The organism is Shewanella olleyana (assembly GCF_023283825.1).
In the GTDB taxonomy this organism is placed as follows: Bacteria; Pseudomonadota; Gammaproteobacteria; order Enterobacterales; family Shewanellaceae; genus Shewanella; species Shewanella olleyana.
On the sequence record NZ_JAKILD010000023.1, the window covers coordinates 1 to 57671 of the forward strand.

Annotated in this window: 43 protein-coding genes and 4 tRNA genes (1 of these 47 running past the window's edge); 22 read left to right on the top strand and 25 right to left on the bottom strand. The window is 39.6% G+C overall.

Translation table 11 applies throughout. The annotated features are described in order from the left end of the window. Positions 1 to 457: 457 nt before the first annotated feature. From yciH to ruvX, 3 genes are all read left to right on the top strand, one after another. Entirely contained in the window at positions 458 to 787 is a 330-nt protein-coding gene (gene yciH, locus L2735_RS15665; protein ID WP_248985604.1) for a stress response translation initiation inhibitor YciH, read from the top strand. Between the two features lie 99 nt (positions 788 to 886). Continuing rightward, positions 887 to 1447 carry a YqgE/AlgH family protein gene (locus tag L2735_RS15670; protein ID WP_248985605.1) on the top strand — a complete coding sequence of 187 codons (561 nt, stop codon included), beginning with the start codon at positions 887 to 889 and terminating at the stop codon, positions 1445 to 1447. A gap of 94 nt (positions 1448 to 1541) precedes the next feature. Then, positions 1542 to 1967 (top strand): Holliday junction resolvase RuvX, encoded by a 426-nt coding sequence (gene ruvX / locus L2735_RS15675; protein ID WP_248985606.1) that lies wholly within the window; start codon positions 1542 to 1544, stop codon positions 1965 to 1967. Between the two features lie 128 nt (positions 1968 to 2095). On the opposite strand, the gene hemH is transcribed toward ruvX, so the two are convergent. From hemH to L2735_RS15695, 4 genes are all read right to left on the bottom strand, one after another. Continuing rightward, entirely contained in the window at positions 2096 to 3109 is a 1014-nt protein-coding gene (hemH, locus tag L2735_RS15680; RefSeq protein ID WP_248985607.1) for a ferrochelatase, read from the bottom strand. A 176-nt stretch (positions 3110 to 3285) separates the two neighbouring features. Next, complete coding sequence (locus L2735_RS15685) at positions 3286 to 3831, bottom strand: glutathione peroxidase (protein ID WP_248985608.1); 546 nt, start codon at positions 3829 to 3831, stop codon at positions 3286 to 3288. Between the two features lie 524 nt (positions 3832 to 4355). Next, a complete protein-coding gene (locus L2735_RS15690) occupies positions 4356 to 5468 on the bottom strand; it encodes a PilT/PilU family type 4a pilus ATPase (protein WP_248985609.1) in 1113 nt (370 codons plus the stop codon). Positions 5469 to 5478: 10 nt separating this feature from the next. Continuing rightward, complete coding sequence (locus L2735_RS15695; RefSeq protein WP_248985610.1) at positions 5479 to 6516, bottom strand: type IV pilus twitching motility protein PilT; 1038 nt, start codon at positions 6514 to 6516, stop codon at positions 5479 to 5481. Between the two features lie 35 nt (positions 6517 to 6551). On the opposite strand from L2735_RS15695, the gene L2735_RS15700 reads away from it, so the two are divergent. The 8 genes from L2735_RS15700 (at position 6552) to L2735_RS15735 (ending at position 13972) form a co-directional block, all read left to right on the top strand. Then, positions 6552 to 7241: a YggS family pyridoxal phosphate-dependent enzyme gene (locus tag L2735_RS15700; RefSeq protein WP_248985611.1), complete on the top strand. Its 690-nt coding sequence runs from the start codon at positions 6552 to 6554 to the stop codon at positions 7239 to 7241. Between the two features lie 299 nt (positions 7242 to 7540). Continuing rightward, positions 7541 to 8359 (top strand): pyrroline-5-carboxylate reductase, encoded by an 819-nt coding sequence (gene proC / locus L2735_RS15705; RefSeq protein WP_248985612.1) that lies wholly within the window; start codon positions 7541 to 7543, stop codon positions 8357 to 8359. Positions 8360 to 8432: 73 nt separating this feature from the next. Then, positions 8433 to 8981, top strand: coding sequence for a YggT family protein (locus tag L2735_RS15710; protein ID WP_248985613.1), 549 nt, complete (start codon positions 8433 to 8435; stop codon positions 8979 to 8981). A 24-nt stretch (positions 8982 to 9005) separates the two neighbouring features. Next, complete coding sequence (yggU, locus tag L2735_RS15715; protein WP_248985614.1) at positions 9006 to 9293, top strand: DUF167 family protein YggU; 288 nt, start codon at positions 9006 to 9008, stop codon at positions 9291 to 9293. Between the two features lie 168 nt (positions 9294 to 9461). Continuing rightward, a complete protein-coding gene (locus tag L2735_RS15720; RefSeq protein WP_248985615.1) occupies positions 9462 to 9908 on the top strand; it encodes a DUF4426 domain-containing protein in 447 nt (148 codons plus the stop codon). A gap of 169 nt (positions 9909 to 10077) precedes the next feature. Beyond that, entirely contained in the window at positions 10078 to 10674 is a 597-nt protein-coding gene (rdgB, locus tag L2735_RS15725) for an RdgB/HAM1 family non-canonical purine NTP pyrophosphatase (protein ID WP_248985616.1), read from the top strand. A gap of 5 nt (positions 10675 to 10679) precedes the next feature. Further along, complete coding sequence (hemW, locus tag L2735_RS15730; protein ID WP_248985617.1) at positions 10680 to 11819, top strand: radical SAM family heme chaperone HemW; 1140 nt, start codon at positions 10680 to 10682, stop codon at positions 11817 to 11819. 305 nt (positions 11820 to 12124) lie between these two features. After that, positions 12125 to 13972, top strand: a complete 1848-nt coding sequence (locus L2735_RS15735; protein ID WP_248985618.1) for a DUF885 domain-containing protein — start codon at positions 12125 to 12127, stop codon at positions 13970 to 13972. Positions 13973 to 14819: 847 nt separating this feature from the next. Here L2735_RS15735 and L2735_RS15740 read toward each other — a convergent pair. The 5 genes from L2735_RS15740 to trmB all read right to left on the bottom strand — a co-directional run bounded on the left by L2735_RS15740 (position 14820) and on the right by trmB (position 19441). Further along, the gene (locus L2735_RS15740) at positions 14820 to 15761 is read right to left on the bottom strand and encodes a LysR family transcriptional regulator (protein WP_248985619.1); all 942 of its coding nucleotides are present in this window, start codon (positions 15759 to 15761) and stop codon (positions 14820 to 14822) included. 486 nt (positions 15762 to 16247) lie between these two features. After that, positions 16248 to 17075, bottom strand: a complete 828-nt coding sequence (locus tag L2735_RS15745; protein ID WP_248985620.1) for a YggN family protein — start codon at positions 17073 to 17075, stop codon at positions 16248 to 16250. Between the two features lie 343 nt (positions 17076 to 17418). Further along, positions 17419 to 18333 (bottom strand): glutaminase B, encoded by a 915-nt coding sequence (glsB, locus tag L2735_RS15750; protein ID WP_248985621.1) that lies wholly within the window; start codon positions 18331 to 18333, stop codon positions 17419 to 17421. A gap of 8 nt (positions 18334 to 18341) precedes the next feature. Next, positions 18342 to 18668 (bottom strand): 50S ribosome-binding protein YggL, encoded by a 327-nt coding sequence (locus L2735_RS15755; RefSeq protein ID WP_248985622.1) that lies wholly within the window; start codon positions 18666 to 18668, stop codon positions 18342 to 18344. A gap of 56 nt (positions 18669 to 18724) precedes the next feature. After that, positions 18725 to 19441 (bottom strand): tRNA (guanosine(46)-N7)-methyltransferase TrmB, encoded by a 717-nt coding sequence (trmB, locus tag L2735_RS15760; RefSeq protein WP_248985623.1) that lies wholly within the window; start codon positions 19439 to 19441, stop codon positions 18725 to 18727. A 319-nt stretch (positions 19442 to 19760) separates the two neighbouring features. Here trmB and mutY point away from each other — a divergent pair, with 319 nt between their 5' ends. The 6 genes from mutY (at position 19761) to L2735_RS15795 (ending at position 29121) form a co-directional block, all read left to right on the top strand. Continuing rightward, complete coding sequence (gene mutY / locus L2735_RS15765) at positions 19761 to 20873, top strand: A/G-specific adenine glycosylase (RefSeq protein ID WP_248985624.1); 1113 nt, start codon at positions 19761 to 19763, stop codon at positions 20871 to 20873. A 20-nt stretch (positions 20874 to 20893) separates the two neighbouring features. Further along, a complete protein-coding gene (locus tag L2735_RS15770) occupies positions 20894 to 21172 on the top strand; it encodes an oxidative damage protection protein (RefSeq protein ID WP_248985625.1) in 279 nt (92 codons plus the stop codon). Between the two features lie 714 nt (positions 21173 to 21886). Beyond that, entirely contained in the window at positions 21887 to 23689 is a 1803-nt protein-coding gene (locus L2735_RS15780; protein ID WP_248985626.1) for an aryl-sulfate sulfotransferase, read from the top strand. 405 nt (positions 23690 to 24094) lie between these two features. Further along, on the top strand, positions 24095 to 25495 hold the full coding sequence (locus L2735_RS15785; protein WP_248985627.1) for an MFS transporter: 1401 nt from the start codon (positions 24095 to 24097) through the stop codon (positions 25493 to 25495). Between the two features lie 4 nt (positions 25496 to 25499). Continuing rightward, positions 25500 to 27917 carry a GH36-type glycosyl hydrolase domain-containing protein gene (locus tag L2735_RS15790; RefSeq protein WP_248985628.1) on the top strand — a complete coding sequence of 806 codons (2418 nt, stop codon included), beginning with the start codon at positions 25500 to 25502 and terminating at the stop codon, positions 27915 to 27917. Positions 27918 to 28254: 337 nt separating this feature from the next. Continuing rightward, a complete protein-coding gene (locus tag L2735_RS15795) occupies positions 28255 to 29121 on the top strand; it encodes a CBM9 family sugar-binding protein (RefSeq protein WP_248985629.1) in 867 nt (288 codons plus the stop codon). 139 nt (positions 29122 to 29260) lie between these two features. On the opposite strand, the gene L2735_RS15800 is transcribed toward L2735_RS15795, so the two are convergent. Both L2735_RS15800 and L2735_RS15805 read right to left on the bottom strand, forming a co-directional pair. Further along, positions 29261 to 29836 carry a YceI family protein gene (locus tag L2735_RS15800; protein WP_248985630.1) on the bottom strand — a complete coding sequence of 192 codons (576 nt, stop codon included), beginning with the start codon at positions 29834 to 29836 and terminating at the stop codon, positions 29261 to 29263. Positions 29837 to 29968: 132 nt separating this feature from the next. Next, positions 29969 to 30520 (bottom strand): cytochrome b, encoded by a 552-nt coding sequence (locus L2735_RS15805; RefSeq protein ID WP_248985631.1) that lies wholly within the window; start codon positions 30518 to 30520, stop codon positions 29969 to 29971. A gap of 394 nt (positions 30521 to 30914) precedes the next feature. Here L2735_RS15805 and L2735_RS15810 point away from each other — a divergent pair. From L2735_RS15810 to L2735_RS15825, 4 genes are all read left to right on the top strand, one after another. Next, positions 30915 to 30990 (top strand) — tRNA-Phe (locus L2735_RS15810). Between the two features lie 5 nt (positions 30991 to 30995). Continuing rightward, positions 30996 to 31071 (top strand) — tRNA-Thr (locus L2735_RS15815). Between the two features lie 319 nt (positions 31072 to 31390). Continuing rightward, a tRNA-Phe gene (locus L2735_RS15820) sits at positions 31391 to 31466 on the top strand. A 5-nt stretch (positions 31467 to 31471) separates the two neighbouring features. Beyond that, a tRNA-Thr gene (locus tag L2735_RS15825) sits at positions 31472 to 31547 on the top strand. Positions 31548 to 32341: 794 nt separating this feature from the next. Here the strand turns inward: L2735_RS15825 and L2735_RS20210 are convergent. The 13 genes from L2735_RS20210 to L2735_RS15895 form a co-directional block, all read right to left on the bottom strand. Continuing rightward, entirely contained in the window at positions 32342 to 32494 is a 153-nt protein-coding gene (locus tag L2735_RS20210; RefSeq protein ID WP_428848320.1) for a transposase domain-containing protein, read from the bottom strand. 201 nt (positions 32495 to 32695) lie between these two features. Then, positions 32696 to 35302, bottom strand: coding sequence for an endonuclease (locus L2735_RS15835; RefSeq protein ID WP_248985632.1), 2607 nt, complete (start codon positions 35300 to 35302; stop codon positions 32696 to 32698). A gap of 63 nt (positions 35303 to 35365) precedes the next feature. After that, positions 35366 to 38497: an ExeM/NucH family extracellular endonuclease gene (locus L2735_RS15840; RefSeq protein WP_248985633.1), complete on the bottom strand. Its 3132-nt coding sequence runs from the start codon at positions 38495 to 38497 to the stop codon at positions 35366 to 35368. 33 nt (positions 38498 to 38530) lie between these two features. Further along, the gene (locus L2735_RS15845; protein ID WP_248985634.1) at positions 38531 to 39583 is read right to left on the bottom strand and encodes a porin; all 1053 of its coding nucleotides are present in this window, start codon (positions 39581 to 39583) and stop codon (positions 38531 to 38533) included. Positions 39584 to 40730: 1147 nt separating this feature from the next. Then, a complete protein-coding gene (gene nagP, locus L2735_RS15850; protein ID WP_248985635.1) occupies positions 40731 to 42032 on the bottom strand; it encodes an N-acetylglucosamine MFS transporter NagP in 1302 nt (433 codons plus the stop codon). Positions 42033 to 42579: 547 nt separating this feature from the next. After that, positions 42580 to 43770 carry a transmembrane glucosamine N-acetyltransferase NagX gene (gene nagX / locus L2735_RS15860; RefSeq protein WP_428848321.1) on the bottom strand — a complete coding sequence of 397 codons (1191 nt, stop codon included), beginning with the start codon at positions 43768 to 43770 and terminating at the stop codon, positions 42580 to 42582. A 4-nt stretch (positions 43771 to 43774) separates the two neighbouring features. Next, positions 43775 to 44965 (bottom strand): N-acetylglucosamine-6-phosphate deacetylase, encoded by a 1191-nt coding sequence (gene nagA / locus L2735_RS15865; protein ID WP_248985636.1) that lies wholly within the window; start codon positions 44963 to 44965, stop codon positions 43775 to 43777. Between the two features lie 90 nt (positions 44966 to 45055). Further along, positions 45056 to 46054 (bottom strand): glucosamine-6-phosphate deaminase NagB-II, encoded by a 999-nt coding sequence (gene nagB-II, locus L2735_RS15870; protein ID WP_248985637.1) that lies wholly within the window; start codon positions 46052 to 46054, stop codon positions 45056 to 45058. A 172-nt stretch (positions 46055 to 46226) separates the two neighbouring features. Beyond that, positions 46227 to 47132, bottom strand: a complete 906-nt coding sequence (gene nagK, locus L2735_RS15875) for an N-acetylglucosamine kinase (RefSeq protein ID WP_248985638.1) — start codon at positions 47130 to 47132, stop codon at positions 46227 to 46229. Between the two features lie 317 nt (positions 47133 to 47449). Next, positions 47450 to 50137, bottom strand: a complete 2688-nt coding sequence (locus L2735_RS15880; RefSeq protein WP_248985639.1) for a family 20 glycosylhydrolase — start codon at positions 50135 to 50137, stop codon at positions 47450 to 47452. Positions 50138 to 50814: 677 nt separating this feature from the next. Then, positions 50815 to 51519, bottom strand: coding sequence for a SapC family protein (locus tag L2735_RS15885; RefSeq protein WP_248985640.1), 705 nt, complete (start codon positions 51517 to 51519; stop codon positions 50815 to 50817). Positions 51520 to 51767: 248 nt separating this feature from the next. Next, positions 51768 to 53312, bottom strand: a complete 1545-nt coding sequence (locus L2735_RS15890) for a tryptophan halogenase family protein (RefSeq protein ID WP_248985641.1) — start codon at positions 53310 to 53312, stop codon at positions 51768 to 51770. Positions 53313 to 53407: 95 nt separating this feature from the next. Further along, entirely contained in the window at positions 53408 to 56038 is a 2631-nt protein-coding gene (locus L2735_RS15895; RefSeq protein ID WP_248985642.1) for a TonB-dependent receptor, read from the bottom strand. A gap of 445 nt (positions 56039 to 56483) precedes the next feature. Between L2735_RS15895 and L2735_RS15900 the strand changes: the two genes are divergently transcribed. After that, positions 56484 to 57494 carry a LacI family DNA-binding transcriptional regulator gene (locus L2735_RS15900; RefSeq protein WP_248985643.1) on the top strand — a complete coding sequence of 337 codons (1011 nt, stop codon included), beginning with the start codon at positions 56484 to 56486 and terminating at the stop codon, positions 57492 to 57494. An 88-nt stretch (positions 57495 to 57582) separates the two neighbouring features. Here the strand turns inward: L2735_RS15900 and L2735_RS15905 are convergent, their stop codons facing one another. Further along, a protein-coding gene (locus L2735_RS15905; protein WP_144210077.1) for a P-II family nitrogen regulator crosses the window boundary here: on the bottom strand, positions 57583 to 57671 show its 3' end. The gene runs 250 nt beyond the window's last position; the window shows 89 of its 339 coding nt (coding positions 251-339); its start codon lies off the right edge, out of view — the gene reads right to left on this strand; the stop codon is at positions 57583 to 57585.

Sequence of the window (57671 nt, forward strand, 5' to 3'; positions counted from 1 at the left end):
TATGCCGCTTGATAACGATAGAAGGGTAATATTAATCATCTCTAAGGATTGCTAATAAAAAGTAACTGATGACAAACAGGTAAGACCGACATATCGAAAACCTGATAGGGCTGATGAGTTTATAACTCGTGTCAACGATAAGGACGATATGTGCGAAGTTCATCAAGGCTCGAAACCCAAGCGTTTCAATTATGAAGCCGGATATACGAACGTAAACCTATCACTGTCACAACGCTATTTTTTATATTGCAATATTGGAGGAGACCATATACAAGCCCTTGGTAAACATTAATCATCAACTTATAATATAAACAAAATGTGTCGAATGAAGCATAGATTTAGGCTTATGTAAGTTAAAATAATTCTTAATTATCACAACTTATCAATGACTCGCTCTCTTTAGCCGCTTCATTTAGTTTGCTAAACTGTAGTTAACATTCTATGACTGCAGTTTATTATGAGAATTGATCCAAACGTATCTTTAGTTTATAGCACCGATGGCGGTAAGATTGACCAGCCTAAAGCTGAAGCGAGCATCCCTGAAGGTGACGGCATAGTCAGAATACATAAAGACAGTAAAGGCCGTAAAGGAAAAGGCGTCAGTGTCATTAAAGGGTTATGTCTCGCCCCCAAAGAATTAAAAGCACTTGCTCAGAAGTTAAAAAAACAGTGCGGCTGCGGCGGTACTGTAAAAGATTTCGACATCGAAGTTCAAACAGATGACCGTGAAAAAATAAAAACATTATTAGAAAAGCAAAAATATACCGTTAAGCTGGCGGGTGGTTAGTTTCATAATATTAGATATCAAAATTAAACTCAGTCGGAAGATCGAACGTATACCTTGCTTAAACAGCATCCAAGTTACGTATTAGCACAAGGATTTATTATGGATAGCTTACAAGGTCACTTATTAATTGCGATGCCCTCACTCGAAGATACCTTCTTTGAACGTTCTGTTATTTATATCTGTGAACACAATGATAAAGGTGCAATGGGCGTGATGATTAATCGCGCGACCAATATTGTTATCGATGAATTACTCGATCAAATTGGGTTATCTAATGAGTCAGAATTAAGTTTAGATCTTGAAGGCCCTGTTTTACTGGGAGGTCCTGTGGATACTGACAGAGGTTTTGTACTTCATACTCCTCAAGAACAATGGGTGAATAGCGAATCTATCAGTGATTTTTGTATGCTGACCACTTCACGCGATGTCCTCAACTCGCTTGGTACCAAAGAATCCCCTAAGCAATTTGTCGTCGCACTGGGTTATTCAGGTTGGAGTAAAGATCAGCTTGAGCAAGAATTAGCAGACAATACTTGGTTAACCATACCAGCCACATCCGAATTATTGTTTGGACAGGACATCGAACAATTATGGACTGAAGCGACTAAAAAATTAGGTTTTGATATTTGGCAAATTTCATCTCAAGTGGGTCACTCTTAACCTCGCACTGTTCATTAGCTGATTAAAGCTATAATGCCGACTAGGTTGATAATCTATGTTGGCGGCCTATTTTGGTAATCAAAGGTAAAAATTCATGCAATCAAAAACCGTTCTTGGGTTTGATTTTGGAACAAAAAGTATTGGCGTCGCTGTTGGGCAAGAAATCACCGCAAGTGCGACACCTGTAGGTGCAATTAAGGCCAATGATGGTATTCCTAATTGGGATGAAATTGAAGCTGTAATTAAAGAATGGCAACCTGATCTTGTCGTAGTCGGCTTACCACTCAATATGGATGGCACCGAGCAAGAGATGACCCAAAGAGCGAGAAAGTTCGCCAATCGACTTAGTGGTCGATTCGGCGTTAAAGTCGCTACACAGGATGAAAGACTGACCACTACAGATGCAAAAGCCCGTCTGTTTGAGTTAGGCGGCTACAAAAAGCTCACTAAAGGTCAAGTTGATGCAGTATCAGCGGTGTTAATTATCGAAAGCTATTTCGAAAATCAATTTGCTGATTAAATATATTTGTCTAAAAGATTAAAAAACAAAAAAGGAGCCATTTGGGCTCCTTTTTTAGTTTAAGACTAAGACTTGTCACACAATCTTACTCTTAAGATACAAGATCTAAGGTTTTTGTCTTTAAAAGCTTAAAGATACGGCTTAACCAAATTCGCCATCATATTGATGTGTGCATCATTGTCATTTAAACATTCAATATAACGGAATTTTTTACCGCCGGCTTGTTCAAACACTTCTCGGTTCTCACCTTTAATTTCTTCAAGCGTCTCTAAACAATCAGCACTAAACGCTGGGCAAACAACGGCAATATCGTTAATGCCCTCACCTGGCAGAGCTTCCATTGTCGCATCGGTATATGGTTGTAGCCATTTGGCCTTACCAAAACGAGATTGGAACGTCATCACGTATTCTTTTTCATCTAAACCTAATTTCTCAACCACTAATCGAGTGGTTTTAACACAGAAACAGTAATATGGATCGCCTAAGTGAAGGTTACGCTCTGGCATACCGTGGTATGACAGTACTAGTTTCTCTGGTTTTCCATTCGCGTCAAAGTCAGCTTGAATAGATTGGGCTAATGCATCGATGAAAGTAGGATCGTCATGATAGGTATTAATAAAATGAAGTGCTGGGATATAACGCCACTTACAAAGTTCTTTTGCTATCGCATCGAATGCCGATGCTGTGGTCGGTGCTGCATATTGAGGATATAGAGGTAAGACGACAACTCTATCAATACCGTCTTTATGCATAGCTTGAAGCACTGAAGGTGTTGAAGGATTGCCATAACGCATAGCTAAATGAACCGAAGCATCAACATCATTATCAGCAAATAACTTTGCTAGTTTGCTCTTTTGGCGCAAACTAATATCCATCAAAGGCGAACCTTCATCGGTCCACACCTCTTTGTATAACGCGGCAGACTTAGCTGGACGAACTCGTAAGATGATGCCATGTAAAATACACATCCAAACCAGTTTTGGAATTTCGACAACACGTGGATCTGCTAAAAACTCAGCTAAATATCTTCTTACTGCCGATGATGTAGGCTTATCCGGTGTCCCTAAATTCATTAATAGCACGCCAGTTTTACCGCGTGATTTGTGGCCGTATTCTTTACTCAAACCAGAAAATTTATACAAAACTGTCTCCGAAAAAGTTTGATTATCAAGAGAGGAAAACCTCACCTGATGACTAAAGTCTGTCGCATGCTAAAACTGTCTTTAGTTCTATTTTTATTCACAAAAAGCTAGTCACTGACTAAGTTAGTGGCTAAGTGACTAGATTGTAAAAAATTAGTTTTATTAACGATGCAAATTTATAAAACAGACTCTATCGCTTTTTTAAGCTCTTCGCTATCTGGTTTTACTCGAGAGTTGAATTGCTGCACATTTTCGCCATCTGCACTGACTAAGTATTTGTAAAAATTCCATTTAGGTGCTGCTGTTTTGTCACCCAAATAAGCAAAGACAGAATTAACATCACTGCCTCTTACTGCAGATGTTGAAACCATAGTGAAAGTCACGCCATAATTTACAAAACAAACATCTGCAGTTTTAGCTTCATCATCTTCTTCTTGGAAGAAATCATCAGATGGAAATCCAATAACGACTAGGTCATCTTCATATTCCTTATGCAATGCTTCTAAGGCTTCAAATTGGGGTGTAAAGCCACAATTACTGGCAGTATTTACAATCAAAACTGGCTTACCATTAGTGACTTCACATAAGTCTACTACTTCATCTGAATGCAGTTTTCTTGCTTCTACGTTGAGGTAATCTGGGCAGCTATTAGCAGTCGCGGTTGATGGTAATAAAGCACTGCTAAGGGTAAGTATTCCTGTGGTTAGTAAAAGCTTGTTCATATTGATTCCTTTCGATTGATATCATATTAAATGAGCATCGAGTTGTTTTAGTTTTATCAGCTAAATCAAATAATCTCGTATTCAATTTTTCAAACGCTGTATATGTGAATGATTATACGTTGTTCTAATTAAAGCAGATCATCAATTGTGTAAATAACCTGAGCTCGGCTTAACACATGTTTCTCTAGCAGCTATTTTTGCTTACTTCTGCGTTAAATTTACTTGCAATAGACAAGCTATTGACGCGAAATTTGCCTTGAATTAAACAAAACTATCTAGCTAGAGTGATAATAAAACCATTTTTCATTTATATTTCATATTGTTAAATATCTCTTAAACCGAGCTCAGGTTAAATAAACGATTCAGATTTCCAATTAAACATCTCAGTCGCTAAACAAAAAGATATTTAGCACCTTCGCCGCTAAAATTCAGATATAAAAAAACCAAAGCAATCTACTTTGGTTTTTCCTACAAGATTTTAGACTTAAACAAATTGACTAACTTTGTACCAAAGATTTAGCTTGTTAACCTAAATCTAACGTCACCCCATCCATTAAACCTGAGCCACTCGTTTCATTATTCTGCAGTTTAATCATTAAACGTAAATCATTTGGAGAGTCAGCATGGTGCAGTGCATCTGCGTAGCTAATCTCTTTCTCGATATATAAATCTAATAATGCTTGGTCAAAGGTCTGCATGCCTTGTTCGCGAGATTTACTCATAGTTTCTTTAAGTAAATGCAGTTCGTTTTTAGCGATTAAACTGGCCACACGAGGGGTATTAATTAAAACCTCGATAGCGGCACGACGGCCTGAGCCATCTGACTTAGGTACTAATTGCTGAGCCACAATTCCTCGTAGATTTAACGACAAATCGAATAATAACTGATTATGTTTGCTTTCTGGCACTAAATGCATAATCCGGTCTAACGCTTGGTTAGCGTTGTTAGCATGGAGTGTTGCCATACATAAATGACCTGTTTCAGCAAAGGATAATGCAAACTCCATGGTTTCCTGGGTTCGGATTTCACCAATCAAAATAACGTCTGGAGCCTGACGCAACGAGCTTTTAAGTGCTGCGTCAAACGAGTCAGTATCAATACCGACTTCACGCTGAGTAATAATACTCTTACGGTGGTCATGCACAAATTCCACAGGATCTTCAATGGTCAAAATATGACCGCGCGCATGGGCGTTTCGATAACCCACTAAAGATGCCAACGAGGTAGATTTACCGGTACCTGTACCACCGACCATAATGATCAAGCCACGCTTACTCATAACCAAGTCTTTAAGAATTGGCGGCAGTTTTAAATCTTCGACTTCAGGAATTTTGGTTTCAATACGACGCATTACGCAACCAGGCGATTCACGCTGCCAAAAAGCACTGACACGAAAACGACCTAAGTCTTTTGCAGCAAATGCAAAGTTACATTCACGTGTTTCATGGAACTCCTGTTTTTGGATATCCGTCATTAGCGATTCAACAAACTCTAATGACTGTTCAGGATTAAAACTTGTTTCCGAAAGCGGTCTTAGCTCACCATCGATTTTTGCACTTGGCGGAAAGCCTGCAGTGACAAATAAATCCGATGCTTTTCGGTCAACCATGACCTTCAAAAAAGGACGTACATCCATTTATTAACCCTTAAAAGTTAGCTTGTTTATTTGAGCTCTTAGACATTGCATCATCACGGGTAATTAATCCGCGATTCACCAAGTTTTGTAAACATTGCTCAAGTGTTTGCATTCCATGGGCCATACCCGTTTGAATTGCTGAGTACATTTGCGCGACTTTATCTTCACGAATAAGGTTACGAATTGCTGGAGTGCCCATCATGATTTCGTGTGCAGCAACACGACCACCGCCCACTTTTTTAATTAGGGTTTGTGAAATAACGGCCTGTAGTGATTCAGACAACATGGTACGCACCATGTCTTTTTCACCAGCGGGGAATACATCCACAATACGGTCAACGGTTTTTGCCGCTGAGGTTGTATGCAGAGTACCAAATACTAAGTGACCCGTTTCTGCTGCAGTCATTGCTAATCGAATAGTTTCAAGGTCACGCATTTCACCAACAAGAATGACATCGGGATCTTCACGAAGTGCGCTTCGAAGTGCTGCATCAAAACCATGGGTATGTTTATGTACTTCACGCTGGTTCACCAAACATTGTTTGTTTTGATGGACGAATTCTATCGGGTCTTCAATGGTTAGAATATGATCGTGTCGCTCGTTATTAATGTAATCGACCATTGCAGCTAATGTAGTCGACTTACCTGAACCTGTAGGACCAGTAACAAGCACAAGACCACGTGGGAAGCTTGATATTTTCTTAAAGATATCTGGAGCGCCGAGTTGCTCTAATGATAAAATCTCACTAGGAATCGTACGGAAAACCGCACCTGCACCACGAGACTGGTTGAATGCATTCACACGAAAACGAGCAAGATTTGGCACTTCGAACGAGAAATCGATTTCTAAATGTTCTTCGAAGTCTTTACGCTGTTTATCGTTCATGATGTCATACACTAAACCGTGTACGGCCTGATGATCTAATGCTGGTAAATTAATTTTTCTGACTTCACCATCTACACGGATCATTGGCGAAACGCCTGCTGAAAGGTGTAGATCCGAGGCATTGTGCTTTACACTAAAGGCAAGTAACTCAGTTATTTCCATGGTCAATGACATCCATTTAAACAAATAAAAACAATATGACAACAATAGCAGACCGAATATCAATCGCCCAGAGCCAAATTGCTCAAGCGGCGCAAAATTGTTCACGTAACAGTGAAGAAGTCACTTTACTTGCAGTAAGTAAAACTAAACCCATCACCGATATCATCGAAGCCTATCAAGCGGGTCAGCGCTGTTTTGGTGAGAATTATGTGCAAGAAGGGGAAGATAAAGTCATTGCGTTGCGGCAAGACTATCAAGATATTGAGTGGCATTTTATCGGGCCATTACAATCTAACAAATCACGTATTATTGCTGAGCACTTTGATTGGATGCATACCCTTAGCCGTGACAAAATAGCTAAACGCCTTAATGAGCAGCGCCCTAAAGATAAACCCCCTTTACAGGTTTGTATTCAAGTGAACATCAGTAACGAAGCCAGTAAATCAGGCGTAAGCCCTGAAGAAGTTAGTCAACTTGCACAAATAATTGATGATTTACCCCATCTTACCTTGCGCGGCTTAATGGCAATTCCAACCGCAACTGAAGATGTTAGTATTCAAAGACAAGAGTTTGCTCAACTTGAAAACTTATACCTTGTACTAAAACAGCAATACCCTAGTGTAGACACACTCTCGATGGGCATGAGCAGCGATTTAGCTATTGCTATTGAACACGGTTCAACCATGGTAAGAATTGGTACGGGAATTTTTGGTTCAAGAGCTTAGGTTTTAAAGTATCGGTTACTTACGCTTATTCACTTAAGCTAAGTTACATAAGCTAAGGTACATAAACTCAGTTGCTTAAGCTCAACTAATTCAAGCTCAGAGGCAAAGTATCTATGATAAATATCAGCTCTAAAAAGTGAAAACATACTTCATCGAGTGCAGGCTTTGTTTTTAATCAGTTATTCATGCAGGATAATTTATAGATCCGACCTTGAATTCAACCATAAATGCCCCAAATATAGTCTTTAATAAGTATGGCTAAATCTATTCATCGACAAATTAAAAGTGATTTTAACCCTATGACTCAAGCAAAAGTATGTTTTATCGGTGCGGGAAATATGCCGCGAGCAATCATAAGCGGTTTGGTAACTAACGGTTATCCAGCTAAGCGGGTTCACGCAACTAATCCAAGTGTCGGCAAGCTCGATGCACTGAAAGCAGATTTTGGCATTCAAGTTTCTCATGACAATGTTGCAGCAGCAGATGATGCTGATGTGATTGTACTCAGCGTAAAACCACAATTAATGCAAATGGTATGCGAGCAACTAAGCCACTTAGATTTATCTAATAAGTTGTTAATTACTATTGCTGCAGGTATTCCAGCAGCACGTTATCAAGATTTCTTTAAACAGCAAGTTAAGTTAATTCGTGCAATGCCAAACACCCCAACCCAAATAGGTGTTGGTATGACAGGTATTTTTGCTGATGACACTATTTCAGACGAGCAAAAACAAATCTGTGAAACTTTAATGAAAACTGGCGGCGAAGTCGTTTGGGTACAAAAAGAAGACGAATTAAACCAAGTTATCGCTCTAGCAGGAAGCTCTCCTGCTTATTTCTTTTTATTCATAGAATCAATGATCCAGCACGGCATTAAAGCAGGAATGGATGAACAAACAGCTCGGGCTTTAGCACAACAAGCTGCATTAGGTGCTGCACAAATGGTTGTACAAAACCCTGAGTTGTCATTAGAGACATTGCGCACCAATGTTATGTCTAAAGGTGGCACCACTGCACGAGCAGTTGAAACCTTCGAAGAAGGTAATTTACGCGGGTTAGTTGACCAGGCAATGACGAACTGCATAAAACGAGCTGAAGAAATGGCAAAAACATTTTAAAACGATACGGATTCAGCGACACTGTCACAATTAATGACATGTTTTACGTACCAACCTAACAAGGCACTTAAAAATGAATGCAATGCAATTTCTCGTTACCACGGTATTTGAACTGTACCTAATGGTGGTAATTTTACGTTTTTGGCTTCAACTCGCTAGGGCTGATTTTTACAACCCATTTAGTCAATTTGTAGTCAAAGCAACACAACCAATCATTGCGCCTATGCGCCGTGTATTGCCTTCAATAGGTGTGATTGATACAGCATCCATTGTGCTTGCAATCATTGTGGTCATGGTTAAATTTCTGGTATTAGCATTAATCGTAGATTTTAAACTAGATGCGATATCGTTAATAATCTTGTCACTGGTATCAGTACTTAAAGAAGCGGGTGTACTTTTGTTTTGGGTGTTAATCATTCGCGCACTGCTTAGCTGGTTTAACCAAGGACATAACCCTATTGTGATGGTGATGGATCAATTAACCGAGCCATTTTTACGTCCGGTACGTAAAATTTTACCGCCAATGGGTGGCCTAGATTTATCAGTAATGCTGGTATTAATTGCGATGAACTTCATAAATATCTTATTTGCTCAGTACATTCCATTTTGGAATGCGGTTTAACCCTCAGCATTGGGGTTAACCATAATGAGCGCTATCATTCAGCAGCAGACCGATCTGTTGCTGAATTTATATATTCAGCTTAGGGCCAACAGAAATAGCATCGTTGGCTTACATGGTAACGAGTTAAAAATAGCCATTACCGCACCGCCAGTCGATGGTAAAGCTAATAGCCATTTAGTTAAATATTTATCAAAAGCATTTAAAGTACCTAAAGCGGATGTTGTGATTTTAAAAGGCATGCAAGGGCGTCATAAACAAGTCAAAATATCCATGCCTAAACAAATTCCTAGTGAAATATCTCACCTACTGTAAAACGATTACTGCGAACCATTAACTGTAAACGAATAAATTCAAAGTTAACTCATTAAACTTGTTTAGTTTTGTATGAAATTAAGGTGAGTTTGATTAAAATTCTCTATACTTAACTCTACACTCCATTAGTGAATCACCTCTTGCAAGAGTCGATCAAGGATCCTGATTATGTTTCGCACTATCATTTTAAATTTGTTACTTGTTGTAGGACTTTCATTCGGACTAACAAGTACAGCTCAGGCAGAGCAAAAACAGCAAGTGGGCAATTTTGATATCCATTACATGGCATTAAGTAGCACGTTTATTACGCCTAGCATTGCCAAAACCTACGGTATTGAACGAAGCAATTATAATGGCATAGTAAATATTGCAGTATTAGATACAAGTAAAGAAGGTAACCCGCCTGTCGCAATTGAAATCTCAGGGGTGGCAAACAACTTACTTGATGCAAGAATTACCTTAGATTTTAAAGAAATTCGAGAAGGCAAAGCAATTTATTATATTGCACAAGTCCCCTATCGAGATGACCAAGAGATTAACTTTAATATCGCGGTTAAACACGGTAACCAACTCAATACATCTGTTAAATTCAAACAAAAATTCTATGTAGAATAACTAGAAATAACGCACAAGCGAATAATCCGATAAAGCCGATTCTATTTAGTTTTGGCTTTATTTTTATGAGTACTAAAAGTAGCAATTATTGAGGCTATCTATCAGCTAGACGCTTAGGTATCATTAGCCAAATTTTCAAGTACCACTTTTCATCCACTAAGGTATTCCCATGCAGCAAATTGTATTAGCCAGCGGTAACAAAGGTAAGCTTAAAGAGTTCGACCAAATGTTGTCACAATTTAATATTCAAGTATTACCGCAAAACCAATTCAATGTGCCTGAAGTGGCTGAAACGGGTACTACATTTATAGAAAATGCGATTATCAAGGCAAGGCATGCTGCTGAGATTACAGGTAAAGCAGCTATAGCTGATGATTCAGGTTTAGAAGTCGATGCACTTCAAGGCGCTCCAGGCATATACTCTGCCCGTTATGGTGGCGAAAATGCGAGTGAAAAAGACAGATACCTTAAACTGCTTAACTCACTTGAAGGACAAACTAATCGCAGTGCTCGTTTCCAATGCGTATTGGTTTATATGCGTCATGCAAAAGATCCGACTCCTATTGTGTGCCAAGCAGCTTGGGAAGGTAAAATTGGTACAATGCCACAGGGTGAGCAAGGCCACGGTTACGACCCAGTATTCATTCCACAGGGCTTTGATTGCTCAGCAGCAGAACTTAGCAGTGAGCAAAAAAATCAGTTAAGCCATCGTGGTTTAGCGCTTAACTTGTTAGCTGATGCGCTAAAAGCAAAAGGGATTATTTAGTCACTATGTTAACCCTGCCACCACTTAGCCTTTATATTCACATACCTTGGTGTGTTCAAAAATGTCCATATTGTGATTTTAACTCTCATGGTCAGCAAGGCGAGCTGCCTCAAGAGCAATATGTCGAAGCCTTGCTGCAAGATTTACATAATGACTTAGGTTATGTTCAAAATCGCAAGTTACATAGTATTTTCATTGGTGGTGGAACCCCTTCTCTATTTGAAGCCAAACAAATAAAGCGAATACTTGATGGCGCAAGAGATGCGATTGGGTTTGAACAAGATATTGAAATCACCATGGAGGCTAATCCTGGAACGTTAGAGCATGACGATTTTGCCGCATACAAAGCTGCAGGGGTGACTCGTTTATCCATTGGTGTGCAAAGTTTCTCAAAAGATAAACTCAATCTGCTTGGGCGTATCCATGACGAAAATGAAGCTGTTACTGCAGCCAATACCGCTTCAAAGGCAGGTTATAACAGCTTTAATTTAGACCTAATGCATGGGCTACCAAACCAAAGCTTCGATGAAGCTATGGCAGATATTGATACTGCAGCAGCACTCATGCCGCCTCACCTATCTTGGTATCAATTGACTATTGAACCTAATACCTTGTTTCATTCAAAACCACCACAATTGCCAGATGATGAAAACCTATGGCACATCTATGAACAAGGTCAGAAAAAACTTGCAGCTTTAGGTTACGAGCAATATGAAATTTCAGCCTATGCCAAACCAGGGTTCCAATGTCGTCATAACCTTAATTATTGGCAGTTCGGTGATTACTTAGGCATTGGCTGCGGCGCTCACGGAAAAATAACCCAAGCTGAGCAAAATAAAATCACACGCACCGTTAAAATCAAGCATCCAAAAGGTTACTTGAATACTGAAGATTTCACTTTCGAAACCTCTGAGGTATTACCTGAAGATCGTGCGCTTGAATATCTTATGAATCGACTAAGATTAATGACGCCAATTCCGAAAGCAGAGTTTGAGCACCGCACAGGTTTATCTGCTGACTTATTAGCTGAAGGAATGAAAAAATCTATCGCACGAGGTTTATTGACCGAGTCAGAACATCATTGGCAATTAACCTCTAAAGGCCATATGTTCGTTAATGATTTATTATCTCAGTTCATCGAGTAATGATTAACTAATGATCGACTAGGTGCATATTACTGCTTTGCTACCCCTTAAGAGCAGCGCCTCTATTCACAGTTATATTTAAGCCATTACTCAGTCTGAGTCGTGGCTTTTTATTACCTAAAAATCAGCGCATTCCACTACATGCAATCAATTAGCGATGACTGACTAACTTTGGCTTTCCCTTCAGCAACAATTAATACACAATTGCTAACATTTCACTTTACCTTTTTTTATCGCTCTCTATTAGGATATCAATCAATAATTTTAACAAAATTTTTAATTTCAACCTGCAAACGGAATCAAGTATGCGACTAAAAACTAAAACGACATTAATAGCCGTAGCGTTATCAAGCTTATTATCAACTTCTGTTATCGCTCATAGTTCACATGGACAAATGACAGAAACCCCAACTGAAGCAAGCCAAAAAGCCACCACAGAATCAGAAAAAGCCAATGAGTTATTTGAAAACATTTTCATGGAAAATGTTATGGCTAGCCCTATTTCACAAACTTATATGCGTATCAAAAAAGATTACGACAAATGGGGCGATTTTAGTGAAAAAGCTGAAGATGAAGCATTAGCTCGTGCTAAAAAACATTTAAAGCAACTAGAAAGCATTAATGTCAGCAAGTTAGATGTTCAAACTGCATTAAGCTACAAGTTAATGAAGCAAGGTTTAGAGCAGGATATTGAAGACGATAAATGGCGTCATCATACCTATCCAGTCAATCAAATGTACGGTAGCCACACCTTCATAGCCACGTTCTTAATTAATCAACATCAAGTGTCGAGTGTAAGTGATGCTGAAGCTTACATTAGTCGTTTAAATGGCGTTAAGCTTGCCAGCGAGCAACTAGTTGATGGCTTAAAGTTACGTGCCGATAAAGGCATTATCGCTCCTAAATTTGTGTTCCCTTATGTCATTTCTGACAGCCAAAACATCATTACCGGTGCACCTTTTAGTGATACCGAAGAAAAAAGCACCCTTTGGGCTGACATCAATAACAAAGTTAACGCTTTAGATGCACCTCAAGCCAAAAAAGATCAATTACTTGCTGATGCTAAAAAAGCACTTATTGAGAGTGTTCAACCTGCTTATATTGACCTTATTAGCTACCTAAACCAGCTTGAGAAAAAAGCAGACACACGTGACGGTGTTTGGAAACTGCCTGAAGGTGATGATTTCTTCAATATGCGTTTAAGTCGTGTCACTACCACTGATATGAGTTCTGAAACCATTCATAAGCTAGGTCTTTCTGAAGTCGCGCGTATTCATGATGAAATGCGCACCATTATGAAGAAAGTTAAATTTGATGGTAATTTGCAAGAATTCATGGCATTCATGCGTGATGACGACCAATTTTACTACCCAGATACCGCTGAGGGTAAAACCCGTTACATGACAGAAGCGAAAGACTTGATTGATAATATGGAGTCTCGCCTTGATGAAGTATTCAATATTAAGCCAAAAGCTCAATTGATTGTTAAGCAAGTAGAAGCCTTCCGCGAAAAGTCTGCAGGTAAAGCATTTTATGACGCACCTGCACCAGACGGTTCTCGCCCAGGTACATACTACGCTAACCTTTATGACATGAAAGCGATGCCGACTTATCAAATGGAAGCGCTTGCATACCATGAAGGGATCCCTGGCCATCACATGCAAATTGCAATTGCACAAGAGTTAGAAGGTATTCCTAAGTTCAGAAAATACGGTGGCTACACAGCTTATATTGAAGGCTGGGGGTTATACACTGAATACTTCCCTAAAGAGATGGGATTATATGCTGATCCATACTCTGACTTTGGCCGCTTAGCCATGGAATTATGGCGCGCTTGTCGTTTAGTGGTTGATACTGGTATCCATTCTAAAAAATGGACTCGTGAGCAAGGTATTCAATACTATGTAGATAATACCCCTAATGCTGAATCTGACGCCGTGAAAATGGTTGAGCGTCACATTGTGATGCCAGGTCAAGCAACAGCTTACAAAGTCGGCATGATTAAGATTCTAGAGTTACGTGAAAGTGCTAAAAAGCAAATGGGTGATAAGTTTGATATCCGCCAGTTCCATACGCTTATCTTAGAAAATGGTCCACTTCCGCTAGACGTGTTAGAAGACAAAGTGACTGAATGGGCCAACACGGCTAAATAGTTCATAGCCTTATTCATTCATACCCTTGTTATATGAATGAGAAAAGCCACTGGGAACAGTGGCTTTTTTGTATCTACTAAATGGCGATTGCCAATCTTATACCAATCAGCATAAGAATGTGATCATTCTTACTGGTTAAAATCGCTTATAACTTCGTTAGAAATTTTGTAGGTAGAGCAACTAGCTAGCTGCAATTTCTACCTTGTTCTAAGCGATTTTTCCTACGCAATATCTGCTCACTTATTTATCCCGATTGGTATTAATTATCATTATGGTGCAAACAAAACATAAGTAGATGTCTTTTATATCAAACATATATTCAGGGTTAGAAATATAGGGATAAAACTGGATTGGAACTCGTGCTATTGGGCAAAGCCTTCAAGCAGAAATATGAAATCAACAAACAATTAGATACAGCTGGAGTTTATTTCAGATAAAAATAACCCCAGAACATTGTCTGGGGTAAACCAATTTAAACTAGGATGATGGTTTCAAAGCCGGCATTGTTCTAATTTTAAAACCGTTGCCAGCAGTGATTCAAAACTTGCGAAGTTGCTGGTTTGCACATTTTGATGAAAAGGGGTCATTTCTCAACAAGATGCGTGACTCAAACCATTCCGAATCAACTGAAATCTATTGTATTGATTTCAGAACAGAGTTCAAGAAGCATTTATTAAATTGTTCTTAATATAAGACAAATTAGCGTTGAACAATTTTTAAACACAGACAATTAAGTCATTGTTTAAATTAAAAAAATAAAAAAGCCGCACTAATCAGTGCGGCTTTGTTTTTAAATTTGAACAATGTTTCCATATATTCTTACGTAATTAGTTACTTTTTTTGGTAATTATTTACGTAATTTATATAAATGGTCATATTTAGTATCCCAATAAGGGGTGCTTCCAATATGTCCTTTGATAAATTCGATGAATGAACTTACTTTAGGTGCAAGATGCTTACGACGAGGATAGACCGCTTGTAGAGGCAGGTTATTGGTTAACTGCCAATCTGGTAACAAGGGGACTAAGGTACCTTGCTCGATCTCATCTTCCATCAAGTAACTGGCTAAATATGCAATACCTAGCCCGCTAACAGCAGCTGATTTTAATGCTGGTGCATTATCAACGCGGAAGTTGCCTGATACACCGATTTCGCAGTAGTCTTCGCCTTTCTTGAATTGCCACATGCTGTGCTCATGCCACTCACCTTGATACACAAGGCAGTTATGATCCACTAGCTGTTCAGGACGAGAAATCGTTCCGTTTTGAGCAATATATTCTGGCGATGCCACGAGTAAGAACTGACACTTCATCAATGGACGAGCAACCATACCTAAAGGCAACTGCTCCGACATGGTTAATAATAAATCTAAACCTTCACTCACTACATCTACTTTATGATCGAGTAAGCTAACTTGTAACTCAAGTTCAGGGTGTGTCGCCATAAAATCAGGTAATGCAGGAATGATGTGCATGGTACCAAACGATTGGGAAATACCCACCTTCAATACGCCGCGAGTAGCATCATTTAAGTTATGAACACTTGAGACAGCCTGTTCAGCATCGCGAAGCAACTCTTCACCTTGAATATAAAGCAAGTTACCTGCTTCAGTCAGACTCAAACTACGTGTAGTACGTTGAATAAGCTGAACCCCAAGTTTATGTTCAAGATCAGCAACCTGAGTACTTACTTTGGACTTAGATATACTCAATCTTCTGGCTGCGGCGCTAAAGCTTCCGGCGCGGGCAACATGAGTAAAAATAGCAATAGGTTCTAACAGTTCTAACATTGGAGTCGCCTTAAGCTGTTTACGACATTAAAAATAGTTTTTGGAATGCCAATCACTGTAACCTACCCGAAACAATAGCGAACAAGATTCAAGCAATATAACAATGCAAATTTACATGCAATGTTAACCAAAAAAGAAATTAAATAGTGATAGTCCGTTATCTTGTGTAGCCAATCAAAACTAAAACAATAAGTTAATCGAATTAGCTATGCTGTTTTATAATTTATGGAGTATACCAAAAAAATCACAAATGGCTCTATATTTATAATATACAATTTTTTTATCAGAACAAATCATTAGTTGTACAGAAGTGCAGTTGAATGAGGATTTTATGGAGATTTAAAACAAAAAAGCCCCTGCTAATAAAGCAGGGGAAGGTCAGGTGCATTTTGACAATGCTAGAAATTGAACAATCAAGATAATCAAATTAGTCAATTTTCATCTACTAACCGTTTACAATTACCGGTTAATTAATGACGGTTTTACTTATTCAGAACGACTATCAAGTGTGGCTAGTTCATATGAAGCAAGTGCAGGGATTGATTTACGTACCTCTGATTCAAGCGCCATTAGCTCTTCAAAGTCTGCGCAAACTTGTTCAGCTTTAGCTTCAATAGCCTCTGATTGATCTGCTATCTGATACTCAATGTCTTCACCTACTTTTTCCATCTTGGCAGAAAAGGCTGCAATCTTCTCTTCAAAACTACCGCCTTCAGAAGACATCATTTCAGCGCCAATGGCCATCATGAAGCTACCCATAGAGTTCGCAATCATCGCTTCCATTTCTTGTTCAAAATCTTCGTTAAAGGCTTCTTCGATTGAAGACTCAGTAGCCCCTAAGTAAAACATATCGCCTTGCTGATAAGCCGCTTCATCCACACGGGTTTGAATGCCTGCCATTAGCTCATCCAATTTAGCACCTGTAGCATCACCAAAGATTGGAGTTAATGCTAAGCTCACGGCATCAGTTGCCAGTACAACAACTTCATTAACGAGATCGATGATTTCAGGAACTTGTTGAGAAAGCTCTTCAGAATAATCATTTAACAATTTGCTCTGTTTGCTATCTAATTTGACTCTATTGCCTTCAACATAAAGCTCACCCATTTCAACTCGATACATTTCTTCACCCTGCTCGCTGATGAGTAATTTTTTCGGTTCAACAGTGACATCATAATTAAGGGTGACATTACATTGGTCATCATCAATGGTTAGCTTTGCCATAGCAGGCGTCATCGCACCAGCGGTAAAAATAAGCCCTGATAAAGCGATACCTTTGATTAATCCGTTGGTGAAATTAGTTTGAGTTTTCATTAGCTCTTCCTTGCTGTTAATAAATCACAGTCATTAAGTTATAGACTGAATTTTAAATCTGGTTTGTAAATAGTAAATAGTTGTAATTGATAACCTAGATAAAGCACAGCTCGTGCCAACAATTAAAAACCATTTTATTTCAGTAACTAAGCAGGTTTTTGAGAATGTTTTTTGAAAGAGAGAATTAGAAAGTTAACCGAGGATGAGTGAAATTAACAACAAAGTGGTGTATTTCACTCATTGGAAATATTCACTTGTATCGATGTTTAATATCAGCAGATTTAAAAACAAGAGTTAATAACTCACAGCGAGGAAATAAGCTAAAGACATACAGTAAAAAGGATTAAAAAATTGAACGACCCAAAGACTGAGACAAATGCTCAAGCATACGAGTACCCGCTAAAGAGTTGCCATTTTTATCGAGTTCAGGAGACCAAACACAGATAGACATATCACCAGGAATAACCGCAATAATACCGCCACCGACACCGCTTTTACCTGGCATGCCCACGCGATAAGCAAATTCGCCAGCACCATCGTATAAGCCTGATGTAGCAAGTAACGCATTAAGCTGCCTTGTTTGCACAGGGGTAATTAATTGCTCACCTTGTAAGGTTTTACCGCGATTAGCCAAATAGAACATGGCTTTTGATAAATCTGCACAGTTCATTTTCAGTGAACAATAATGAAAGTAGCTTTTTAGCACAGTATCGACATTGCCATCGAAATTACCAAATGACTTCATTAGGTAAGCAATCGAAGCATTTCTTGCACTAAATTTAAACTCTGAATTGGCTACATTTTTGTCAAAACAAATGTGTGAGTTACCACTTAGCTTTCTCACTTCTTCAAGCATGCGGTGCTTAGGTGCACTTTGTCTTGCTTGAATTAAGTCTGCAATCACTAAAGCACCAGCATTGATAAATGGATTTCGAGGAATACCTCTCTCCAGTTCAACCTGTACCAGTGAATTAAAAGACTGGCCTGAGGGCTCTTTACCTACTCGGCTCCAAATTTCATCTTCAGTATATAAACTAAGTGCAAGTGTAAGACTAAATACCTTAGAAATACTCTGAATAGAAAAAGGTTCAAGGTAATCACCAGCGCCTATGGTTTGCCCATCAGCAGTGGTAACAGCAATCGCAATTTTATTTGGGTCAACATTCCCTAAAGCAGGAATGTAGTTTGCGACCTTCCCAGAACCAATAAGTGGCCGAACTTTGTCGACCACTTCTTGAAGCAATATTTGCTCAGGCATCAGCTAAATTAGCCCCACCAGATATCGTATAATGCGCTGACTTCAAGCTGAGAAACTTTCTTCGCTTCCCAGAATGCTTTAACGGCTGCCACATCTTCTTCGGTACATTTACCGATCTGTTGTGTTGCAATGATGCCTTCCCACATTTTATGGCCGCCACCGTGAAAACCTAGATTACGAGGCTCAATAACTTGATCGATAAACTCATCAACCGCTTTATCAATCTCTTCTTCAGAAATTGACTCTTCGAAAGTCCAGATCACATCAAAACCAAGTTCTTGGAACTCATCAACGCGTAATTTTTTACGTAAACGGCGATTGCGATTCTTAGCCATGTTTTTATCCTAGTATTTTATCGTTTATAAATGTTTTAAATCAAAACCGAATAAGCTTAGCTTACTCTTTCGAACATTAAATCCCAAACCCCATGACCTAAGCGATGTCCACGGGCTTCAAATTTAGTTAAAGGGCGATGATCTGGGCGCTCAACTACTGTATTGGTTTCAGATTGGTTCTTATAACCTTCAGCATCAGACATCACTTCAAGCATATGCTCACTGTAGTTTTCCCAATCAGTTGCCATATGGAAAACACCACCAATTTTTAATTTACGACGAATAAGTTCAGCAAATTCAGCTTGAACGATACGGCGTTTATGGTGACGTTTTTTGTGCCAAGGATCTGGGAAAAACAACTGCACACGGCTTAATGAGCCATCAGCAATACTGTTTTCGAGCACTTCCATAGCGTCATGACGATATACGCGAAGGTTAGTAACTTCTGCTTTACCAGCATCAACTAAACATGCACCAACACCCGGCTTGTGAACTTCAATCCCAATATAATTTAGTTCAGGAGCTGCTTGTGCCATTTCAACTAAAGAAGCGCCCATACCAAAACCGATTTCTAATACGGTATCAGCTTCACGATTAAATACTTCAGCAAGATTAATAGGCTCTGGAGTGTAATCTAACCCCATTGTTGGCCAGTATGATTCAATTGCTTGAGCTTGGCCTTTAGTTAGGCGCCCTTCTCTCAATACAAAGCTTCTAATCTTACGAATATATTTACCATCTTCGTTAAATTCAGCGGTAGTCACGTCGCTCATGTTTGCCTCATCAATTGGGTGCTTTATAAAAGTGACCCAATGTTTCACTTCAAATTCATAAATAGTCGGTAAGTATATCGCAAATTCAGCCTGACTAAAGTAGTTAACGTGGTTTCAAGCAAAGATTGTTACGCCTAAAGGCTATTTTTTACTGAAGTTTGATGAGATTAGTCAAAATACTCAATTGAACAGTTTTCAATAAGCATAAATTGACACTTAAATTAGCTGAATCAAGTTTGGAAGTTTCAGTTATTGATTTATCAGGTTTTGATTTAACTGCTGACTTGTTTATCAAAACGTCGCCATATACACTGCGCCAATGAAAAAAGTTAACTCCTTTTCCGAGCGTAATTTTTCTGACCGAATTGTCGCTTGGTACGATGTCCATGGCCGTAAGACGCTTCCTTGGCAAATCAATAAAACCCCATACAGAGTATGGATTTCAGAGATCATGCTGCAGCAAACTCAAGTCGCCACTGTTATCCCATATTATGAAAAGTTCATGGCGAGTTTTCCATCAATTGCAGATTTGGCGAATGCCAGTGAAGATGATGTTTTACATCATTGGACAGGTTTAGGTTATTACGCCCGTGCCAGAAACTTACATAAAGCGGCAAAGGTGGTTTGCGACCAACATAATGGCAAGTTCCCAGAGACTTTAGATGAAGTTATAGCGCTTCCCGGCATTGGCCGCTCAACAGCAGGCGCTATTTTATCCCTTGCTCTTGGCCAGCATCATTCCATTTTAGATGGCAATGTTAAACGAGTGCTTGCAAGACATGGCGCGATTGCCGGTTGGCCTGGACAAAAAGCAGTTGAACAACAACTGTGGACACTAACTGATTCACTAACGCCCAAAAATGATGTGCGTAAGTTTAATCAGGCCATGATGGATATTGGTTCAGCAGTTTGTACCCGCAGTAAACCGCGCTGCAATGAATGCCCCGTTGCTATTGATTGTAAAGCCCAGCTTGCTGGCAAACAAACTGAGTTCCCTGGTAAAAAACCTAAAAAAGCCATTCCAACAAAATCAGCTTGGATGTTAGTAGTAAAACAAAGTGGTCAAGTGGTATTAAATAAACGTCCACCAGCTGGAATTTGGGGAGGACTTTGGTGCTTTCCACAGTTCGAAACTGAGGCTGAATTAGATGACCATATTTTATCTGAATTTACAGACAAAAAAATTGTTCATACCAAGGCTGAATGGCTTGCAGGATTTCGGCATACGTTTAGTCATTTCCATTTAGATATTCAACCGATATTAATTGATATTGAATCAACACAAGATTTAGCAGAATTTGAATTCTGTGTAATGGAACAAAACCAGACACTCTGGTATAACATACATCATCCAGCTAAAGTCGGATTAGCCGCAGCAACCGAGCGGATTTTATCTCACTTAGTCGCACTTTCAGCAGCAGATCCTATTTAGGATCCCGTTAAGGAAACATCATGGCTCGTAATGTTAATTGCGCATATTTAAATAAAGAAGCTCCAGGTTTAGATTTTCAACTGTATCCAGGAGAAGTTGGCAAGCGAATTTTCGATTCGATCAGTAAAGAAGCTTGGGGACTTTGGCAGAAAAAACAAACCATGCTAATCAACGAAAATAAGCTCAACATGATGAATGTTGACGATAGAAAGTTCCTTGAAGAGCAAATGGTTAACTTTTTATTTGAAGGCAAAGACGTTGAAATTGAAGGTTATGTGCCTCCAACTGAAGACGAATAGCTTAAGCTTAATAAACTGACTTCAGTCATTTAGCTAGAATACGAGTATTGATCCATTAAGGTTGATACTCGTCTCCCTTTCAAAACAAAGCTCGCCTTTCACTAGGGCCTGTTAATCTTTCAAGGTTATTTTTGCAGCGAATTGTTGGCCATTTATACAAGGCAGAGACTTTGTGGTGTAGTTATTCTGCATAAAAATCAATAACGCAGTAAAAATCGCCAACAAACGCTGCCCAAAGGGCTCGACTAAAAGCGTTTTACTCTTTGTTGGATGAATCTTGCTTAGATGACTAGGCATCAATCCATCCGCCTCAATTAAAACGCTTTTATTTCGAGCAAAACTTAACCAGCAAAGATCAACAGGCCCTAATCACTTTTATTCCTACTCGCATTTATTGATATTTTCCTGTATCCAGCAAGATACTTCTCTATATACAGCAAGGAACTTCTCAATCCAGCAGATACTTCTCTCCATACTGCAAAATACTTTCACAAATCGATGCCAAATAACTTAGCTGCATAAACAAGCTTGAAAGATCTAAAGGTCTAGATAAATTCAGTAAACTTCTAAAAAGTTCCCAAATAAAAATAGAAATTTCATATTCGTGATTTTTCTTATAATTTGAAAATAATGCCAGCCCTTTGTTAGCCATACATCGTTTTTTCAATTAGATAGGTCGTATACTCACTGCAATTGTTTCTAAAGAGAATATTCATGGTTAAGCCACTCATTTACGCTGTATTAGCTGTAAGCCTTAGTTTATCTTTTCAAAATGCTAGTGCCGATCCATTAGGAATGAAACCCATTCCAGTACCTGATGCACCTTTAGGTTATTTAGTTCATAACCCATATGAAAATGCACCACTTACCGCATTAGTTACATTAAATGGTCATACTATTTCAGATGTTGAAGTGACGGTTCATGCCAAAGACGAGACAGGTGTGAGCATTCACTATCAAGTCGATGATATGCGTGTCATGAATGAGGGAGGCGTACCCATTTTTGGCCTATACCCTGCTTTAATGAATCACTTTACTGTGAACTGGACTGAAAACGGTAAACAGCATAGCCATGACTATCAAATGCTTACACCAGATATTGATATGGGCTTCTCAGAAAGCCAATGGGCTAAAGCGCCTTTGGTAGAAGTTGAGCATGTCGATGCCGACTTCAAAGACAGATTATATTTTGTTAATTGGACCAACCCAGACGGCAAAACAGGTCAACTTGCTCACAATAACCCTGATGCACCTGGCGCATTTTCTTGGGATGGTAAACCTGGTTTTTTCATCATTGATACCGCAGGTGATATCCGCTGGTATTTAAACCCTTACACGACCCATGATTCAAAAAGCTTTGAAAATGCGGGTTACGCCATGGGAATGAACGTCACTAAAGATGGCAATATGGTCTGGGTACAGGGCCAAGGCTGGAAAAAAATGTCGCTCATGGGAAGAATGATTTCAGAGCACAGCTTACCCGGCAACTTTATTGATGCCTCCCATGAAGGTATTGAAGCAGCAAACGGAAATATCTTCATTCGCGCAGCGGCTAAGGATTATCGCCGCCCAGACGGTAAGTTAGTCAACACTATTCGCGATCAAATCATTGAAGTAGATAACACAGGTAAGCTAATCGATTACTGGGACTTAAACACGATATTAGATCCCATGCGCGATGACGCCCTGTTATCACTCGATGCCGGCGCTGTTTGTCTCAACATTAATGCCGCACAAGCAGGTCATCAAACCACGTTAGAAGACTTACAAAGTGCTCCTTATGGTGACATCCATGGTGTTGAAACGGGCCGTAACTGGATACATGTAAATTCAATCGATTACGATCCAAGTGATGACAGTATTATCATCAGCTCTCGCCATCAATCTGCGGTAATAAAAATTGGCCGTGATAAACAAGTTAAGTGGATTTTAAGTCCATCGAAAGGTTGGTCTGAAAAGTTTGCCGCTAAACTTTTAACCCCAGTCGATGGCAAAGGCAACCAACTTAATTGTAATGAGAAAGGGCTTTGCCGCGGCACTGACTTTGATTTCTCTTACACCTCACACACTGCGTATTTAGTGCCTGAAAAAGGTACCTTAACCGTGTTTGATAATGGTGATGGCCGTCATTTAGGCCAACCAATGTTTGCTAACGAAAAATACTCACGTTCAGTGGAATACAAAATTGATGAGCAAAATCTAACGGTTGAGCAAGTATGGGAGTACGGTAAGGACGAGCTTGGTTATAACGGCTATTCGCCTGTGACTTCAATCGTAAAATACCAACAAGATAAAGACAGCATGATGAGCTACTTTGCATCAGCTGGATTATTTGGATTAGGCGGTGGTTACGGTAACTTAAAAATGGACGACACCACAGGTAAAGTGCAGTCTATTTTAGTGGAACATCGCTACGGTGAAACCAAACCCGCAGTGCGTATTAACATTAACAGCCACGACATGTTTGCCACAGGCTATCGCGCTCAAGTTATCCGCGTTCAAGAGATGTTGAAGTAACTAGTTAAACATAGAAGAGTAAGTTTTTAATAAACACTATTTCTATTTATTATGCGCTAAGTGATTTAAAGCCCTGCAAATAATTTGTGGGGCTTTATTGTTAGCACTCTCTTAGTGCTCTAAGCCAATGTCCTTCTGTTATAAATCACGCAACATAGGCTTCTTCTTACTTATATACCCCCAATCAAATACAGCTAAAACAGCCTCTCACAAGCCACTAAAGCCTGTTTCAATTTGAATCTGAATTAAATTAACACTGGTCAAAAAATGATTAATCATTTACATTCTAATAACAATGTAAGCGCTTACACTAATTGTAGATTAAAAATAATTATAAAAATCAGTTAGCTGTAAAGTTGCCATAAATACCAAATTTGGATGGAATCAACCAAGGTAATAATAACAATGGCTCAAGAACCTAAAACCTCATCAGCAACACTTCTATCTGAAAAGTTATCGTTAAAGGAAAAAGTGGGTTATGCCCTTGGGGATGTAGCATCTAACTTTTACTGGCGAGTATTCGATGTTTTTCTTTTCATTTTTTATACCGATGTTTTTGGTATTTCAGCTGCCGCTGTCGGCACCATGATGTTAGTCACGCGGATTATTGATGCCGTTTCAGATCCTTTAATGGGCGCATTGGCTGATAGAACATCTACTCGTTTCGGTAAGTTCAGGCCTTACCTGTTACTGGGCATATTACCCATAGCTGCAGCTGGCGTACTTACCTTTACAGTCCCTGATTTAGGCGATGATGGAAAACTCATTTGGGCTTACGGCACATATATATTTATGATGCTTGCTTATACCTTCATTAATGTCCCATATGGTGCATTACTTGGTGTTGTTACATCCGATAGTCAAGAGCGCACCACCTTAACCAGTTTTAGATTTATTGGTGCTTTTTCGGGCGGTACTTTAGTCGCTTATATGACACCTGAGCTCGTTAACCTTTTAGGTAACGGCAATGAAGCCCTAGGCTGGCAAATGACAATGGGTTGCTACGGTTTAATTTCGGCTGTGTTGTTCACCCTCACCTTTTTAGCCACTAAAGAACGTATTGCACCGCCGAAAAATCAGCAAACCAGTATCAAGCAAGACATCATGGATTTAACCAAGAATAAACCCTGGCTTATCTTGTTTTCGCTGGCGCTCATTATCATGTTCACCATTACACTTCGAGCGAGCACGGGAACGTTCTATTTTAAATATTACGTTGGCCGAGAAGACTTAATTGGCACCTTTACCGCGGTTTATATGATTTCACTCGCCATAGGCGCCGCTTCTACACCATTACTAAGCCGCTACTTTGATAAACGCAGTTTATTGATTGGTTTAATGAGTCTGGTTGCCATTTTCTCGGCAGGGTTTTATTTCATTCCAGCAAATAATTTAACCCTAATGTTTATTATGCAGGCGTTAATCGGTTTCTGCTTAGGCCCTAAATCACCATTGGTTTTCTCAATGTACGCCGATACCGCTGATTACTCTCAATATAAAAATGGTCGCCGAGCAACTGCAATGATTTTCTCTGCAGCGGCTTTCTCGCAAAAGTTAGGTGGAGCATTTGCAGGAGCAATGATTGGTTGCCTGTTATCTTCCATGGGGTATGTGGCCAATCAACAGCAATCGCCAGATTCATTAATGGGCATATTACTGCTCAATACCCTCATACCTGCAGCATTTGCATTAATCGCGGTATGGGTCGTCAAGCATTACAGCTTAGATGAACAGACAATGCAGCAAATCAATCAAAGCTTATATTCAACTAAGTCTAACGTTAGTACTACACCAGTTCAGGGTTAAGATAGTGATCACTTACAATCAACAAAATGGCGCAGTAACGCTAAATTGCCCAATCAGTATGCCAAATGCTTGTGGATTTTTGTGGAACAAAAACATGATGATTCAAATGAATTGTCGTGGATATGCTGTCGCGCAATTTATGCAACCTGAGCCAGCAAAATATGCCCATGGCCCTGCCCTTGAAGCTAAAACATTCATGCAGCCTGAACATGCCTATTTTAGTCATCATCCAGGGCGTTTTTTTTATATCAAAGATAACCATACAGGGGAGTTTTTCTCATTACCTTACGTGCCTGTTAAACAAAAACCGACAAGCTTTGAGTTTATCGCCGCTAAAAATAAAATCAGCTGGAAAGTAACTCACTTAAACCTAACCTGTGAATTAAGCTTATCGCTTACGACAAACGATACCGCCGAGCTATGGCTGTTATCGGTTATCAATCATGATGAAACAACTCGTGATTTAAGTATCTACAGTTACTTCCCTGTGGGATATATGTCATGGATGAATCAATCGGCGCGATTTGATAATGAGCTAAATGCAATTTTATGCGAGTCAGTAACGCCTTATCAAAAAGTTGACCAATATTTCACTCAGCAAAATTTTAAAGACAGCACTGTATTTTTAAGTGATAGAAAGCCTGTCAGTTACGAAACTCGGCAATCTATTTTTGAAGGCGAAGGCGGATTAAACAATCCAGATGCGATTAAAAAACCAAACCTTGCTTCGCAACCTGCTCATTACCAAACTCCAGCTGCGATAATGCAGTTTGACCTTACCCTAGCACCTAACGAATCAAGTGAAACCAATTTTGTGTTTGCGCCAGTAAAAGATGCTAAAGAAGCCGCCATGCTTAAGCAAAAGTACTTAGCTTCTCCTCAAACACTCAAAAATGCTAAACAGGATTATCAAGATTATATCGCTCAAGCTGACAATCAGCTTCATATTAAAACAGGTACTCAAGCGTTTGATAACTTTGTAAATCACTGGCTCCCCAGACAGGTGTTTTACCATGGTGATGTTAATCGCTTAAGTACCGACCCTCAAACCCGTAATTACCTGCAAGATGCCATGGGGATGATGTATATCGCCCCAGATAAAACCAAGGCTGCATTTATTAAAGCGCTTTCGCAGCAGCACGCTAATGGAGAAATGCCTGATGGAATTTTGCTTAATGCGGACTCAGAACTTAAATACATAAACCAAATCCCTCATACCGATCATTGTGTGTGGCTGGTGATTTGCATTGAAGCTTACTTAAATGAAACAGGTGACTATGAGTTTCTTAAGCAACTTGTGACTTTTGCACCAGTCAAAACAACTGCAATAGAAAACGGCGCTCAGTTAGAAGCTGGAACTGCCACTGTTTTTGAGCACATTAACCTTGCATTAGATTTCCTGTGGTCACAGCGTGATGACAGAGGATTAAATTATATCAATCAAGGTGATTGGTGCGATCCAATGAATATGGTGGGCTATAAAGGCATTGGTGTATCAAGCTGGCTAAGTCTAGCAAGTGCATACAGTATGAAGTTATGGGCTCAAGTAAATGACTCTATAGACAATAAAGCCCAAAGCGAGAAATGGTTACTTAAGGCAAATAAGCTCAATCAAGACGTCAATCAACACTGCTGGGATGGTGAGTGGTTTGCCCGTGGTATTACCGATGCCGGAAATTGCTTTGGAGTTAGTAATGATATTGAAGGTCGGATTTATCTAAATCCTCAAAGTTTTTCAATGCTGTCTGGGGCAATTAGCGACAAGCAATGGCAATCAATGCAATATCAAATCAAGCAGCAACTACAAACCCCTTTTGGAATGATGATGCTGGCGCCAAGTTACACTCACATGCACGAAGAAGTGGGACGATTAACTCAAAAATTTCCAGGAACCGCTGAAAATGGATCTGTTTATAACCACGCAGGGGCATTTTATATCTATGCGCTATTTGAACGTGAAGAAACTGAAGTGGCCTTTGAGTTATTGCACACCATGATTTGCGCCCAATCAGATGAAGATGCTCTTGCACGTGGGCAACTGCCTGTATTTATCCCTAATTATTATCGCGGAGCTTACTTTCAATATCCTGGCGACGCAGGCAAATCGAGTCAATTATTTAATACTGGCACTGTGGCTTGGATTTATCGCATTGTCATTGAACAATTAGTGGGACTCAAAGGTGTTAAAGATGGCCTTAAAATTCTGCCTCAGTTGCCTAAAGCTTGGGATAACATCAGCGTAAAACGCCAATTCAGACAAGCGAGCATTAAATTAGATGTTCTGAGAGCCAGCGATATTGATGAGCAACAAGTCTATGTTGATAATAAGCAGCTTATTAAAAATAGTCGCTATGAATTCGTGCTTCCAGTTGAAGCCAATACTGAGTACAACATCAAGGTATTATTGCCTATTCATTTATAGCACCAAATAATAGCAATGATTTATAGAAGCAACTGGATTGGCAAGCATTAGTTTAGTAATAAACCAAATTGCAGATTTTAAATCGTTATCTATTAGTCTTGATTGTTTAGTGGTCATTTTTAGTGAATATTATTTAGTGGTCATTTCTAGTGAACTTTTTTAGTGACCATTTTTAGTGAACATAGTTTATTCGTAATAGTTCTTATGGCTCATTTGTCATATTCAAGTAAGCTAATGCCAATATGAAATGAATGATATAAAGCTTGGATAATATACACAGCAATATGAACTCACTTTCTAAGCAGCGACAAAGATTAAATTGGGAGCAAAACACACTATGGATTGGTTTAATAAACAGTTTTCTGCTGAAATTAAGACCGAAGACTTACCACGTAAGAATAAAGCAAAAATAATCTCAGCTTTGACAATGACAGCTGTAATATCATCAGCCGTTATTGCTGCAGACATTCAAGCGCCTCTAAATCAAGACGAGCATCAAGAGCATATTCATCCAATCATCGAAGTAAACTACGCAAACGCTAAACTCAATATTGACGGTATGCCAAATGAAGTTGACTGGCAACAAGCCAAATGGCATCCGATTGATCAAATGATCATTGGCACAGAAATTTCGGCAGATGACTTCAGCGGTCAATTCAAATTATTGTGGCGTGAGAACAAGCTCTTTTTACTCACTGAAGTCATAGATGATGTCATGTTTGATCAAACTGCAGATCCAACCGTGCTTTATTGGGATGATGACACTGTAGAAGTTTTTTTAGATGAAGACGCATCTGGTGGAGAACACCAATACTCACACAATGCTTTTGCGTATCATGTTGCGCTCGATAAACAAGTTGCAGATTTCTCAACACTTAAACAAGCAACTACATTTAACGACCATATCGACACCAAATGGAGCCGCGATCCTGTTAATCCCAAAATAATAAACTGGGAAATGGCTATAAACATTTTCCCTGAAAATTATAATGATAGCTTAACAGGGTTTGATCCTAAACAAGTTTCACCAGTCACTCTAACGGCAGGAAAAGTCATGGGATTCATGCTTGCCTATTGCGATAATGACCGCTCTCAAACTCGAGAAAACTTTATTGGTTCTCACCCTATAAAACCCATTGATGGCGACATGAACCGCGGTTATAAAGATGCGAATGTGTTTGGCAAAATAAAACTGATTAAGTAAAGACAAAGCACATCAGCTGAGATAGAAGAATATTGAGATAAAGAATGCCGCAAGCTATTACCTGATAAAGGTAAATACTCGCGGCATTTTATTTAAGCTGTTATTTTCCTATTAAAATCGGAAAATGACTAAATCAACGCTATTGCTTAATACCTTCAATAATAAGGTCTAAGGTTACATTCGCTGATGCAGGACCTAAATCCATTTTTATCCCAAAGTCTTTCATCGCAAATTCAGTCGTTCCAGCAAAACCTGCGCGATAACCGCCCCATGGATCTTTACCTTCACCAATAAATTCTGCATCAATCGCAATGGGCTTAGTCACACCATTTAAGGTTAAGTTACCATTTAATACGATTTGTCCATTTCCCTTATCTTCGACGCCAGTCGATGTAAACTCTGCATTAGGGAATTTAGCCGTATTTAAAAAGTCGCTACCACGTAAATGCTTATCTCGCTCAGCATGATTTGAGTCAACACTGGTGGTATTGATAGATACATTCACTTTTGAGTCAGTAACTTTATCAGCGTCGTAACTGAAGTTGCCACCAAAGTCATTAAATCGGCCAGCGACAAAACTATAACCTAAATGGTTTACTTTGAACTGAATTGAAGCGTGAGCGCCTTGGGTATCAATAACATAATCCGCTGCATTTGCAGTCAATGGTAATAATAGTGCAGAGCCGATTAAGCCAGCGATAAGTTGCTTTTTCATTTGGTATTTCCTTATTAAAATCACTTTGTCAGTTCGTGTTGTTTGTTAATCTAGATGTAAACGTTCAAACGCTATACTTGCGTTAATCATAAAGTGGGTTATTAAAATAGTTATTGAAACCTTGTTCATTTGTTACTTTTTAATAGGCTTGATGATCTTGGATAAAGTGCTGTCTTTATCAATCAGTTGATGCTTTATCGCACCAGCCGCATGAATGAATACAAGTGCAATTAAACTATAAGCTAAGTATTCATGAACAAGACCGGCGATATCTTCTTGGTTACTAATAAAACTGCCTAATGAAGGCACTTCAAACCAATCAAATACCATGATCCCTCGCCCATCTGCAGTTGATATCAAAAAACCGCTGATCATGATGCATATCATTAAAAGATATAAGGCTCTGTGCGCCCATTTAGCTGCCTGTTGCTCCCAAGGCTTATGGTTTGAATGTGCTTGCGGTTTTACTGATATAAAACGCCATAGCAATCTTATTAACGTTACGGCAAGCAGTAAAAGGCCAACACTTTTATGAATATCTGGCGCTGTTTTATACCAACTACTGTAATAAGTTAGATCAACCATCCAAAAGCCTAAGCCAAATAAACCGATCACTGTTAATGCACTTATCCAATGAATAAGGATAGTGATTAACCCATAGCCCTTGTTCGTGTTTGTTAGCATCAAGCTTGTCCCTTTCTTGTCCTGTTGATTACGCTGAAATTGATTTTATAGAACAAACTATAAAATAAAATCGCAAAATTAAGTCGATACCATTCTATTTTATAGAAAGGTTTTACTCCTAGATTGATTTACACCTTCGAGTCTCTCAAGTTAGTGGTTGATGACTAGAACTGGCTTTATCCAATATATAAGCCCTTTCATACTTTTTTAAGCTAAAAACCATCCAGTTTGGATACTTACTAGCCTAACGAATAAAAAGAATTAAAAAACCACTTGCGCGATTAAAATCATCCCTATAATATGTGCGCACTCCAAACGAGACAGGCATTAACAACTTGTTTATAAGTTAAGTTATTACCTAGTTTGAAGTAGCAAACTAACGCTTAGTTTAGTTGCCCGAATAGCTCAGTCGGTAGAGCAGAGGATTGAAAATCCTCGTGTCCCTGGTTCGATTCCGGGTTCGGGCACCATATTAGCCGGCATAGCTCAGTTGGTAGAGCAACTGACTTGTAATCAGTAGGTCCCGAGTTCGACTCTTGGTGCCGGCACCATATACAGAACAGCCACTCAATAGAGTGGCTTTTTTGTGTCTGTAATTTAATTTTCTTATCGCTATATACTAGACTGTGATGCTGAGCTAAAAATCGACATAGCCTCGCAAAAATGAGCACTATTCACGTTGTCATGCAGGTAATTGCTCACTAATACAACATGCAGTTATATATCGGCGATAAAAGCTTAAAAACCACTTGCAGAATGTAAACCAGCTCTATACTATGTGCGCACTCCAAACGACACAGGCACTAACAACTTAGCTATAAGTTGGCTTAGTATCTAGTTTGAAGTAGCAAACTAACGCTTAGTTTAGTTGCCCGAATAGCTCAGTCGGTAGAGCAGAGGATTGAAAATCCTCGTGTCCCTGGTTCGATTCCGGGTTCGGGCACCATATTAGCCGGCATAGCTCAGTTGGTAGAGCAACTGACTTGTAATCAGTAGGTCCCGAGTTCGACTCTTGGTGCCGGCACCATATACAGAACAGCCACTCAATAGAGTGGCTTTTTTGTGTCTGAAATTCTTCCTACCTATAGCTTCATCACTGTATAAACACTCCCTTACCTCTTCCTTTAAATAGAAAGGTTAGTTTTATCTGTCATATCCCTGCATTAGTTAGTGTTTAGCTTTCAAGCAACCATCAAATCAATATCTATACTGAAACGACATGACTCATATAAACACACCAAACCGCGACTTATTAAATCACTAATTTAACGACTACATTATTAGTCGTTAATTTTAAAGCATCAAACTTAAATACTCAGTTACCTTGGTCCTACTTTAGGCTATGGCATCAGCTGCAAGTAAACTCAACATATTAGCTATATGAGCTGATGACGTTGCCCAAGCCAACATCAGTACTTTTACATTTAGTTTAATGGGTATATACCCAAACAACCTGAAGATGCTCGATTTCAGCAAGAATTTACACGCGTTTAGGCAAGGCATTGATTGCGGGTAATGGTTATTCCCTTTTCAAAATCAATAACGCAGCATAAACGCGTGTAAAACTTGCCCTCTGGGAGTTTCACCGTGTTCCCACTACGTTGTTGCGCTAATTTATAAGGGACCTACATTACCGCATTAACGCGCCTAGTATTGAAAACACGGTGAAGCTCTGAAACACGTATCTTCAAGTTGTTTGGGTATAAGACAACTAGATCGATTACATCGCTAAAGAGCTAGATAGTTTGAAGTCTAATTTGTTGAGAACATGTGTAATTGACCTACCTCGGTACAAGCCAACCCCGACAAGCAACCGAACAACTAGCTCTGTGGGAGCTTTCGTCGTCTCATGCTGGCTTGATTTGTCTCATCAAGCGCTTGGTATATCCATTCCAATGGAAGCTCCTTTTGAAAGAGCGCAAGTGAGTTTGGAAAAGCGAAGTCATCAACATCAATATGCCTGTGTAACAACATAAAAAATACCCTCAAATATAAATACTTGAGGGTATCTCAACCAACCACAGGATCAGTCAACTGATCAATTTGTTCTTAACTAATCGACGTTAACTCAATGAGTGGCTTTTTTATGTGTTATCAGCTTTTACTAAAACTCTTTAACTTGTACACAGAAGCAGTGAATCAATTTGCCACTGCAACTTTTACAAGCTAACACAATTAAGACATGCGACGACGCCAAAGCAGTGAAATAAGTACTAATAATCCAGCACCTAAACTACCTGCACCATCTGGCTTAGTCCAACCGTTTTCTGTCTCATTTTGGACATTAACATTTACAGAACTTACAAATTGTTCGTCACCATCAGTCACAACAAGTTGGAATACTAAAGCTTGATCCACAGAAACTTCTGGCGCAGTCACATTAAGCACAAGTCCACTTGCTGAAAACTCAGCTGATTGACCTGATAACTGACTCCAGCTATAAGTTAAACCCGTTGGTTCATCTGCAATTGCAGCGGTAATGACTGTAGCTTCACCTTGAGCTAACTCAGTGTTACCACTGTAGCTAATCTCAAAAGATAAAGGCACATTGACGACTTTAACTGTCACTGTTTGTGTCGCTTCAAGTGAGCCATCACTCACCGTTAGAACAAACTCTAATGCAGTATCAACTGTCACTTCAGGCGCTGTTAGCGATAAAACGGCACTTGTAGCCTCAAACGTTAACTCAGGTCCACTAGTTTGTTCCCAAATAAAACTTAACTCACTACCCTCTTCAATGACTGTTGCTGATGCATCTAAAACAAAAGCACCGGTTTCATTGACCATTTCTGGTGCAGTCACGATGATATCGACATCAAGCTCAGGATATAACGGATCACCACACTGGTCGCCGTATACTTGTTGAACCCATTCAGGATAATCAATAAACGGGTTACGGTTACCTTGATATTTGTAAACAATATCATTGCGCAGTGTATCTCTAGCATCTACTGGATCTTGTTGATGCCATGTATATAGCGTACATAATTTGCCATGCAGCGGCTCATTATTTGATACTTCATCTGCAGTAGTGATACGGTCAACTGCTATCAAGTCAGGCATATTGCTGTCGTTGCCTTGATAACGAGTATCCATGTACATGATCATTCGTGCCACGTCGCCTTTGACTTCATCTCTAGGCTCAAAACAGCGAGCACCTGCGTCAAGGTAGTTACCTGGTGCTTCAGCAACTTCAACGCCTGTAGCACTACACTCATTAAAGTCATAGTTACTACGTGTTGAATTCACTTTTACATTGGTTGGACGTAAATGATGAGCATCGGTATAACCTAATTGCGACTCACTCGGAAAACCATGACTTTTAGCCCAAACATGCTCACGGTTCCAATCACTAGTATTGCCACCGTTATTTTGCTTAGACACTGATAAACCAGTATATAGTTCAATCACATTGCTGCTATTAGCAGGATCTTCATCAGAATATGAAAGCGCTGTCCACACTTGCTTATAAGTTAATTGTTGATGACCAGAAGCAATGATAGTGGAGATTGCATTTTTCATTGCTTGAGCATCTTCAAAACTACCACTTAATACATCGGTATAATACGCATTAGGTTCAAAGGTCTCAGGGTCTGCAACTGGAGTGAGTTCTTCACAACCAGAACAAGGGCCTAAGTCAGGATCTGGATCGACAGGTGTTTCACCACATGCGCTTTCTCCAGCACAGCCTAAACCATCAGCTGTATCTTTATCAAAGGTAACCCACTGGTTATTATCACCAGGGAATTCTGCGCTAGCGTCGGTATCACCCATGGTGACACTTTCTTTGCGTCTTAAGGTTTTATCTTTGGTTGAGAAGTTGGCATCATTTGGATCAGTCCATTCTGAACCAGGATCTTCACCTAATTTACCTAAACGGTCGATAACAACATCGTCTTTATATAGTACTAGTGCGTCATCACCGTTAAAGTAAGTCACTGTCGATTCAGTGCCTACTTTAAACGCATCATCAGCACCGCTGTTATGAAATACAATACTTTCGCCAGCAACTAACATACCAGTTAAGGTTTCAGTGTTGCCTGCATCTGTGCTGCCATTGCCATAAAGACTCAGCGTATATACTGCAGCATCTAAATCAATGTCACTGCCACCAACATTTGAAAGCTCAACGGCTTTATTACTACCACCCCCTTCAACATATTCGGTGATAAGTAATACACCTGGCTCGGCAGTACATGCTCCTTCTCCAGGGCAACCTAAACCATCGCTAGTGTCTTTATCAAACACAACCCACTGGTTATCTGTACCTGGGAAGTCTGCTGAAGCATTCGTATCACCTGTGGTGATGTTCGCTTTGCGTCTTAAGGTTTTATCCTTGGTAGAAAAATTAGCATCGTTAGGATCAGTCCACTCTGAGCCAGGATCTTCTCCAAGCTTTCCGAAGCGGTCGATAACCACACCATCTTTAGTCAGTAATAAAGCGTCATCACCATTAAAGTAAGTTACGGTTGACTCAATGCCCACTTTGAAAACATCTTCAGCACTAGCATTGTGATAAACAATACTGCTACCTGCTGCTAATGTACCGGTTAAAATCGACGAATTACCAGCGTCAGTTGAGCCGTTAGAATAGAGAGTTATTGCATACTGCGCTGCATCAAGATCAATGCTGCTACTCCCGAGGTTTGAGATTTCAACGGCTTTATTACTACCGCCACCCTCAACATATTCAGTGATAACTAAATCAGCGTTTGCAGTAGCTGAAGAAACTGCTAGCAGTAGGGCAACAGTTTTAGCGACTGCATTAATTTTATTATTCATAGTCGTATCTTTTTGTTAGTTGATGAAGTGCAGCCTGAGCTGCACCTCAACTTAGGGTTCAACTTACTTGCGATTACGGCGACGAAGCGTCGCTAATCCCAACAGACTCAGTAGGCTTATTAATCCAGTGCTACCACCGCTGCCATCATGTTTTTCTTCTTTGATGTCAGCCACGAGTGCATCTCGACTTGCGATATTGATGTCTAACGTTACGGTTGAACCGTCAACAACTTTACCTTCTCGCTCAAGTGTCACTTTTGCTGAAAAACGCGCAGATGGTGCACCAAAAACTTCAAAGTTCACTAAAGTTTCGCTGTCTTGAGTTAACACCACATTCGGTTCAACCAATTGGCTCATATCCAATTTTGCTTCATCGTCTTTTGGAGTGAGTTTAATTTTGGCAATATCACCAGCCATTGCGCCAGCGGCTTCAGGGATCTGATAAGGCACTTTGACTAATTTATTCAGCTTAGTTAGATGAATAGGTGTATTTGAATCACTTTCACCAGGCATGTAGCTTAACGTGACTAAAGCAGGGTCATGATCAGAAGAGCGGAAATGATCTTCAGCATAGAACTTGTTGTATTCATTGCTGTAGTCACCTTTATACTCATTGTTATAATCGTAAAGGCTCGATTCTGCGGCATTAATATGCCAATCAGAAGCATCAAGTACACGATTTTCTAACGATGGAGAAATTAAGATATGGTCCAATGAACCTACTTCGTCGTTATAAGAATAACTCCAAGGCGTTTTACCCTTTGCTTCAAATACTTTAGAAATGATATCGATGTAACCATAGCTTTGCGTAATCGCAACAGGCGAACCGTCACTATTAAACTGTGGCTTACTTCCAACAAACGTATGACTTGCAGTCATTAACGTTTTATTGCGAGGGTTTTCAGTTAATACCAGCAATGGATCTTCTTGAGCGTAAGCATTTAAATCGCCCAAGATAATGCTATCACCTTCCACTGATTTCAATTCTTCAGCTAAATGCACCGCACCTGAGATACGGAATTCAGAACACGAGCCTTGGAAGTCAAGATCTGGTGCATCGTCTTCCCACTTAGTTGCATCGCCAAACTCAACGCCTTGCCAATCTTCCCAACATGTTGAACCTTTAGATTTAAAGTGGTTAACCGCTAACGTTAAACGTTTACCAGTTTGATTTACAATAAAGGTCACAACAAGTGCATCACGATGATAATTTTGACCACTCTCTAAAATCTCATCTCGGCCATCTTTAATGACTTCGTTGTTGTCATTTACAATAGTAGGTGCCTTTTGTTGTGGCATAGTCACAACGCGAGTACGTTCAATACTCATCTTACTTGGACGATAAATAATGCCTGTTGCAATCGCATCAGAGCCCAGGGCATCTAACTCATCAAGTATTTGGTTGCCATTGTGGTCAAAGCCTACAAACACATAACGATTCTCAGTCGAGTAAGGCTTGTCATGGTTGTTGGCATATTCATCGTTGTAGTAAACATTCACTTCATTGACTAGATCTGCAATGGCACTTTTAAGGCCGTAACCATTGTTTTCAATCTCCATCAAACCGACAACGTCAGCATCAAGCGCACGAAGCGCTTCAACTAATTTTGTTTTCTGTTGAATGAATTCATTGTAGGTATCTGCACCACGGCTTTGGCCGAATTGGTTTTGATCGCCACCAAATGGTGAATTGAAATAGTTGAACAGGTTTTGACTTGCAATACGGATAGCAAATTCATCACCTTCCGTCGTTTCATCAATATCAGGGATATCTGTTCTTGGTAAGTTGTGAATGAAGTTATCGCTCGTTAGCTCATTCGTTACTGTTAAGCTGTAATCGCCAAAACTATAACTTATAACACCTTCCATACCGACAACACTATCATCGATACGAACATAGTTATCTTGAGGAGCTATGCCAAAATTAGGAAAATAAGGGATATCATCATTACCCGCTTTAGTCGCACTTTCTATGACTAAACGATAATCATCATTTTGTGCAGCAGCTGCAATAGATTCTGGTGTACCTGCGACATTAAGCTGATTTGGCTGCATGTTAGGTCGCATATATGCCAAAGTCATATTATTGCGGTAACTATCGTAGTTAAAACTGAAACTACGTGACACTCGCATATCTTGCTTGCCCTCATCTTGAGGACGCATATCTTCAGGTAGGTTAACCAACATGCCTTCATAGCGTGCTAGTGTTGTCTCAAAAGAACCTCCATCAGAGTCTAAAATTTCGATGTCGGTCGCAACTGTAGGAGTAAACTCACTGTTAGTCACTTCCCAACTTTCAGCACTTAATTGTGTCTGGCCATAACTTTCAGCAACATCACTGCCCAAGCAAACCGTACGACCCACTAACTCGCTGTCAGCACTACCACTTTCAACAAAGATGCCGTCAGAGGTTAATGGATTACCATCAGACACTTCATCACGTAAGTAGAAACCCTTCTTTGGAATATCGACAACTGCAGTAACAACACCTTGAACAGCGACATTTTCACCTTTAAGCGGTGACTCTCCACCAGTACCTTGAATGTCACTAATTCGGGTTAAATCGACACAAAAGAATGGTTCATAAGAGTCGGCAAGGTTAGGAGTCCCTACCGTGCTCATATCTAATGGAGTTATCACTTCCCATTGTGATGCATCAAATGTGCTTGAAGGCGCAGGAGCATTACCTTCGCTATCTTGGCGACGTCGTAATGTTGTATCTTCAGCCCAAACACTGGTGTTGTCGGCAGCGCCTACTCGATCGATTATGATATCGCCATTTTTAATGTAAAAACCGTCATTACCACTTAAATAAAAATCACTGTAATTTCCGTTACCTTCACCTATGACATATGTGCCACCATTGTCAGTAATAATCTGCTTATATTCATCACTGGCAGCAACGTTTAATACTACTACTGATTTGCCTGCTTCAACTGTTATGCCAGTTAATAATGGCTCACCAGCAGCTGACAGCATTTGATTTTCATATTTACCATTACCCCACATAAATGCGGCAGTATCATTGGTAAAGGTGAATGATTCAGTAGCGTGAGTATTGGTAATTTCAACAGAGCCGACTTCAGCTCCATAGTTTTTTTGCACCATTTCGGTGATCAATAGATCATTAACACCTGCGTTAGCACCGACGCTAATAACACTGGCTATGGCCAGCGAAAGAAAACTTTTCTTCATAGTAAACTCGATAATTAATTACTTGGAATGATTCTAGAAATACATACGCACATAGGCATAAGCAGCTTCTGGAGCTTCGCCAACTCGGCCTTCAACAGACAAAACGATGTCTCTTGCTGGACGGTAGTTAAAACCTAAACTTGCCCAGCGACGCTCTTTGCCGTATTCAGCAGGAAGTTCTGTATAATCGAAGTTAGGACTTTCAACATCCCAGCCTTCATATTCTTCATGGTTTGCTGAAGCGATGATCTCCCAAGATTCATTAAGATCGTATTTACCACTTAGCGTTAAGCCGTAGTTGCGGAAAGTTTCATAGGCTAGATGAACATCACCACTTTTACGGGTTGAAAGGTCTTCGTCTTCCAAGAAGCCATTAAAACCAAAAGCAAGATCCGAAGTCACATTGACACGCATGCCAAGACCCACTAATTGCTGTTCTCCATACTTTGATTGCCCTTCTGAACCACCTCGTGTTTCAACACCGGCTACCACAGAAACAAAGTCTGACTTCCAGCCAAGATAAGCATTGACGATGTCACCTTGCGGAGAACCATTTTTATGTTTACCTTCATAAGAATAAGAAACGCCATAAACTAAATGGTCGAATTTAGCTTCATATTTAACGGTATTTTCTTGATCGCCTGCTTCACCAGTCTCTACTGATTTATTGAAAGTAAAATCACCAAAATGATCATATTCATCAAAAGCAGTATCTGTTAAACCAAGCTCAATCCAGTGATTATCATCAAACACATAACCGACATACATTTTGTCGATTGCAAGTTCAAATTCTCCATCACCACCAAGCCAATTACGACGTTGATAATCCAGTTCTAAGCGATAAATATAATTTTTGTTTTGTCCTTTAACACCTAAAGTGGCAAAGCTATCATCTACGTAGCCTTTGGTATCGTAAAACTCATCATGGTTATAATCAGCATTGGTGCCGAAATGGCCCCCAACACCTACTTCACCGAATAGGCGAATATAATCTCCATTGTCTGCCTCATGTAGTGAAACTGCACTCGCAGCATTCATACAAAATAAAGAGGCAAAGGCAATTGCAACGGTCGTTTTCTTTAACATCGCATGTATTTCCATTAGTAAACTGCAACCTGTCGAACTTAGGCTGAGTTCGGGCTTTATAATTAGTTATGAGAGGTTGATTTATTGGAATTTAAGAAAGTTGAACATCATTTTTAATAAAATAATGAACACTAAAGTTTCTTATGGGTTACGAAAATGTTAAGTGGCAAATTTATAAAACAACAAACTTATTAAATAATTCTTATATAGTTACAGTTCGTTTTTAATAAATTAAATCTAACTGTAATTAAATATATTTAAGGCTTTAATAAGTCCCAGCAAAGAAAAGGGAAACATGAATCTTTACTTTTTTGTCACAAAAAGACCGTATAAATCAACTTCGCAATAATATGTAAGCTTCAAGCTCATGGCAAGTTACATTTTAAAGGTGAACATTTAACACGTTCACCACTTTAATTAACCTTTATCCGTATAAAAAGATAAGCAACAAAGACAATATAAAACCTTAATTGTTCGCAAAATAAAACAAGAGTTATATTTAACATTTATATTTAAATAAAAACTGGCAGTTATACAAAACTAGTCAAATATGAAAATGAACATGTATTCTATTAATAGTACAAAACATTAGTTAATGAGCTTTATTAGCTATAAGTTAATTGATTAAAAAGCAATCGATAGTGAAGAGTAAATCGCTATTTTTTAATAAAATAAAAATGTTAAAAACTAGACATTAAAACAAAAAACCTTTGTTACATTTTGTATACCGCCTCCATTAATACTCTAGAACCCTTCCAAGCTTTGACTAATACTCACAATTTGATACAGCTTGACCCACTACTAGCTATTTCTTCGCTGTTGCACACAATTTTAGATTAAGTCCGTTTGATGAGATCTTGGATTGATTGAGAGAGATTGGAATGTTCAGCTAGAAAGAATTGAATCTATGTAAAAGGCGTTAATGGGACATTGTCATTTGCTAGATACATCAAGAATTTTTGTTGGTTACAAAATGTTGGCTAATGCATGTACATGCATACAATGCTCAAGCTAACCACTTTTATCTATAATAAACTCCAATTAATTTAGGGTCTTGAATCCACCGTGCGCCAAAACTAAAAATACCTTCAAATCAAATGATTTGAAGGTATTTAGACTAACTAGTTGAGGCAGTTCTCTGCAGATATTATTTCCAGCTTGTCATCTTATGGCCTTTCACAGCGTAAAATAAGATAAACAAGTAGCACGGGATCATCACTAAGTATCCCCCCTGCATGCCTAAAGACGTTGCAGAACTTGTTAAGCCCCAGAACACAGGACCAAATGCACCACCTGCAATACCCATAATAAGTAGAGCTGAACCAGTGCTTGTTAGCTTACCCATACCCGATAGCGCTAACGGCCATACAGCAGGCCATACAATCGCGTTAGCTAATCCTAAGAAAGCAATCAATAACAAGGTATCGGGTAACTCTGCACCACCAAACGGAACTAAGATCATATTAGCGATAACGAAAGATTCACTGTCTCCAAAAACAATACCCAAAGATAAGATTACACCGAGAATTGCACTAATCAGTAATGCGTTAGGTTGCGAGATAAAGCGTGGAATACAAATAATACCTAATGTGTAACCAATCACCATACACACCATAGTGTATGAGGTCATCACGCCGTAATTTTCAACACCCAAGGTTAAGGCATAAGTACCAATGGTATCACCAGCAATCACCTCCACAGCAACGTAAACAAATAAGGCAACCACACCTAAAGCTAGATTAGGTTTAGCTAAAGCTTCTTTGATCTGACCTTTTTCAGAAGCTTCACCTTCTTCCTGCTCAAGCTCTGGCAGTGGTGACTTCTTCACAGCGAAAGCTAAAATACCGATAAATATTGCCATGCCTAAGTAAGGTAAAATAAGACTATTTGCCATCTCATCGATTTGAATTTGCGTCAGAGTCGTGCCAACACGGTCTTTAAAGCTGTCTAAAATTAGCGCGGTAAATACCATAGGAGCAATAACACCAGCTCCTTTATTGAGTATTCCCATCACGCTAACACGAGCAGCTGCCGACTCTTCAGGTCCTAAACGAACCACATAAGGGTTTACTGCTGTTTGAAGCAGAGTTTGCCCTGTTCCCATGACTAATTGCGCTAACAAAAACAAAGGAAATATTTGGGTTTTAGCTGCAGGTATAAATAGCAAACCAGCAACCATCATAATCCCCATACCTAGGGCCATTCCTGATTTGTAACCCACTTTACGGATAACCCAGGCAGAAGGCAGTGCGGTAAACGTTACCGCAATATAAAAAGAGAATAAAATAAGCGAGGCTTGAAAAGGGCTGAGTTGAAGAATTTGTTTCAGATACGGCATTAATGAGCCGTTTAACCAAGTCGCAAAACCGAGTACGAAAAAGAGAATGGCGACAATCGCCATTGGCAATAGACTACTTTTTTGCTGACTGTTATTCATTGTAGTTTCCATAAACCTGCTTCTTATTGTCATTAATTTCTGGCAATAATCTAAGAATATTGCCCCATATGAGTCTTATTGTTATTGAGGTTTTAGCATTACTATGAAGCCGAATTGTTAATTCATTTTATAGTAAATACGCGATTCATGTTAAAACATAAACACCACAAAGACAACGCTGTCATTCCGTTAACTGGTACAACCATAACAAGTGAAAAATAAGGCCTGATAAATCCTATTCAAGCCATACACTTACAACTAGTGGTTAGGGCGTGTTGATCTTTTAAGGTTGTTTTTGCAGCGAATTGTTGGCCATATATACAAGGCAGAGACTTTGTGGTGTAGTTATTCTACATAAAAAGTCGATAACGCAGTAAAAATCGCCAACAAACGCTGCCCAAAGGGTTCGACTAAAAGTGTTTTACTCTTTGTTGGATGCATCTTTTTAAAAAGAAGTGCTTAGATGACTAGGCATCAATCCATCCGCCTCAATTAAAACGCTTTTATTTCGAACAAAACTTAACCAGCAAAGATCAACACGCCCTAATCTAAAAATCTTTTAAATTCGAATAAATATCTTTCTCTGATGCAACCATAATAGTGCTAACCATTGCACTGCAATTAAACTGATGACTGCAAGTATTGACTGCCAGCTTTCTGGAGCCGCATTGACGACACCACCAAATAAACTCTGCGCAAAGTACTGCCAATTCATTAAGCTTGAAGCAAGATAAATAATAATGGCATTAGTACCAATCACCACAAAGACAAAAGCCCACTTCTGCCACTTGAGAACATCAACTAATGCATAAAATAAAGCCAGTAGAACGATACTCCAGCCTGAAGTCACTAACACGAAACTGCTTGTCCAAAGATCTTTGTTAACCGGAATCACTATATCGACAAGCCAGCCTAATCCCACAAATATAACGCCAATTAGAAATAGACAGATGACCTTAAACCATTCGCCAGTTAATTGACTCAACGTCTGTTGTTCTTTAACTAAAAACTGCCCTACAAAAACACCGATGAGTCCATTTACTACAGCAGGAATCGTCGACAGTATTCCTTCAGGATCTAATGGACGATTTTGATAAGAAATACCGGGTAGCAATAAAGTGTCGATATAAGCGTTAATACTGCCCGTTTGAGTAAACTGCCCTGTTTGGCCATTTGGGAAAGGCATGAATAGTTGCACTAATCCATACCCGATTAAAATTGCAACAGCACTAAAAATTTGCACTCTTAAGCTGGTATGCCAAACAAGCATTGCGCCAATAAACCAAGCAAAGCCAATTCTTGCTAGCACGCTCGCATATCTCACTTGCTCAGGATCTAGCGGTGCTCCCGCTCCCCATCCATGGTTGTACAGCACGCCAAGTAAAATCAATAAACCTAAACGTTTAAATGCGTGACGATATAAAGGAATGCGTTGTGCGAAAGGTAATTTATCTAACCTTTTAGGCGATAAACCCAGTGCAACGCCAGATAAGAAAATGAATAAAGGGAAAATAACATCGTAAAAAGTAAAACCGTGCCATTGGCTATGATGCATTTGACCATCAAACCATTGCCAACCACTCCAGCCTGTTAACACTAATAACGCAGCAAATAACCCTTCCCCGCCCAATATCCAAAACATGTCAAAGCCGCGCAAAGCATCAAGTGACATGAGGCGTTTTTTAGCTGGCTTTAAACCTGAATGGTCATCTTTTCCAGGGGCATTGAGTGAATCAGCTTGACTTACCATCTCGTTAAACCTGCTTTGAGTAAGATGAGCTTGTATAGATCAACTCGCCCTTAATATAAGTTTGACTGACAGTATTTAGAGAATTAAGCAGCACAAAATCAGCTTGTTGACCGATTTCGATTTTACCGAGAGTGTGTTTATTTAAGTATTGAGCAGGATAAAGTGATGCCATTCTTAACGCTTCTTCATGACGCAAACCTAGCATAGTGACACTATTATTAACTGCCCCCACCATGTCTAAAACACAGCCTGCAAGTTCGCCTGATTTTGCATTAAGCCTGTCACCTTGCCTAACTACTTCAGTGCCAAAAAGCTCAAAACTGGCATTTTCCCCCATGCCGACAGGAGGCATAGCATCAGTGACTAACATCACCTTGCCTTGTGGTTTAACCTTAATCGCTAGTTTTGCTGTCGCACTATGGACATGATGACCATCTACGATAAGTCCACACCAAGCTTGTTCGCTTTCAAGTGCCGCACCGACCATTCCTGGCTCTCTTGAACCAAAACCCGACATAGCATTAAATAAATGAGTAAATCCATCTGCGCCCGCATCTAACGCTGCAACAACTGTTTCATAGTCTGCATTAGAATGACCTAAACAAACCTTAACGTCATTGGCAACCAAGGTTTTAATCACTTCAACTGAGACATTTTCAGGCGCTAACGTAACGACTTTAAGGCCTAAATCTTTTCTCGAGAATATGCTAAGTTCTTCATCCGAAATACTACGGATAAATGATTGTGGGTGAACGCCCTTTTTCGGCACACTAAGATGTGGGCCTTCAAAGTGGATCCCAAGTACACCTGCTGCATTGCTTTTAATTGCCATTGCAACTGCGTCGGCCGCCTGAGCCATGACGTCCACTTGATCGGTTATCAATGTCGGTAAAAAACCCGTTGTGCCAAACTGTGCATGCGCTCGGCCTATGGTTTTTATACATTCAAGAGTGGGTTGAGCATTAAATAAAGCTCCACCACCGCCATTAACCTGAACATCGACAAACCCAGGCACTAAAGTACCATGCAAATGAAGCACGTTTTCTAGTGCCGCTTCATCAACAAATTGTAGATCCAGACCTTTTTCATCAATGGCATTAATCGCTGTAATAACGCCTTGTTCAACAGTGATTGCAGCGCGTTGCTTGAACTGCTGTCCATCGAAATATTTATCTACAATTAAGGTTTGCTTCATAATGTCTCTCTTCACAACTAAACAATACTGACGCTGAATACTGATACAAATAAATAACGGCTTAAGTGATTACGTAAGCCGTTTATTCAGTTAAAGGGTTTGAGTGACTTTTTTAAGTCCTTCAGGCTGGTCTGGGTCAATACCACGTGCAACCGCAACGGCTGCAACATCGATATAAAAACGTTGTAATAGTGCAAGTGGCGCAACACGTGGATGAATTTCAGATGATGTTTGATTTAAATGAACTAAGTCAGCACCACGCTGCTTCACGTTTTCAATTTGTTCTATGTGGCTGTCGTATGATTCATCATTAATGCACGCATCGACAATAGCGAGTTTTTTCTCAACCAATGTCACTGGTCCATGTAAAAACTCTGCACTACTGAATGACTCAGCATGAATTGAACAGACTTCTTTCATCTTAAGGGCAATTTCTTTAGTCACGGCATAACCAAGACCTCGGCCTAGTACCACTAGATTATTTACCCCAGCTAATGACTCAGGAGTTAATTGCGGCTCTGAATCAACAGCGGTTTGCAATGCTGAAGGCATTGAATCAACAGCAGCTGCGAGCGACGCACTTTGTGTCCACTCAGCCGTTAATTGAACAATCGCAGATAAAGTCGCTAAATAACTCTTAGTGGCTGCAACTGCTTTTTCTTCACCCGCTCGTAGCGGTAGAACAACATCAACAATATCTTTAATCGGCGCTGTTTCATCGTTCACAAGCGCGACACAAAATGCGCCAGCATTTTTAGCCATTTGAGCCTGAGCTAAAATATCTGGGCTACGACCAGACTGTGAAATCACAATCACCAAGCCACCTTCGAGCTGAAGACTTTTACCATAAACACTGGCAACAGAAGGCGCGGCAGCGAAAGTTGGAATACCCACTTCAATTTCAAATAGGTATTTAGCGAAAACACCTGCGTGATCTGATGAACCACGACCCACAATCATGACAAATTTAGGCTTAAAAGCGCGAAGCTTTTCACCCAATTCTTTTGTTAAACCTGCATTGGCAGCAAGTTGTTCAGCAATTTTTTGAGGGGCTGAGCGAGCTTCTAGCTCCATAATTGTATCTGTCATCGGTTTAACCCTATTAATGTTGTTAGCAAGATACTTACTGGCATCTCGCTGATGTTTAGAATTTAATAAGTTCGGTCACAACCAAACTGGTTACTGAATACTTTATCTACTTTGAATAAGATTATTTTTAGCTAAATTAATGTGGAACTGATTCTTGCTAGACTGAACCTTGCTAGGCTGATTCTTGTTGAGCAAATTCTTGTTGAGCAAAAAGTATTGCTCCAATTTCAGGCGGAGACATGGCCAGTTCAACTCTGGCGGCAACATCATCGTCAAGCCATGAACTTAATGGCTCAGCTAAACCTCCAATCATTGAAAATCGCGTTGGTTGTATGGCAAATAACTTTCGCGCCATCGCACTAATATACTCAGCCCCCTGCTTTACTATGTTCACGGCTACAGTGTCACCCAGCTCAGCCTGCTCCAATACAATGCGAGCTAATTTGGCATAAGTACTCGAAGATTGCCCAGCTAGGTTTTCTACAATCCCCATAGCATCAGTGACATTGAAATGCTCCAATATCGGCTGTGTTAATCCTGTGTGTTCAGCAAAGCCATCTAGACTAAGTAATACATGTTCAGCGGCTTGCTGACCTAACCAAGCACCACTGCCTTTATCACCTAGAGCAAAGCCATGACCGCCAATCAATAAACTTTGATTGCCAACATGTGCATAACCACAAGAGCCTGTTCCAGTGATAATGACTGCACCATCGTTGCCTTCATGAGCGCCGATACAGGCTGTATGCAAATCGGTAGTGAGATACATTTTTGCAAAGGGATGTTGCCACTGATTAACCAGTTCAAATAAACGCGGCACATTAACGCCAGCTAAACCTAAGCCCGCCACTAATGTTTTCACATCTTCGGCTTTAAGGTTGGCATCAGTAATCGCCAACTGAGTTGAAGCAAGGATTGACTCGAATGTTTGTTCAAGGCCATGTAAAGGATTCGCGCGCCCAGCAACACCTGTTCCTAGCACGCCTCTTTGAGGACAAAAAATTGTTGCGCGGCATTTACTGCCACCACCATCGATGCCAATAAAAAGCTGTGATTCATTTTGCAGATTAACGCCCATGACATCCCTCTTATCTCTTCTTTTTAAGCCGCTGTAAGCAAAGTTTAAATAACGTATTATTCGAATTAAAATCACGCTATTGCTGGGCTACTGAACAAGTTAACTTTATGTTACACCACAAATGACAGCGTTGTCATTTATTTTCTAACAAAGATAGTTAAAACAAAAATAAATACACACTAAGACACTGTTTTTAAATACTTACCAAGCTAAAAATAATTAGTGGCGCATATGGAATACATGACAATTTTGATACAAAAAAGGCGTTAACAATGTGTTTAACGCCTAATGTTGATTTTTGTTAAATAGTGACTCAATTATAAAATCAAGCTTCTACCTTTTCTGTTTCCGTCCGGCGCTATCGCGCGCACTTCAACTTTGCCGCTTACCTCTATCGGCGTGGTAAATTGAGTCCATGAACCTGCTTCATCTCGATACTCAATCTGTAAACCTGGAAATGCAATATTAGCGTGTAGTTTGCCATCAATGATCTTAGCGCCGACTGTCGGTATACGATAAGCAATGTTAGCTTTATCCAGTTTCGCTAACTCTTTGTGGCCTAGAGTATTGGCGATGCCATTCCATTGCTGTTGCTGTTGCTGACGCATTTCGGCAGTAAAGTAACCTGACTGCTGATTATAAACGGCACCTTCATATTGATATGGCACTTCCCACTGCGCTTTGTGCCACGCTTTTTCAGCCAACATTAACACTCTCGGATACATCATATATTCAGCGACATCATCGCTACGTATCGTCTCACTCCAGATTTGCCCTTGAATACCGCTAAAGCCATGACCTTTCTTCAAAGGTTGTGAGATGACTTGTCCCGCTTCATCAAGCTTGATGGTGTCATCTGCAGTGAATGCATTCCCTTCGATATCTGTCCATTGCTCTGCATTTGCTGGCAAGTTATCAGGCATAAAATTAAATATTCTTTGGCTATTTTGAGCTCTACCTGCCCAGTAATAGCCATGCTCTTTTGGATCAGCTTCATAAGGGAAATCAAAATAAAGCACCTCTGGTGTTGATAGTACTGCATCCCAGCCTAAATTAGCCTGAGTGTGTGCAAGCTTATAACCGCCATGAGAGATAACATCCCAAATGTTACTTTGACTTTTAGCTGGCATATTTGCAGGGTTAGTATGGCCCATACCATCACTCCAACCTGCCGGTTCAATTCCCTTAGCAGCTAATGAATTCGATAATCGCTCAATAAAGTAAGCCCCTAAATCATCCACCGAAGAAACGCCTTTATCATTATTCTCAACAAAAGAGAGACATTGTGGGGATTGCTTCCAAGCGCCAGCTGTTTCATCGGCCCCTATATGGTATCGATGTAATGGATGATTAGCTTGTTGATGCAATTTAGCTATTTCACTAATGACTTTATCGACAAAGTTGAAAGTCGACTCCATACATACATTTAAAGTGTTATCACTGTAATATTGAACCGATGAATAAACTGTCTTATCTTCGGCATCTGAAAGTAAGTATTCATTAGCAGCTGCCGTATCTCCTGCAGCAACAAATTTACGATATCTCGCATCCATTGATTTTATTGCCGCGCGAGAATGCCCTGGCATGTCCATTGATGGGATCACTTCAACTTGACGTGCCGTTGCGTATTGTAAAATCTCTATATAATCAGCTTTGCTGTAAAAACCGTTAACTTGACTATCAGCAAAAGGGCCACTACCTAATTGCGGGATCAAACACCTCGTCTCGGTTAAGTCATGACAACGTTTACTGCCAATGTCGGTTAATTCAGGCAGACCATCAATTTCTAAACGCCAACCTTCATCATCAGCCATATGCAAATGCAGCTTGTTAAGCTTATAGGCTGCCATTTGATCAATAAGATCTAATATCATTTGCTTACTATGAAAGTTTCTCGCGACATCGACATGCATACCGCGAAAGTCATAGCGAGGTGCATCAGCTATGCTGAGGGTATTTACCGTTAAATCATCAGTGGCTAAAAGTGCAGTGATTGACGCTATACCATATGAAAAACCAGCATCATTTGCGGCTGAAACGTTAATATTTTTATCACTAATATCGAGTTTATAACTGCCGGCAATGGTTAATTGTTTATCCGTAACCAAATTTAATGGCACACCGTTTTCATTCGGTGACACACCTAAACGCGATAATCTCTCTAAAGCCGCTGCAACATGTTTAGGGTTAACTTGATTGTAATTAATATTAATACCCTGCGCTAAATCCACAGGTTTATTTGTTGAAGTAACAGATACAGATGACGGTGTAGGAATAATACTGTTTTCAGTCAGGTCTTCACTTAAAGATACATCTTGATTGTTATCAAACAGTACATTGGCTTTAGCCCAAACAATCTTATCGTTTTCAGTGCGGCGATATTGCTTTTTAGCATCTGTGAATGCTTCTACATAAGGCCTTTGCTCCATACCAGTCTCACTGTCGATACTCACTTTAGTGCTCGCGATGACAACAGGCTCTAACCCTTCAACCACTATGTAATAGTTCGGCATAGGATCCGTTTCAGATAATTGCCACAACTCACCTCGAAATTTCAGCGTGTTAACCTCACCAGCAGAAAAACCTTTGAAAGCATCTGTTGGGGTTATTTGGTGTAAGTCCCCCTGCACACGGCTAATTGAAAACTCAGGACTTAGCACCTTTTGCACTGGGCGCATTTGACTATAAAAAATTGACCAATTGCTGTTGTTGCTGCCTGATGGGCTCATAAAATCTATTTCGGCAATAAAACAGCGCTCACCTTTTTGTTCAGGTGCACAAGCTTCTTCAGGCACATTGGTCACCATGCGATAAGTCACTTTTAATTCTTGTGCGAACTTATTTAAAGATGCTTGATCCCATTTGCCTTGCTTAGCAATCTGGTCGCTATCTGAAGCAGTAGGAATTTGCTGAGTGTTTGTAGACTCACTTTCAGGTGATGAATGATGACAACCTGCTAGGCCAAGTGACAATAATAAAGCAGATGCAATAATGGTCTTTTTCATAAATTCCTCAGTTTATCCCTAAAGCGACAATTAATATTTAAAATTCTTATTTTGGATATGCACTGCCTGTGAAACTCCCTATTCAGCTTATCAAGTTTGCCTTATTCACGAGTTTATTTAAAAACTGCACTTTGGAAAAATTAGCTAACTGCAGATAAAAAAATAGCTGGGAACAATAGGATGAACCCAGCTTATACTCGTTTCTGGGGAGAGACTAAAAGTATAAAAATTAATTGTACTTCGCCCGACCGAAATACAATTAAAACATGGACAAAAGACCTCTTCCTTATCCATGTGGACCTTAAAACAACGAATCACACAAGCAATGACAACGCTGTCATTTATAATCTACAGAAATAAATCACAGATTTCTACATTTATCTGACGATTAGATACACTTATTTAACAATGGTGTTTTATACCATTTTAAAACAATAAGTTAAGATAAATTCATTTATTAAAACAAGCTTAAGAAGATTAATAATGGCCTGAATAAGGCTATCTAAATGGTGACTTTGCTGACAAAAGGTACTTTTATTACAAGAGGTACTTCTATTACAAGAGGTGCTTTTATGACAGGAGGTACTTTTCTCACAAGAGGAACAGTGTTAAGCCAATAAAAAAGCACTGTATCTCGACAAGAGAATAACAGTGCCTTTAAATTACACTTTTAAAGATTATGCCTTAGACATGATCTCTGTACGTGCTAAACGGTTTACTTGGTTTAGTGAAGATAAGTGACCGTAGATAGGGCCTAATAGGCCGCGTTTTCTAAGTTCTAAATAATCTTCATCAGAAAGCTCATTTAATTTAGCTTCATCAATCAAGTATAAACCATTGATATTGCGCTTTTCACCAGCGACATCAACAGTTAATGTTTGAGTTGTCAGTAATTCTTTTTCTGCTAAGAAACCTAATATATTACGACTTGCTTGATCTTGTTCAAAATGAGCAATTAATGCTTTCTTACGGTTTTCTAGGTATTCAGATTCTTTCTCGCCGTTAAATAACGCTTGGCCTTCAGTCTTGCTCACTTCGGCTGCTTCTTCGCGAATACCAATCCATACTTTGTCTTTAACCTCTGGATTCAACACTAAACCAAGTGGGTAGTCACGCACAACAGCAGGAATGTATAGTCCTTGCCACTTACCGTCTTTAACACTTAGGTTTTGACCAGGCTTTAAACCTAGCATGGCAACAGCTTGAAACTCTCCGTTGTCACTATTTTTAACGAATACAATAGGGTATTCAGTGGCTGCACGAGCAATTTCATGCAAAGTTACTGGAACAATATGTTGATCTGCAACATGGCCATAGCTTGATGGTGTAATTTTAAGATCACCGTGCTTTGCATGTTCAAGTAACGTAATTTGGTTAGACATCTTGGCTCCTTCAGGCGCTTCTAATCAATAAAAATATAAATTGGGATTCAAGTCCCTTTTTGTTTAATTTTCCGTCTTACAATTTCGCTTGTAGATTAAAATGTAATTCCACAATTTTTAAATGATGCAGCATGAATAGCGCCTTAGTGAATGTCCATGTGTAAACCATCCACTATCATTTATCTGTTGCTAACGTTACCGTATTGAGAAATAAAGTACCACCAGCTACATAAGGTAATTGGGACTAATTAGATTGTTTTCAAGCCAAACTGGTTAATTTTATTTAATAAAGTTCTGTGTTCAGGTAACTCAGCGGCTAAACTTTGACCGATTTGCTGTATCTGAGCTACTTGTTTTAGAGCAATCTGGTTATATGAATCGCTATTTACAGCAGTCTGAGTGTGATATTTCATGCCATACAATACATACAGATAGTTATCGATATTAAACACTTCAAAGCGTGAGAATAAATCATCAGTTAGCGGGCTAAAGTTTTGCCACAGCATCATCTTTTGTTTTAATGTCGACGGTATAGATTCAGGGTGTCGATTATCAATCCAAAAGTCTGAATCCACTCTATCTGAAATGCAATAGTGTAACTTGGCAAACTCGACTACCCTTTCCCACGCATAGGTCATCGTATCGTTAAACCGCTTTGATAACGCTGGCATTTGCGCCATTGTTTGCGGTAAGCGCTTAGCGAGGTAACTAGCAGCAAAGTCTGTCAATAGGATAGATGTGGCTTCAATGGGCTCTAAAAATCCTTGAGCAAGTCCTAATGCCACGCAGTTTTTAAACCAAAATTTTTCTCGATAACCCACTTTCATCGGGATCTCTCGATGGGGTAATGAATCTAACTTACCACCAAGGTAATGATTAAACTTTTGCTCGGCTTGGGAGGCTGACATATGGTTATCTGAATAAACAAAGCCTGTTCCACGCCTCTCAGGTAGTGCAATGTCCCACACCCAACCTGCTTGGTGTGCCGTGGCAATAGTATAAGGCGGAATAGCATGTTCTTCTGTAATGGGAACTTGAGCTACAATGGCTTTGTTTACAAATAATTGTTTCGATTTATCGACAAATGGCACTTGTAGTTTTTTCGCCAATAAAATTGACTCAAAGCCACTACAATCAATAAAGAAGTCGAATGTTAAGTTGCCTAATTTATCTGTTTTTAGCTCAGTCAGGTTCCCTTCATTATCTATATCAGCATCAAGCACATTGGCCTTAAGGTGAGTAACGCCAAATTTACTGGTTGCATTACTCGCTAATAGTTTTGCGAATTTTGCAGCGTTAAGATGATACGCGTAACTGACCTTTCCACCATACTCAGGAGTCGTGATTAACTTAGGTGCTTTTAAGGCTTCGCAAATATAATGCTGCGGCGACACCATTTCAGAATAAGCTGGAATAGCGTTAGGTTGATTAGCAAACTGACTTAACCAATGTGGTGTTAAATCAGTTCCAAGCGGACTTGGGGCATCAAATAAATGATGGTAACTGTTATTGTCGCCATGTTTATGCCTATCTAGCCAATTACAAAACTTAATTGATTGCTTAAAGCTGACATCACAGTCTCGAATAAAGTCCGTTTCTCGAATGCCAAAGCTTTGCAGCGATTGCTTAATCGCAGGAACAGTCCCCTCTCCGACACCAATGGTTGGAATATCTGGAGATTCGATTAGTGTCACTGTGACATTAGGCAATAATTGAGCAGCTTTGCCAATATGATTTGCCGCTAGCCATCCTGCTGTTCCACCACCAATGATGACTATGTGCTGTACTTCCATATCGACCTCATAGTTTATTATTATTTTTGTTATTAAATAAAAAAGCCTAGCAATTTGCTAGGCTTTTTTATCAAATTTACGAGACTAAATATTATTTAGAAACGTAGGTTTAAGCCCACTTTATAACGAGCTTCGCCTTCGAAGCTCCATGCTGGGTATCCACCTTTAAGCTCAGGTTTAACTTCAGCATCATCAGGTGCAACACCTAATTGAACACTGTCTTCTTCAAGTAAGTTAACAACTTCAAATGAAATACCTAAGTATTCAGTGATGTTGTAGTTTGCACTTAAATCAAGTGTTCCGAAATCTTGATGCTCACGGTTACCGTAGAAACCTGGTAATTCACGCATCATGTACTCGCTACGCCAGTTATAGGCAACACGAGCAGAGAAATCGTGCATTTCATAGTAACCCACTAAATTAACTGTATGCTCTGATGAGTCAGAGAAAACATTCACTTCATCAGGATAGTTTTCAGCTGCGGCATCTGAATCTGCAAAAGTGTAGTTCGCAGAGTAACCAAAACCGTTATCGAAACCATCTTGAATTTGAAGCTCTATACCTTGAATTTGACCACCAGTACCGTTTTTCTTAGAAGATACAGTCCAGTTATCTTCGCCTGATAGAGGGTCAGTAATACCAATACTTTGATCTAACTTCTGTGAAGAAGTTATAAACGAGCTAACGTCTTTAATAAAGTATGACACGCCCATTAATCCATCAGGGCTAAAGTACCACTCCACACCTAAATCAGCTTGCGTCGCTTTAAATGGCTCAAGGGCGATATTGCCAGTACTAAGCACTTCATTTCCTGCAACATCATCGTTGTAACCTTGTAATGTTGAAGCAGCAAACATATCTGCATAGTTAGGACGTGAAATCACTTGTGATGCAGAAGTACGAATGATGACATCTGGTGCTACATCAAATGCAATGTTAACACTCGGTAATACATCGCTGTAGCTTGCATCTGCTGTGCTCAAATCTTCAGCATAAGTTCCATTTTCTTGCAACTCGAAATAATCTGAAGAAGCATCTGTTGAAATATAACGTAAGCCGAAGTTACCGCGCATGCCGTCAGATTCAAAATTAGCCATTAAATATAAAGATAGGTTTTCTTCATTAATAGTGCCGTAACCTGCACCATATACAAGACCTTCGGTAGCAAAACCATCAACGGCAGCCTTAGCATCACGTAGCATGGCATCCATATCAGGCTTAGGTAGAGTATAACCAGCCCCTGATGAAATTTGGCCGTTGTAGTAAGCTGATGCATCTTTTGCTTCAATATCTGTTCTAACGTTAGCAGGTAACGTTAACATGCTAACATCATGATCAGCATAACGAATACCAGTTTTAAATGAGGTAATCGCTCCTAAATCAGTTGGGATAGTAAAGTCGAGTTGTGCATAAGTTTCTTCATCCGAGTTTGGCTGTTTTTTAAGTGCCCAACCTGCAGGTGATAATTGACCACCGAAATCATCTGCTGTGAAGTTTTTATTCGCGACATCAATTTTAATGATTTCACCCGTTGCATCGTAAGTACCTGCGTAATCAGCAGCTGTACCTAACCAGAAACCATAGTTCGACGTTAATTCTGTACCGCCTTCAGACTTAGTATTACCGACGCGACCTTCAACTTTGAAGCTGTCATTTTCATAATCGAAATTGAAGTCGTAAGTATTTGAGTCCATGCTTGCTTGGCGAGCCCAAGTTTGTGCCCAACCAGGATTTTCACCATTACCATCACGGCGATAGAAAGTACAAGTGCCCAAAGAGTTCTTCTGTTCACAAGCTGCTTCTTTGCGAGCTGCTGCTTCTTCTTCAGTATCCCCAGCCATAGCAGGGAACATGGTGAATAACGACGTATTGGCATTATTGGCTTTCATATCCAGACTCATGAAATCTAGACCAAAATTCAAGTTATCTGTCGGGCTATATTGTAGCGCACCATTAATCGCTGTTCGTTCACGCTCTTGTTCAAAGGTAGTAGGAACAATATCACCCCAACCGACTAATGATTCTATTCCGTTACGTTGATAACTTGTTTCTGAACCCGCTGCTGAGATTAGAAAACCGAAGTTTTCGTTTTCATTTTTCCAGCTATATAAACCTGATAATTCAGGATCTGTTTCTTCAGAAATAGTCCCGTAATCACCTTTAGCGCTCAAGAATACTGAGTTAGCATCTAAATCTAGTGGTTTACGTGTTTTAACGATGACTGTGCCACCGATACCGCCTTCAGGTAAATCAGCCTGAGACGATTTATAAACTTCAATTCCACCAACCATTTCTGACGGCAATAAACTGTAGTTAAAGCTACGGTCAATTGACTGTTGGTCAAACCAACCTGTTGAAGCAACTGAATGGCCATTTAATAGTGTTCGCGTTAAGCTGCTTGAAGCGCCACGTATCGAAACACCTTGGCCTTGACCAAACTGACGGCTCACAGATACACCAGGTATACGTCCTAATGACTCACCCACGTCACCATCAGGAAATTTACCAATATCTTCTGCGGTTACCGCATCTACAACTGAATTTGAAAAACGCTTGTCGTTAACTGAAGCCTTCATCGAGGCACGCATGCCTTTTACTTCAATTTTCTCAATGTTTTCTTCAGCTGTTTCAGCATCAGCAGCCATAGCGCCTACCGAAACCATACTGCCAAGTAAAATAGCAATGTTAGTTGCTAAAACATTTTTCTTAAAATTAATAGGTCGCATCTTCATTTCCCTTCCATAACTTTATTATCGTTTTAGGATACATAACCATTCCAACTGGAATGACAACGCTGTCATGTCTTAGAGCAAACATTACACAATTATTAACAGGCTTGCCACAACAAAATAACTTTAACGTGTTTTTTCTGTTCGAAAAACAATGTACAAAGGAGTACTGAGATACATAAAGTCATTTAAAAACAAATGCCTACATAGGAAATTAACTTGTATCATTTTTGCTACATTTATTTTTAAATGCTGACTCATCCAACCAGAAGGACAATAGGCCATTGCCTATTTCATTAAAAATAAGCACTATTAGTGTCAATTCAACTTAGCTTATTTCGTCTAACAGATGCTTTGATAACAATTTATTGGGGGATAAATGTTATTAAACAGAGATGAAAATCTGTTAAGTTAGTCGCCTGAATCAAAGAGCAAAATAATAATGAAAGTAACCATCAATGATGTTGCCAAACATGCTGGCGTATCAATTAAAACTGTTTCACGAGTCACTAACAAAGAGACCTCGGTGAGGCAGGCTACAATTGACAAAGTTAACGCTGCAATTAGCGAATTAAATTATCAACCTAATCTAGCGGCTAGGAATCTAGCGAGTACTAAGTCATACGTTATTGGATTTATTTACGACAACCCCAATGCTTACTATGTCATTGATATGCAAAATGGTATTTTGTCGGCCTGTCAGGATAAAGGCTACGAGCTACTCATCCACCCCTGTGATGCTAAGTCGGAAGGTATTTGTGAAGAGCTTACCAAAATGGTTAAGCATTCACGTCTGTCAGGTCTAGTGCTCACCCCTCCAATGTCTGAAAATCCCAAAATTCTTGCTGCACTAGATGACATAGACGCAAATTACGTAAGAATTATTGCAGGGGAAAGTACAGATTCTGAAAATGGACTGACAGTACTTGTCAATGATAAACACGGTGCACTTGAGATAACACAACACCTTATTGATATGGGGCATTCTGATATCGGTTTCTTGAGTGGCGATCAACACCACGAATCAACTAAAGAGCGTCTCACTGGTTTTAAAGATGCCTTAGTTCTAAATCAACTTTCAGTAGAAAACGATTGGGTGTTAGACGGACAATACTCATTTGAATCTGGGGTTGAAGGTGCTAATAAATTGATTAACATGCCTAAGCGCCCTACGGCACTCGTCGCGTGTAATGATGAAATTGCAGCAGGAGCCTTATTTGCAGCAAGATTAGCCGGCTTAGATATACCAAAGGACCTTTCAATTGTCGGCTTTGAGGACAGCCCATTCTCGCGCCAAACTTGGCCTAAATTGACGACTGTGCATCAGCCAAATGTAAAAATTGCTAGAGTTGCCACCGAACTGCTGATAGCTAACAGTAAGGAAACCGTTGAGAAAAAGTCGTTGATATTTACTCCAGAACCAGTAATCAGAGACTCTTCAACAGCTCGGTGAATTTGTACTCCAATAATGACAAAAAAGCCTCTTAACAATTATCGGTAAGAGGCTTTTTTTATTTATTGATGACAACAAACAGAGACAATTAAACCGCTTCTTCGTTTTCTTCACCAGTACGAATTCGAATCACACGCTCAACATCAGTGACAAAAATCTTACCATCACCTATTTTGC

Coding starts and splice junctions, on each gene's coding strand:
- yciH (WP_248985604.1), top strand. CDS start 458: ATGAGAATTGATCCAAACGTATCTTTAGTTTATAGCACCGATGGCGGT.
- L2735_RS15670 (WP_248985605.1), top strand. CDS start 887: ATGGATAGCTTACAAGGTCACTTATTAATTGCGATGCCCTCACTCGAA.
- ruvX (WP_248985606.1), top strand. CDS start 1,542: ATGCAATCAAAAACCGTTCTTGGGTTTGATTTTGGAACAAAAAGTATT.
- L2735_RS15685 (WP_248985608.1), bottom strand. CDS start 3,831: ATGAACAAGCTTTTACTAACCACAGGAATACTTACCCTTAGCAGTGCT.
- L2735_RS15690 (WP_248985609.1), bottom strand. CDS start 5,468: ATGGATGTACGTCCTTTTTTGAAGGTCATGGTTGACCGAAAAGCATCG.
- L2735_RS15695 (WP_248985610.1), bottom strand. CDS start 6,516: ATGGAAATAACTGAGTTACTTGCCTTTAGTGTAAAGCACAATGCCTCG.
- L2735_RS15700 (WP_248985611.1), top strand. CDS start 6,552: ATGACAACAATAGCAGACCGAATATCAATCGCCCAGAGCCAAATTGCT.
- proC (WP_248985612.1), top strand. CDS start 7,541: ATGACTCAAGCAAAAGTATGTTTTATCGGTGCGGGAAATATGCCGCGA.
- L2735_RS15710 (WP_248985613.1), top strand. CDS start 8,433: ATGAATGCAATGCAATTTCTCGTTACCACGGTATTTGAACTGTACCTA.
- yggU (WP_248985614.1), top strand. CDS start 9,006: ATGAGCGCTATCATTCAGCAGCAGACCGATCTGTTGCTGAATTTATAT.
- L2735_RS15720 (WP_248985615.1), top strand. CDS start 9,462: ATGTTTCGCACTATCATTTTAAATTTGTTACTTGTTGTAGGACTTTCA.
- rdgB (WP_248985616.1), top strand. CDS start 10,078: ATGCAGCAAATTGTATTAGCCAGCGGTAACAAAGGTAAGCTTAAAGAG.
- hemW (WP_248985617.1), top strand. CDS start 10,680: ATGTTAACCCTGCCACCACTTAGCCTTTATATTCACATACCTTGGTGT.
- L2735_RS15735 (WP_248985618.1), top strand. CDS start 12,125: ATGCGACTAAAAACTAAAACGACATTAATAGCCGTAGCGTTATCAAGC.
- L2735_RS15740 (WP_248985619.1), bottom strand. CDS start 15,761: ATGTTAGAACTGTTAGAACCTATTGCTATTTTTACTCATGTTGCCCGC.
- L2735_RS15745 (WP_248985620.1), bottom strand. CDS start 17,075: ATGAAAACTCAAACTAATTTCACCAACGGATTAATCAAAGGTATCGCT.
- glsB (WP_248985621.1), bottom strand. CDS start 18,333: ATGCCTGAGCAAATATTGCTTCAAGAAGTGGTCGACAAAGTTCGGCCA.
- L2735_RS15755 (WP_248985622.1), bottom strand. CDS start 18,668: ATGGCTAAGAATCGCAATCGCCGTTTACGTAAAAAATTACGCGTTGAT.
- trmB (WP_248985623.1), bottom strand. CDS start 19,441: ATGAGCGACGTGACTACCGCTGAATTTAACGAAGATGGTAAATATATT.
- mutY (WP_248985624.1), top strand. CDS start 19,761: ATGAAAAAAGTTAACTCCTTTTCCGAGCGTAATTTTTCTGACCGAATT.
- L2735_RS15770 (WP_248985625.1), top strand. CDS start 20,894: ATGGCTCGTAATGTTAATTGCGCATATTTAAATAAAGAAGCTCCAGGT.
- L2735_RS15780 (WP_248985626.1), top strand. CDS start 21,887: ATGGTTAAGCCACTCATTTACGCTGTATTAGCTGTAAGCCTTAGTTTA.
- L2735_RS15785 (WP_248985627.1), top strand. CDS start 24,095: ATGGCTCAAGAACCTAAAACCTCATCAGCAACACTTCTATCTGAAAAG.
- L2735_RS15795 (WP_248985629.1), top strand. CDS start 28,255: ATGGATTGGTTTAATAAACAGTTTTCTGCTGAAATTAAGACCGAAGAC.
- L2735_RS15800 (WP_248985630.1), bottom strand. CDS start 29,836: ATGAAAAAGCAACTTATCGCTGGCTTAATCGGCTCTGCACTATTATTA.
- L2735_RS15805 (WP_248985631.1), bottom strand. CDS start 30,520: ATGCTAACAAACACGAACAAGGGCTATGGGTTAATCACTATCCTTATT.
- L2735_RS20210 (WP_428848320.1), bottom strand. CDS start 32,494: ATGTTGTTACACAGGCATATTGATGTTGATGACTTCGCTTTTCCAAAC.
- L2735_RS15835 (WP_248985632.1), bottom strand. CDS start 35,302: ATGAATAATAAAATTAATGCAGTCGCTAAAACTGTTGCCCTACTGCTA.
- L2735_RS15840 (WP_248985633.1), bottom strand. CDS start 38,497: ATGAAGAAAAGTTTTCTTTCGCTGGCCATAGCCAGTGTTATTAGCGTC.
- L2735_RS15845 (WP_248985634.1), bottom strand. CDS start 39,583: ATGTTAAAGAAAACGACCGTTGCAATTGCCTTTGCCTCTTTATTTTGT.
- nagP (WP_248985635.1), bottom strand. CDS start 42,032: ATGGAAACTACAATGAATAACAGTCAGCAAAAAAGTAGTCTATTGCCA.
- nagX (WP_428848321.1), bottom strand. CDS start 43,770: ATGGTAAGTCAAGCTGATTCACTCAATGCCCCTGGAAAAGATGACCAT.
- nagA (WP_248985636.1), bottom strand. CDS start 44,965: ATGAAGCAAACCTTAATTGTAGATAAATATTTCGATGGACAGCAGTTC.
- nagB-II (WP_248985637.1), bottom strand. CDS start 46,054: ATGACAGATACAATTATGGAGCTAGAAGCTCGCTCAGCCCCTCAAAAA.
- nagK (WP_248985638.1), bottom strand. CDS start 47,132: ATGGGCGTTAATCTGCAAAATGAATCACAGCTTTTTATTGGCATCGAT.
- L2735_RS15880 (WP_248985639.1), bottom strand. CDS start 50,137: ATGAAAAAGACCATTATTGCATCTGCTTTATTATTGTCACTTGGCCTA.
- L2735_RS15885 (WP_248985640.1), bottom strand. CDS start 51,519: ATGTCTAACCAAATTACGTTACTTGAACATGCAAAGCACGGTGATCTT.
- L2735_RS15890 (WP_248985641.1), bottom strand. CDS start 53,312: ATGGAAGTACAGCACATAGTCATCATTGGTGGTGGAACAGCAGGATGG.
- L2735_RS15895 (WP_248985642.1), bottom strand. CDS start 56,038: ATGCGACCTATTAATTTTAAGAAAAATGTTTTAGCAACTAACATTGCT.
- L2735_RS15900 (WP_248985643.1), top strand. CDS start 56,484: ATGAAAGTAACCATCAATGATGTTGCCAAACATGCTGGCGTATCAATT.